This is a genomic window from Bradyrhizobium sp. (assembly GCF_049519115.1).
Classification (GTDB): domain Bacteria; phylum Pseudomonadota; class Alphaproteobacteria; order Rhizobiales; family Xanthobacteraceae; genus Bradyrhizobium.
Window position 1 is genome coordinate 1 of sequence record NZ_JBEKRB010000058.1, and the last position, 41,596, is coordinate 41,596.

Consider the following 41,596-nt stretch of genomic DNA (forward strand, 5'->3'; position numbering starts at 1 on the left):
TTTCGAAGCGACAATCGCCAGCGCAGTCGCATGGGCGTTCGTCGCCCACATCCGAACCCTCACGCGGCGCCTCGCAAGAGCTTGAAATCAAATGAAATCATTATGAGTCGGACACTAAGGTCTTGACGGACTAAAGTTAACCCGGTCCGACAACGCTGCGGTTGAACAATCCGGCCTTGCGGCCGACTAACGAGATACCCACCTCAGGCCGCGGCTGCGGGGTCAGTTTGCCCGGCATCTGTTATTGCATCAGGAGCTTGTTTCCATGTCCGGCTGGATCATCCTTGGCGTCATTGTCGTTGTCGTCCTGTTTGCCTTCGGCGCGTATAACCGGCTGGTCGCGCTCAGCCAGCGCGTCAACCAGGCCTTTGCCGATATCGACGTGCAGCTCAAACAGCGTCATGACCTGATTCCGAACCTGGTCGAAACGGTGAAGGGGTACGCGTCGCACGAGCGCGGCACGCTCGACGACGTCATCAAGGCGCGCAACTCCGCGATGTCGGCGCAGGGTCCGGCCCAGGTGTCGGCGGCGGAAAACCAGCTGAGCGGCGCGCTCGGCCGGCTGATCGCGCTGTCGGAGGCCTATCCGGACCTCAAGGCCAACGCCAATTTCCAGCAGCTTGCGACCGAGCTCTCGGATCTCGAAAACAAGATCGCGGCCAGCCGGCGTTTTTTCAACAACGCGGTCCAGGAATACAACACCGGCATCCAGCAGATGCCGGCCGCCCTGTTCGCCGGGATGTTCGGTTTTACCCGCAAGGATTTCTTCGATCTCGGCGCCAGCCGGACCGAAGTCGAGGCCGCGCCACAGGTGAAATTCTGATCGCGGCAGTTGCGACTGACGGTGACTGACGGGGTTCCGCGCCATGGCGGCCTACGGTCTTTACACGCACATTGCGGCCAACAAGACCCGCTCGATCCTGCTGCTCGGCGGCCTGTTCGTGCTCGTCTACGTGATGGTCTATGCCGGCGCGTTGATCGCGGAGGTCTTGACCTATGGCGCAGGCGCGCCGGCTGACTATTACCTAACTGCCGCCGCACATGATCTGATCAAGGCCTTTCCGTTTGCCACCGGCGGCGCGCTGCTGTGGATCGCGATCGCCTATTTCTTCCATCAGAAGATCGTGGATGCGGTCACCGGCGGCGAGGATGTGACGCGGCAGCAGCAGCCGCGGCTCTATAATCTGCTGGAAAATCTCTGCATCTCGCGCGGCATCCCGATGCCGAAGCTGAAGATCGTCGAAAGCGATGCGCTGAATGCCTACGCGACCGGGCTCAATCAGCGCCAATACGCCGTCACCGTCACCACGGGCCTTCTGAACGCGTTGAACGATCAGGAGGTCGAGGCCGTGCTCGGCCACGAGCTCACCCACATCCGCAACGGCGACGTGCAGATGATGGTGATCGCGGTGATCATCGCAGGTGTGGTCGGCTTCTTCGCCGAACTGTTTTTCCGCAGCTTCACCAATTTCGGCTATTACGGCGGGTACGGACGAGGCTCGTGGTCATCTTCTTCCTCTGAACAGTCCTCCTCGTCGGACAACAAGAGAAGCTCGGCTGGCGGCGCCATCATTGTCATCATCATCGCCGTCGCGCTGATCGCGCTGGCCTGGGCGTTGTCGCAGCTGGTGCGGCTGGCGCTGTCGCGCTCGCGCGAGTATCTCGCCGACGCCGGTTCGGTCGAACTGACCAAGAATCCGGACGCCATGATTTCAGCGCTGCGCAAGATCGAAAACCGCGGCGAGCTGCCGGGCGCAACCTCGGCCGTGATGGAATTGTGCCTCGACAATCCACGCCAGGGCTTTTCCGACCTGTTTGCCACCCACCCTTCCGTCGATGCTCGCGTCCAGGCGCTGGTCAAATTCGCCGGCGGGCGCGATCCCGGGCCACTTGCGTTGCCCTCCGCGCCGACGGAAGGACCGGATGATCAAACCCGGGCCGTGGACGGACAAACGCCGCCGCCCCTGCCGAAGGGCCCCTGGAACGACGCCACGGACCCCGCCGGCGCCGGCCCATCAGGCCCATCGGCAGGTCCTTGGGACAGCGCGACCCGACCTTCGAGCGGGCCTTCCGCCGGACCTCTAACTGGGCCCTGGGGACGCCACTAAACGCCCGCCGCAGTTGAGAAAAGTCGCAAGCGGCCACCCTGAAGCCGCCTCCTAGCGTTAACGACGCCGTATGATTGGGCCAATCCGCTTCTAATGAATTGAATTCTCCCTTGTTTCTGCCATCTTCCCACCCAAAGCATGCAGGGAGCTTCGATTTGATCGGGGATGCCCGGTCGCTTGGGGGTTTAGGGACATGATCCGGGTCCGTCCCGGTCTCTCCTGAACCAGATGTCTGGTTCGGTGCGGAGCGATGTTCCCAACAGGGATGACACAGGTAGGTTCATGGCGAAGCCGGCAGTTATCGTGGTAGGCGCGGACAAAGGCGGGGTCGGCAAGACCACCGTCTCGCGGACGCTTTTGGATTATTTCAGCGCCAATAATGTCTTGACCCGCGCCTTCGACACCGAGTCCCCGCGCGGCACGCTGAAGCGCTTCCACCCCGACATCACCGAGATCGTCGACATGACGACGACCTCGGACCAGATGAAGATCTTCGATACGCTGAACGCGGTCTCGCCTTCGGTCACCGTGATCGACGTCCGCGCCGGACTGCTGTCGCCGGCACTCGCCTCCTTGCGCGACATCGGCTTCCTCGATGCCGCCAAGTCCGGGCAGATCACCTTTGCCGTGTTCCACATTCTCGGGCCCTCGATCGCCTCCCTGGACGAAATCGCGGAAACCTCGAGCTTCATGGGCGGGGCGCGCTATTTCCTGGTGAAGAACTTCATCAACGACACCCAGTTCTTCCAGTGGGATCAGGCCACCTACAACTCGTATTTTCATAAGATCAAGGATGCGACCGACCTCGTGATCCCCAAATTGAACGAAATGGCCTACGAGCAGGTGGAAGTCGCTTCGGTTCCATTCCTGAAATTCGTCGCCAACAAGGGCATCAGCGACGAGGCTGCGAACTATTCCTTCGTGCTGCGCGGATATGTCCGGCACTGGCTCGCCAATGTCTGGAGCGAATACGACCGCATCAAACTGACCGACATCGTCGGATCGACCAAACCGAGTTCACGCGGCGAAAAATAATTGCGCTGCCGGCCCAATTGGACTGGAATAGGGTTCAAATTCGCCTGATATAGCGCGTGATGCGCCACACACCCGTCTATATCATTTGCTCGCCCCGCCCGCTGGTCGGAAAGACGCTGGTTGCGCGTTTGTTGAGCGAATTTCTGCTATTGAAGAGCGGCGAGGTGACCGCCTTCGACGTCAATCTCAAGGAGCCGTCGCTCCTGGAATATCTGCCCGACATTACCGAGACGGCCGAAGTCGACAACACTTTCGGCAAGATGGCGCTGATGGACCGCGTGATCGTCGATGACGGCGTCGCCAAGGTGATCGACCTCGGTTTCCATGCATTCGACGAATTCTTCAAGATGACCGAAGAAATCGGATTTGTGAAAGAGGCCGTCCGCCGCGGCGTCGTACCGGTCGTGCTGTTCGTCGGAGATACCGACCGCGTCTCGGCACGAAGCTATCCGACGCTGCAGCGTCAGATTCCGCCGAGTTCGCTCGTGACCGTCGACAATGAATATATCGTGCGCGGCGAGCTGCCGCAGGCCTTCTCGGCGGGGAAAATCCTGCGCATTGGAGCATTGCCGACGTTTCTCAAGACCTATATCGACCGGCTCTCCTTCTCGTTCACCGACTATTTGCGAAGCGAGAAGGATTCCTCCACCGAACTGCATCAATGGATTCGACGGAACTACTTCAGCTTCCGCGAACTCGAACTGAGCCTCATCCTGCAACAGTCATAGACCTTCCGATTTTGTCCACCCCTCTCGCATGGCTGTCGCGCGATAGCCAACACCTCGTCTTTCGCGCTCTGAGAGCTCGTCTTCTCGACGAGAAAATCGAGCTCGCCCTGATCCGGCGGCACGTCAGGCCGACCGATACGGTGTGCGACATCGGTGCCAATAAAGGCAGCTTTGTTTTCTGGTTGTCGCGCTGGTGCAGCAAGGGTCAGGTCATCGCTTTCGAGCCGCAGCCGACTTTCGCGAATTTGCTTCTCCGGCTGACGCGCAGCCTCGGATTGGACAATGTGAAAGTCGAACAGAAGGCGGTGTTTTCGCGGGCCGGCCACGCCGATCTGTTCGTGCCGGAAGGTCAATTGCCGAGTGCATCGCTGGTGGCCAAGGTCGCCGGCTCCGGCCGCTTCGAAACGATCTCGGTTCCAATGGTGCGGCTCGACGACTACTTCGATCAGGCCCAGCGCATCGCGCTGATGAAAGTGGATGTCGAAGGCGCCGAACTCGAGGTCTTCAAGGGGGCGGAGCGAATTCTGCGCGAACAATCGCCGCTTCTCATCTTCGAATGCGAAAGCCGCCATTTGCAGGGTGCGAGCATGGCCGACGTATTCGCCTATCTGACTGCACTCGGCTATTCCGGCAGCTTCGTCGATGGCCGTCGCCTGCTTCCGGTCTCACAGTTCGATCCGGCCGTCCACCAGAGACAGGACAGCGAGTGGTTCTGGAAGGCCAAGGATTATCGCAATAACTTCGTCTTCAGCAAAGTGCCGCTTGAACGCTGACGCCTCGTCGCAGCGCCCGTTCAATGCCCGTCAAACGTCATCAGGGTGCGGACCGCGACATCCATCGCGCGCAGTTTTGCAGCACCGCCGAGTTCAGGCAAATCGATGATGAAGCAGGCGGCCACTACATTGGCGCCGATCTGGCGCAACAGCTTGACCGCGCCTTCGGCAGTGCCTCCGGTCGCGATCAGGTCGTCGATCAGGATCACGCGCTCGCCTGGATGAATGGCATCGACATGCATCTCCATCTCGTCGACGCCATATTCGAGCGAATAGGCGATGCGGACCGTGGTATGCGGCAGCTTGCCCCGCTTGCGGATCGGCACGAAACCAGCAGAGACCTGATGCGCCAGCGCGCCGCCGAGGATAAACCCCCGCGCTTCGATGCCGGCGATCTTGTCGATCTTCGATCCCGCCCAGGGCTGAACCAGCTCATCCACCGCCCGGCGGAAAGCGCGCGCATCGCCTAACAGTGTGGTGATGTCACGGAACATGATCCCCGGTTTCGGGTAGTCCGGAATCGTGCGTACCGTGGCCTTTAAATCGTATTCGACGGTCATGATTGCCTCTTTCAAATTCCGTTCGTTATGCTCAATGCCGCGGCAAATCCAGCCGGAAAGCATTTTCGACAATACGCAAGCCCACCTCGCCGCCGAGCGACATCAGCGATTCCGGGTGAAACTGCACGCCGGCAACCGGCAAGGTCTTGTGCTCGAGCGCCATCGCCACCCCGTCCTCGGTGCTTGCGGTTACCTGTAGCACGTCCGGCATGCTGTCGCGCTCGACATAAAGAGAATGATACCGCCCGATCACGATTTCATTGGGCAGGTTCTGCATCAACCGCCCGCCCCCCACCTGCACCCGCGACGGCCGTCCGTGCGCCGGTTGCTGCAACTGCCCCAACCGGCCACCGAAATACTCGCCGATTGCCTGCACGCCGAGGCAAACGCCAAAGATCGGCAACTTCCTGGCCAGCGCCGCGTCGATCGTAGCCGCGATGGCAAAATCTTCCGGCCGGCCGGGACCGGGCGAGAGCACGAGCAGATCGTAGCTGGCGCTTTCAAGCATTTGCCGGGCATGGACGTATCTGACGACCGTTACGCTGGCACCGACCTGACGGAAATAATCCGCAAGCATGTGCACGAAACTGTCGTCGTGGTCGATCAGCAGGACGCGCTTGCCCGAGCCGGTGGCGTCAGGCGCAAACGTCGAAAGCCGCTTTGGGGGATCGCCGCGCAAGGCTTGAAACAGAGCGGCCGCCTTGACCTGACATTCGCGATCCTCGGCGGCTGGGTCTGAATCGAACAGACAGGTCGCGCCGACGCGCACTTCCGCGAGGCCGTCTTTCATGCGGATGGTGCGGATGGTGAGGCCGGTATTGATACCGCCGTCGAAATTCACCACGCCGATCGCGCCGGCATACCAGCGCCGCGGCGAACGCTCATGGTCTTCGACGAACTGCATGGCCCATAATTTCGGCGCACCGGTCACCGTGACCGCCCAGGCGTGGGTCAGGAACGCATCGAGGGAATCGAAGCCCGGGCGCAGCATACCCTCGACATGATCGACGGTGTGGAACAGCTTCGAATAGGTCTCGATCTGACGCCGCGCCAGAACCTTGATGGTGCCGGGCACGCAGACGCGCGCCTTGTCGTTGCGGTCGACGTCGGTGCACATGTTGAGTTCGAATTCGTCTTTCTGCGAATTCAACAGCTGCCGTATCTGTTCGGCATCGCCGATCGCATCGACCCCGCGCGCGATGGTGCCGGAAATCGGACAGGTCTCGATCCGCCTTCCGTCGGAGCGCACGAACATCTCGGGCGATGCGGCGACCAGAAACTCGCCGTCGCCGAGATTCATCAGCGCCCCGTAAGGCGACGGGTTGATCCGGCACAGCCGCTGAAACACTTCCGCGGGCGAGCGCTCGCAAGGCTCGCCGAACAGTTGCCCGGGGACCGCTTCGAACAAGTCGCCGCGCGCAAACGCAGCACGTGCGGTTTCCACCGTCGCCTGATACTCGCCGGCTGCGTGATCGGCGAACCCCTGCCGCGGCGTCCGCGCATAGACACTCTCGGTAGTATCGCGCGACAGCCCCTTTGACGACTTGTCGTTCCAGGCAAAGTCGTAGCTCAGCACCACGCCTTGCGCGGTGGCGCGGTCATAGGCAAGCAGCCGGTCGGGTACGAACAATACGATGTCGCGCTGGTCGCTCTCTCGCGCGCGCTTCTGCACCAGATCCTCGATCTGGAACACGAGGTCGTAGGCAAAGGCGCCGAACAGGCCGAGCATTGAATCGTCGTTTGAGCCGAAGGCTGCCACGAGATCGCGCACCAGCGACATCACGCTGGCTCTGCGGGTGCGCTGATCTTCATCGACGGGCGCCTCGCCACGCAGGACATGGCCGGCAAGCCGGCCGGCGCTGCGCTCGGTAATGACCACGCAGGGTTCACGGAGTACATCGCCCAGGAACGCGATCAGAACTTCGCCGCGCGCGTTGAGCGCGGAAAGCGAGAAATTCACGCCGGTTGTCTGCAATTGAAGAGGCGGATCGGCAAAACCGAGGTCAAAGCTCTCATAGCGGCCCGGCACTGTCGTGCCGGACGACAGCACCACGCCGCGGCGGCGATCGAGCAGTTCGATCAGATCGTCGAGCCTGCTGGCGCCGCCTGAAAAATGCTCAACCGAACGCGTAATCAGGAGCCCGCCGCGGGTGCGGCACTCGCTATGGTCAGGCAAAGAAAACACGGTCCTGTTCATGAGATCCTCTTACGAAACTCGCCGAGGGAACGCCACACAGGACAAACGAAGGCCGCCTGCGATGGCGGCCCTTGAACGATGAAAGTTAATACAATCGCACCGGCCACCTCTTTAGGAGGTGCGCCACCAAAGACGACAGGCGTATACCGCGATGCTCATGAGGTGTGACTCACCATGGCCGGGCGGGGACGTCAAGGGTTAACGGGCGCGATGTGCGACGCCCGTCGACGGAAGGGGCCGAAAACCTCACCCCAGATGCTTCCGGAAAAAGGCCGTGGCGCGATCCCACGCCAGTTCCGCCGCCTTGCGGTCGTGCACCGACATGCGCTGTTCGTTGACGAAAGCGTGGTCGGCATTGTAGCGGAACAGTTCGAGCGACTTGCCTGCCTCCTTCATCGCCTTCTCGAAGCCATCGACCAGTTGCGGGGTGCACCAGTCGTCCTTGCTGGCGAAATGCGCCTGCAAGGGAATCTTGACGTCCGCAGGCTTGGCCGCAGCCGCCGGCGGAATGCCGTAGAACACCACGCCCGCAGTCAACTCGGGAATTTTGGTGGCGCCGATGATCGTGACGGCGCCGCCGAGGCAGAAACCGGTCAGGCCGACTTTGGCGCCGTTTCGCGCGAGAAACTGCGCGGCGCCGCGCACCGTCTGCGTCGTCGCATCCATGAAATCGAGCGAGTTCATCTCTTTACCGGCGGCATCCGTGTCGTGATACGGCACAACCTTGCCCTTGTAGAGATCGGGCGCCAGTGCATCGAAACCGGCGACGGCGAAGCGATCGCACAGGCCCTTGATCTGGTCCTGAAGTCCCCACCATTCCTGGATCACGACGATCCCGGGCGCGTCGCCTTTGGCCGCATTGGCGAGATAGCCGTGCGCTTCCTTGCCGTCGGGACGTTTGAAGGAGATGCTGGTGCCCATGTTTCCTCCTGTTTCTGAAGACGGGATCGCTGAGTATTCTGGCCGCTCTACGGCACGGACGCAATTCACAGTTCGCTATCTCGTTCCGTCATTCCGGGGCGATGCGTTAGCATCGAACCCGGAATGACGGTGAAATAAAAAGCCCCCGTCAGGGAGCTCAGACTGCTGACAAACCCCGCCGATTTTGGCGGGGTTTGTTTTTTGGGTGTTGGTGGGGGGATTAACGGAGCTGCTCAGGCCCAGGCGGGCTTTGGAGCGAGAGCAAGGGCGATTTTCTTGATGTTCTGAGCGGCGGCGGCGAGCAGGCACTGGGCGGTGACAGCCAAGAGACCGCGGAAGCGGGCGTAGCGATGGCCGTGAAGTTGTTTGGCGTCGGCAAAGGAACGTTCGACCGTCTCCTTGCGCCGCTTGTAGATGCGCTTTCCCCAGGGAGTGAGACGATGGGCGTCGGTTCGTTCGCGCGCGTCGGCCCAGACATGGCGCGTGATCAGTCGGGTGGCATTGCGGCTTGAGGTGCATGAAGCCAGCAGCGGGCAGCTTCTGCAGATATTTGGATCACTTTTATAGTGGCGGTAGCCGGTCCGGTCCGTGGTGGCGTAGTTGAGCAATTGACCTTGCGGGCAGCGGTAGCCGTCAGTCGCAGCCTCGTAGAGGAACTGCCTGCTTGCCATCATGCCAGGTCTCGGCGGGGTCGGACGGCGATAGCCGATCACTCCCGGGATGCCGCGCTCTTCGAGGCCCCTGGCAATCCCGCTTGTGGCGTAGCCGGCATCCAGTCCGACGGCGCCGACGTCAAAACCGAAGCGCTCGCGCTGGCGATCAAGCCGGCCGAGGTAGACGATGGAGTCATGGACATTGGCCGGTGTGGCGTAGGTGTCGGTGATGATGCCGAGCCGGCCATCAACTGTTCGGTGGTCGAGATAGAAGAAGCCCTTCGGCTTGCCGTCGCGCACCATGTAGCCACTCTGAGGATCCGTGCGGGAGACCTTGGTCTCTTTGGCAACGGGGTCGCGGGGCTTTGGCTTCAGGGGTGGCTTGTCGTGGGCTTCCCGATCCTGATCAATCGCCTCATCCAGAGCGTCCCAATAATCTGAGCGGGACTTGGCGATCACGGCCAGATCGTAGCGGTTCTTATTGGCGTTGGCCTTCAAATGCGTGGAGTCGGTGTAGAGCACCGTGCCGTCTACCAGACCCTTGGCAATTGCTTGCTCGACAATGGCGTCGAAGATGTCCTGGGCCACCGTTGAAACGGCGACGGCGGTTCTGGCTCAGCGTCGAGGCGTCAAATACCGGCTCGGTCAGTTGCAGCGCTAAAAAACCAGCGGTAGGCGACGTTGACCTCGATCTCACGCACCAACTGCCGTTCCGAGCGAACCCCAAACAGATAGCCGATGAAAAGCGCCTTGAACATCAGTGTCGGATCAAGCGGCGGGCGGCCGTTGTCAGGGCAATAAAGTCCGGCAACTCGATCATGGATAAAGCAAAAATCGATCGCCGCTTCGATCTTGCGAAGCAGGTGATCCTTCGGAACCAGACCCTCGAGACTGACCATCTCAAATGCGGTCTGTTGCGGCGTGGGTTTGCGAAGCATCCCCTAGTGAATCAAAAGTCCCCGCCAATGGCGAGGACTTTGTCATCAGTCTGAGAGGATCAGGAACACGAAAACCTGCAAACCAAGATGTTTGCGGGCCTCCATCTGCGGCTCCGCCGCCCACATCAGGAAGGTCGCGATGTCGTGCGCATATTGCGGCAGCGTCGCCGGCGAGCCGTCGTCGAACGTCACCTGCCCATTGGTCAGAGGCTGCGGCATCTTGATGGCGTGGCCGGGGAAATACTTGTTGTAGTAGGTGCCCTCGGGCAGTGCGACGTCGGCCGGCTTCTTCTCATACCCTTGCAGAATCGCGGACACGTAGTTCGGTCCCTGTTCCTGGAACTGGGTGAAGAAATCGAAGATGAACTTGGGGAAACCACGTTCATAGGAACGCGCCTTCGCGATCAGCGAGAGGTCCGGAGGCAGGCCGCCGCCATTGGCCGCGCGCGCCGCCTGCTCGTTCGGGAACGGCGAGGGGAAATAGTCGGCGGGCCGTCCGGGCCGGTCGAACATGTCGCCGGCGTCGTTCGGGCCGTCCTTGATCTTGTAGTCGGACGCGAACGCCGCCGCCTGCGCCACAGAATAGCCGGGACCGCCGACATCGGCGAGATTGCGGAAGGCGATATAGGAAAGCCCGTGACAGTTCGAGCAGACTTCCTTGTAGATCTTCAGGCCGCGCTGCAGCGAGCCGCGGTCGTATTTTCCGAACGGACCGGAAAACGACCAGCTCTGCGACGGCGGCGTTACCTCTTCGTCGGCCCGCGCATTCTGCGCGCTGCCGGCAATGAGGCCGCCCGCGACCACAAACGCGACCGCGATCGAAGCAACCTTCTTGCCGTACTTGGCGAGCACGTCATCGGCGATCGAATTGGGAAGCGGCCGCGGCGTTTCGATCCGGGACAGTAGCGGCAGCAGGATCAGGAAATAGGCGAAATAGCAGACGGTGAGGATACGTCCGGCAATGACGTAGATGCCTTCCGGCGGCTGCGCCCCGAGATAGCCGAGCAGCACGCACACCACGACGAAGATCCAGAAGAACTGCTTGGCGAGCGGGCGATACTTGGACGAACGCGTTTTGGCGCTATCGAGCCAGGGCAGGAACGCCAGCACCACGATCGCCGAGAACATCGCGATGACGCCGGCGAGCTTGTTCGGGATCGAGCGCAGGATCGCGTAGAACGGCAGGTAGTACCATTCGGGCACGATATGAGCCGGCGTCACGCCGGGGTTCGCCGGAACGTAGTTATCGGCATCGCCGAGATAGTTCGGCATGTAGAAAATGAACCAGGCGTAGAAGATCAGGAAGCAGGAGACGCCGAACATATCCTTGATGGTGGCGTAAGGCGTGAACGCCACGGTGTCCTTTTCGGTCTTCGCCTCGACGCCGGCCGGGTTGTTCTGGCCCGCGACATGCAGCGCCCAGACGTGCAGCACCACGACGCCTGCGATCAGGAACGGCAGCAGGTAGTGCAGCGAGAAGAACCGGTTCAGCGTCGGGTTGCCGACGGAGTAACCACCCCAGAGCAGCGTCACGATGCTGTCGCCGACATAGGGAATGGCGGAGAAAAGATTGGTGATGACGGTGGCGCCCCAGAAGCTCATCTGGCCCCACGGCAGCACGTAGCCCATGAAGCCGGTTGCCATCATCAGGAGGTAGATGATGACGCCGAGGATCCACAGCACTTCGCGCGGCTCCTTGTATGACCCGTAATACAGGCCGCGGAACATGTGGATGTAGACGGCGAAGAAGAACATCGACGCACCGGCGGCGTGCATGTTGCGCAACAGCCAGCCGTAATTGACGTCGCGCACGAGCAGCTCAACCGAGCGGAAGGCAAGATCGGCATTCGGCGTGTAGTGCATCGCCAGAATGATGCCCGTCAGGATCTGCACGCCCAGCATCAGCGACAGGATGGCGCCGAACGTCCACCAGTAGTTGAGGTTGCGTGGCGTCGGATAGGCGACGAAGGAGGAATGGACGAGACCGAAAATCGGAAGGCGCCGTTCAATCCACTTGATCACGGGATTGGTCGGTTGGAAGTCGGATGGTCCGCTCATGTTGCGATCCCTAGGGAAGTAAGACGACGCGACGGGCGTAAGGGTCTCCGGCCTAGCGGCCGGGCCTCAGCCGATCTGGATTTTATTATCGGAAACGAATTGGTACGGCGGGACAGGGAGGTTCGCCGGCGCGGGCCCCTGGCGGATGCGGCCGGAGGAATCATATTGCGAGCCGTGGCAGGGGCAGAAGAACCCGTCGTAATTGCCCTCATGCGCAATCGGGATGCAGCCCAGGTGGGTGCAGATGCCGATCACGACCAGCCACTGGTCGTGACCTTCCTTGACCCTGGATTGGTCGGTCGCCGGATCGGGCAGGCTCGAGACCGGAACGCTGCGGGCCTCGTCAATCTGCTTCTTGGTCCGGTGGCTGATGTAGATCGGCTTGCCGCGCCAGAAGACCTTGATGTCTTGCCCCTCGGCGATCGGCGCCAGGTCGACTTCGATCGGCGCGCCGGCCGCAATCGTCGAGGCGTCCGGGTTCATCTGGGAAACGAACGGCCAAAGCGAGGCCACCCCACCTACGGCGGCAAAGGCCCCCGTTGCTACGAAGAGGAAATCACGGCGTGTCGGATGCTCCGCCGAAGACGCTGTCGTCACGATTCCAAACCCTTTCATCAGCTGCAGCCGGTGGAACCGTCCCGGTAGCCGGGAGGCTGCCGGCGCCCGCGACCCCCGCGGCGGCAGTAAAGACCGCCTCTTTCCGGCCCCACCGGAGATAAAGAACAGTCCAGAATCGTTCTATTGGCACCCTTGCCAGAATAGCGCAAGCCCGCTATCGGCTGCCCCGCGTGCAATGCACTAATTCCGCGCAGCACGGCGTTTTTTCGCATATCCCCGGCGTCGGTCCACCCTTGTGAAATGGATGTGACATCTCCCGGCCGGGACGCCAATGTTGGAATCATGCAGATCGCACTTTATCAGCCCGACATCCCCCAAAATACCGGCACGATCCTCAGGCTTTGTGCCTGCATGGGCGTCGCCGCCCATATCATTGAGCCCGCCGGTTTTCCCGTATCGGACCGGAATTTTCGCCGCGCCGGAATGGATTATCTCGACCAGGTCAACTGTATGCGCCACGATTCCTGGACCAGATTCGAGGATTGGCGCCGACAAGAAGGCTACCGGCTGCTCCTGTTCACGACCAAAGCCGCCACGCCATATCTTGATTTTCGTTACCAGTCGTCGGACATCTTGTTGTTCGGGCGGGAAAGCGCGGGCGTTCCTTCCGCTGTCGCGGAGGCCGCCGATGCCCGGCTGGTCATCCCGATCCAGCCCGGTTTGCGCTCGCTCAACGTCGCGATGGCCGTCGCTATGGCATTGGGGGAAGCACTTCGGCAGACTCAAGCGGCACCGGATTAGGGCGGCTCATTCATGGATATTTCCGAGCTCGATGAACGCAAGGCGCGCGCCAAGGCCTGGTTCGAGTCCTTGCGCGACGACATCTGCACAGCGTTCGAACGGCTGGAAGACGAGGCACCGGCCGCGCTTTATACAAGCGCCGCCAATACAAGTGTCCCGGGCCGCTTCGTCCGTACGCCCTGGCAACGCACCGACGCCACCGGAAAACCCGGCGGCGGTGGCGTCATGGGCATGATGCACGGGCGGTTGTTCGAGAAGGTGGGCGTGCATTGCTCGACCGTTCATGGCGAGTTTGCGCCGGAGTTTCGTGAGCAAATTCCGGGAGCGGCCGACGATCCCGCCTTCTGGGCATCGGGCATTTCGCTGATCGCCCACTTACGCAATCCGCATATTCCCGCGATCCATATGAACACGCGCTTTATCGCCACGACCAAGGCGTGGTTCGGCGGCGGCTCGGATCTGACGCCGGTCCTGAACCGCCGGCGCACCCAGCAAGATGCCGACACCCTTGCCTTTCACGCCGCCATGAAGGCCGCCTGCGATGCCCATGGAGCGATCGCGCCTTACGACAAATACAAGAAATGGTGCGACGACTATTTTTACCTGCCCCACCGCAAGGAACCGCGCGGCATCGGCGGCATCTTCTACGACCATCATGATTCCGGCGACTGGGATGCCGATTTCGCCTTCACTCAGGACGTCGGCCGCGCCTTCCTGAAGGTTTACCCCGAACTGGTCCGGCGCAACTATGCAACGCCGTGGACCGAGGCCGACCGCGAGGAGCAACTGATCCGGCGCGGGCGCTATGTCGAGTTCAACCTGCTCTATGACCGCGGCACCCTTTTCGGTCTCAAGACCGGCGGCAACGTGGATTCGATCATGTCGTCGATGCCGCCGGAAGTGAAATGGCCTTAATCAAACCACATGCCGTAACGCTGCCGACATCATGACCACGCCGCCAATGATCACGGCCGCGTCGAGAATCGCGGTGTGGAGGTGCACCGGCATCCGCTCGACAAAGCCCTTGGCCAAAAAGGCGCCGGGCAGCGCGACCGCACCAATCAGAAGTGCAAAGGCAATCACCCGGGTGGTGACGACGCCGGCAAGCCCGAACACCGAAATCTTGATGATGCCGGTGGAAAGCGAAATCACAGCATCGGTCGCGATCACGGCCGCCCCTTCAAGCCCGGAAGCCATCAGCAGCGACAGCAGGATGACACCCGAGCCCGACGTGCCGCCGACCACGACGCCATAAGCCACTGCGCTAAACCCTAATCCGGTTTCGCCGATCCGTAATTCCCGGCGTCTGGCAAAGCGGCGCAGTGGAACGCTCAGAATCAGCATCGCGCCGATCACCAGCGACGCGCCCGCGCTGGTCAGCATCGTATAGCCATAGGCCCCGAGCGCGGTCGTGATCGCCGATGCCAGGATTACAATGAGCGCGCGACGGCGATCGAAGTAACGTCGATAGGCCGTGACACGGCTGAGATTGCTGAAGATGGCGGAGATCGCGATGATCGGCACCACCGGCTCGGCACCAATCAGGGGCACCAAAACCAGCGGCATCAGCGCGCCGGTGCCGTAACCGGCCATGCCGCCGACGACCGAGGCCACGAGCGCCATGCCGGCCAGCAATACGAGTTGGATCAGCGAAATATCGGCAAAGCTGGACGATAGGCTCACAGCTTGAGATTCACGCGTTGAGATCTACGATTTGGGTTCGCGGGCAAGACGCGCTGCGGTTTGATCGGCGATCGCGTCGAGCGAGGGCTGATCGAGCGGGAATTCCGCCGCAAGCCAGGCATCTTCCGCGAGCGCCAGCACCTGACCGAGGTCGGGGCCCTGGGCGATGCCGCGCGCGATGAAATCGGCCGCCTTCAGCGGAAACTTCGGTGCGCTCCAGCGCGCGGGCAAGCTTGCGAGTTCATGCCAGGATGCGGCATCGCTCGCATCGCCCGAGCGCGCCCACGCCAATATCAGCCGATCGCGGTAGCGCTCCTCGCCGAGACGATAAAGCCTGCGCCGCGCCCGCGCCTCACTCATTCCGGCGAGCCGCCACCAGCGGTGCCCCATCGAATCCAGCGCCTTGGCCTCGGCATTGGTCAAACGCAGCCGCGAGGCGATGCGTCTGGCATCCTCGGTGACAGCAACCGCAAGCGCGGCGAGCCGACGGATCGGGTCGGGCGCAAGGCCCAGCGCGCGTTCGATCGAAATTGAGGCAGCAAACGGCCCGGTATAGGCGACGCCGCCGAAGATCGGCAGCGATAGCCCACCGTCCACCATCGCATTCACGGCAACCACCGCACCAGGCGCGACCATCAGCTTCAATATTTCGACGCGTATCCGCTCCGCCGACAGGCTCGCAAGACCCGCTTGCCCGCCGATACAGGCGAGATAGCTTGCGCGATCGACTTCGCCAGCACCGTAAGTGGCGTGAATGCGGAAGAAACGGAGGATGCGCAAATAATCCTCGGCAATTCTCTGCTCGGGCTTGCCGATGAAGCGGACGCATCTCGCCGCGATGTCTTCCAGACCGCCCACATAGTCGTGAATGAGCCCCTGCCCGTCGACCGACAGACCGTTGATGGTGAAGTCGCGCCGCTCGGCATCGCGCACCCAGTCGCGGCCGAGGGCGACCTTCGCCTTTCGGCCAAACGTCTCGGTATCCTCGCGCAACGTCGTGACCTCGAAGGCATGACCATCGACGACAAGCGTCACGGTGCCGTGCTCAATGCCGGTCGGCACACTCTTGATACCGGCCGCCTTGGCGCGACGGGTCACTTCTTCTGGCAAAGCCGTGGTTGCGATATCGACATCGACGATCGGAAGATCGAGCAGCGCGTTTCGAACCGCGCCGCCCACCACGCGCGCCTCCTCGCCATCCCCGTTCAGCAATGTGAGCACACGGGCGGCAGGGCCGCTCTTCAACCACGGCGCATCATCCAGTCGCCGCATGCTGCTCATTTCTCTACCCCGGGAACCAGCTTACCGTTCTCCAGATGCGCGGGAACGTAAGTCGAATGCGGTGCCGCACCTGTGAACTGAGCCAGTAATATCAGACTGAGCACGACGAGCAGCAGCGAACCAAGCAACAATCTTCCGACCACGATCACCGGCCAGGAAGACGGCGTCAGCAAGCCGGAACGGCTGGCAACAAGAAACAAGGCATAGACCACAAACGGGATCAGAAAAATTCCGATCTCGGTCAAGGCCGGACGAATCATGGCGTAAAGATCCGTTCGTACAACACGCGAAGGATTCCGGCTGTCGCGCCCCAGATATAACGCTCGCCGTAGGGCATGGCGTAGTAAAAGCGTTCCACGCCGCGGAATTCCTTGCTCTGAAGCTGATGGTTCGCCGGATTCATCAGGAACGCCAGCGGGACTTCGAAGGCATCGTCGACTTCCGCGGGACTGATGCGCAGCGTGAAGCCGGGCCTGACCCGCGCAACCGTCGGCAGGATGCGAAAGCCAAAACTCGTTCCGTAGAGGTCGAGGTAGCCGATCGGATCGACGAATTCGCGCGTCAAGCCGACTTCCTCTTCCGCCTCGCGCAGCGCGGCGTCGAGCGGGGACGCGTCCGTTGCGTCGATCTTGCCGCCCGGAAAGGAAATCTGTCCGGCGTGTTCGTTGAGATGGGCGGAGCGCTGGGTCAACAGCACCGTCGGCTGCGGGCGATCGATGACCGCGATCAATACCGCCGCGGGACGGATCGGCTGCTCGCGCGCCAGGATCGCAAGCATGCGGTCGGTGCCCTGATCGCCGCTGGCAGGGATCAAACCAGGATCGGTGAGGCCTGCGGGAATCTCGAAGCGCAGCCGTGCGCGCGCCCGATCGAAGAACTCCGCCGAACTGATTGCGGCGGGATCGTTCTCCGCCATCGCCTCGCTCAAATTCAGCCCCTCACTTGTTCCGCATCCGCCATCGCAAAGAACGCACCGGCCGATGCAACCCCGAACATCTGGCGACCATCGACCATCCGCTCCTCGCCGATGTCAACCAAATCATAGTAAAGCGCGCGCGTGACCTTCGCCCACAGGTCGGCGCGGACGTACAGATAGGGCGTCAGGCCGCCCTCGGCGGAGGCTTCGAATCGCAACGGATGCGCGCCATCGCAATCCACCCAGTCATCCACATTGGTGCGAAAGCGCAAGCACCGGCCCTCCTCGTCTTGCTCCTTGACCATTTCGACGGCCAGAAACGGTGCGTCGTCGACGCGGATGCCGACTTTCTCCACCGGAGTCACCAAAAAGTGCTTGCCGTCCTCGTACTTGAGGATCGTGGAAAACAGCCGGACCAAAGCTGGCCGCCCGATCGGCGTGCCCATATAGTACCAAGTGCCGTCGGCTGCGATTCGCATATCGAGATCGCCGCAAAAGGGCGGATTCCACAGATGCACCGGAGGCAAGCCTTTTCCGGCCGCGCCGGTATTCGCAGCATTTTTCGCCGCGGCTGTGAGGCCCTCAAGGTTTTGAACCGGTTCCCGCCCTTGCTTCGCCATGGTTTGCCGTGAGTTTGAACACGAAATATTGGAACGCTAATGCTTGGTTTGGCACGATTGGTGCAGGCAAACAAATATCTGAGACCGGTGTCCCGGTTCTGACATTCCTACCTCATCGCGGCGGACACCTTTACGAATGTCAGAACCAAAGCGACACCGGCAACCATATGATTCTAGTGTGGCTTTGACTCTGACGTTCCTTCGAAGAAATCGGCGACACTGACAAGGAACGTCAGAGTTGCCACACTGCCATTCGCGGCGTGCATTTTGGACGAATTCTGCCGTATTTCCTCAGGCCCAAGTCGCCACATCGTGATCCCGTTCATAACCCCAAATGTCGATAATGTGGGGATAGTTTAATTCAACAAATACACGACCTTCGCGTGAGTTTAGCATAGGCTTGTTGAGATCGGCGGATCGGACTTAGGTTTTTAGGAGAAGTAGATGGCTGGTGCAGACACGGTCGGTTCAAGCAGCGTCGAGAAACTCGAAGACGTCATCGTTCGCTCGGCCGAGCAGGTCGCAGGGCAAATACGTGGCGCGAAGGAAGCCATCTCGACCGTCATTTTCGGTCAGGATCGTGTCATCGAAAACACACTGGTGACGATCCTTTCGGGCGGTCACGCGCTTCTGATCGGCGTGCCCGGTCTGGCCAAAACCAAACTGGTGGAAACCTTAGGGATCACGCTCGGACTCGATGCCAAGCGCATCCAGTTCACGCCGGACCTGATGCCATCGGACATCCTGGGCGCGGAAGTGCTGGATGAAAGCAATTCCGGCAAGCGCTCGTTCCGCTTCATCTCGGGGCCTGTGTTCGCGCAGCTCTTGATGGCGGATGAAATCAACCGCGCCAGTCCCCGCACCCAGTCGGCGCTGCTGCAAGCCATGCAGGAACAGCATATTACGGTCGCCGGCGTCCGCCACGATCTGCCGAAGCCGTTCCACGTGCTCGCGACACAGAATCCGCTCGAGCAGGAAGGCACCTACCCATTGCCGGAAGCCCAGCTTGATCGCTTCCTGATGGAAATCGACGTCGACTATCCGGATCGCGATGCCGAGCGCCGGATCCTGTTTGAAACCACCGGCGCCGACGAGACCTTGGCGAAAGCGGCGATGGATGCCGAAACCCTGCTCACGGCGCAGCGGCTGGTACGGCGACTGCCCGTTGGAGATTCGGTCGTAGAGGCGATCCTGTCGCTGGTGCGCTCGGCACGCCCGGGTCCCGAAGGCGGCGAAGCCGGCAAGCTGATCGCGTGGGGACCCGGCCCGCGCGCCAGCCAATCCCTGATGCTTGCGGTTCGCGCCCGCGCCCTTCTCGACGGACGCTTGGCGCCGTCGGTCGATGACGTGCTCGATCTGGCCGAGCCGGTCCTCAAGCACCGCATGGCGCTGACCTTCTCCGCCCGCGCCGAAGGCCGCAGCATTGCCGACGTCATCAAACAGTTGAAGACGCGGATCGGCTGATGGCTGCAGCCGCCGAGCATAGCGCTAGTGCCGCCCATTTGAAGTTCCTGCACCACGGGCGGCAAATTCTGTTCAGGAACTTCAAATGGAAAAGCGGCACTAGAATCATAGGTTTTCTAGTGCCCATGACTTTTCGAAGTTCGTGAAAGGTAGGCGCTGAGGTGGAGCATGAACTTCGAAAAGTGGGCGCTAGCGAGATCGTAGCAGTCCGACGTGCCGATGGCGAAAGCCGAACGCTCGCCGCATCGCTGCCGCGCCTTGTGCTCGAAGCCCGGCGAATCGCCGCCAACGTCATCCACGGACTGCATGGCCGGCGGCGCGCCGGCGCCGGCGAAAGTTTCTGGCAGTACCGCCGCTTCGTTTCCGGCGAACCTGCCCAGCGCGTCGACTGGCGCCGATCGGCGCGCGACGATCATCTCTATGTTCGCGAGCAGGAATGGGAAGCCGCGCACACGGTATGGCTTTGGCCGGACCGTTCGCCATCGATGGCCTTTGCGTCGAAAGACGCGCGCGACAGCAAGCTGGAGCGCGCGCTGATCGTAGCCTTTGCGCTCGCCGAGCTTTTGGTCGAGGGCGGCGAGCGGGTCGGCATTCCCGGCCTCGTCAGCCCGACATCAAGCCGCAACATCATCGACAAGATGGCACAGGCGATGCTGCACGATGATGCGGCCCGCCTCAGCCTGCCGCCGTCCTTTGTGCCCTCGCCACTTTCCGAAATCGTGTTGCTGTCGGATTTCTGGTCGCCGATCGGCGAGATCCGCAGCAAACTTGCGGGATTGTCGGCCTCTGGCGCGCACGGCACGCTGATCCAGATCGTCGACCCGGCGGAAGAAACCTTTCCCTATTCCGGACGTGTTGAATTTGTCGAACCGGAAGGCGGCAATGTCATTGTCGCAGGACGTGCCGAGAGCTGGGCCAGCGACTACGTCGCGCGCGTCGCGCTTCATCGCGAGCAAATTCGCGCCGAAACCGGCAAGCTCGACTGGCTTTTCTCGACCCACACCACCAGCCGCTCGGCGGCTGAACTGTTGCTGTTCCTGCATTCGGGCATGATGGTCAGCAAGGCAAGTGCGCGCGGCGCCACCGTCAAAGCGGGGCGCAGCGCATGATCGCAGGTCTGCCGCTTTCCTTTGCCGAGCCGATGCTGCTGTTGGGTCTTTTGAGTCTGCCCGTGCTGTGGTGGCTGTTGCGGGTGATCCCGCCGCGGCCGCGGCGGATCGAGTTTCCGCCCACGCAATTGTTGTTCGACATCGCACCGAAGGAGGAAACACCTTCGCGCACCCCGTGGTGGCTGACGGCCTTGCGTCTGGCCGCCGCGGCGCTGGTCATTCTGGCCGCGGCAGGACCGATCTGGAATCCGCCCGCCGGGGCGTCTACGTCGCGTGCGCCGCTCGCCATTCTGATCGACGACGGCTGGAGTGCGGCTTCGAGTTGGGACACCCGGGTCAGAGCCGCGGACGAACTGATCGCCAATGCCGATAACGACCGGCGCGGCATCGCCCTTATCCCGCTGTCGGAGCCGACGCGCGACATTACGATCATGCCGGGCGGCACCGCGCGCGTCGCGCTGCGTCAATTGGCGCCAAAACCCTATTCGATCGATCGGGTCGAAACCCTTGGGATCATCGACCGCTTCCTGAAAGCGACCGGCGAGTGCGAGATCGCATGGCTGTCGGATGGCGTCGATAGCGGACGCGGCACGGAATTCCTCGAAGGCCTGGGCAAGGTTGTGGGCGATCGCGCGCTCACGGTGTTTGAAGGCGGCACGCCGCCTGCGCTGGCGCTTGCGGCTGCCGAAAATGCGGCGGCCAAGATGACGGTGAAGGTCCTGCGCGCCGACGGCGACGTCACTACCGGCGTCGTGCGCGGGCTTGACCAGAAGGGCTCGCCGATCGCCGAAGCACGCTTTGCCTTTGCGCCGGGAAATCGCGAGACCGAGGCATCGTTCGACCTTCCGGTCGAGCTGCGCAATGACATCGCACGGCTCGAAATATCCGGCGAACGTTCCGCGGGCGCGGTTCAACTGCTCGACAAACGATGGCGCCGACGCGCGATCGGCGTGGTCTCCGGCTCAAGCAACGATACCGCGCAGCCGTTATTGGCATCGACCTTCTATCTCACCCGGGCTTTGGCGCCGTTTGCCGATGTCAGGCTAGGGGATCGCGGCGCGCCACAACAGGCGATCTCGCAATTCCTCGATCAGAAGCTGCCGATGATCGTGCTCGCCGATGTCGGCACCCTCTCGCCGGAAATTCGCGAACGTATCAGTGCCTGGATCGAACGCGGCGGCGTGCTGGTGCGCTTTGCCGGACCGCGGCTGGCGCAAGCCGACGATGATCTGGTCCCGGTGAAACTGCGCCGCGGCGGTCGCAGCCTCGGCGGCAGCCTGACCTGGGAAAAACCGCAACACCTCGCAGCCTTCGCCCCCGACGGACCGTTTGCCGGGCTCGTGGTGCCCAAGGACATTACCGTCAACCGGCAGGTGCTGGCCGAGCCCGACGCGATATTGCCGACAAAGAGCTGGGCGTCGCTGGAAGACGGCACGCCGCTCGTCACCGGCGAACGCCGCGGCAAGGGAGTGGTGGCGTTGTTCCACGTCAGTGCCGACATGCGCTGGTCTGATCTGCCGATGTCCGGCTCGTTCGTCGAGATGCTGCGACGGATCGTCGACAGTTCCGGTTACGCATCGGGTCCGGCTTCGGACGCGACGAGCGAGGCGAACATCGAAACGGCGGCGCCGCTCCGGACACTCGATGGGTTTGGCGCGTTTGGGCCGCCGCCTTCAACCGCCAAGCCGCTCACCGCCGATTTCCGCGACCGCGCGAGCCTCGATCATCCGCCCGGATTTTACGGCCCCGCCGACGGACCGCTTGCGGTGAATACGCTTGCGGCGGCGGACCGCATCGTGCCGCTCGATACATCTTCCTTGCGCGCAAGGCAGGCCAACTACACCAATTCCGAGCCGCGCGACCTGCGCGGAATCCTGTTGTCGTCGTCGCTGGCTCTGTTCCTGATCGATGCCGTGATCGTCGCTCTGCTCGGCGGCGGGATCGCGGCTCTGTTGCGGCGGCGCGTGGCGCCGGCTGCCTTGCTGCTGGCGTTACTGTTGCCATTGGCGCTGCCGTCGCCGACCAGAGCCGACAGCACCACCGACGACTTCGCGATCAAAGCCACCACGCAAACCCGTCTCGCTTATGTGCTGACCGGCAATGCCGACGTCGATTCCATCGTGAAGGCGGGAATGTCCGGCCTCACGCTGTTCCTCGCACAGCGCACGGCACTCGAGGCCGGCGATCCCGTTGGCATCGACCCCGCCCATGACGAACTCGCATTTTTTCCGCTGATCTACTGGCCGGTGGTTCCCGGCGCGCCGAAGCCGCCGCGCGAGGCGATCGACAAGATCGACGCCTACATGAAGCAGGGCGGCACGGTGCTGTTCGATACGCGCGATGCCATCGAAGCGCCGCCCGGCGATAATGGCGCTTCGCAAACGCCGGGCATGCAGACGCTGCGCGAGATTCTCTCCTCGCTCGACGTGCCCGAACTCGAACCGGTGCCGCGCGAGCACGTGCTGACCAAGACATTTTATCTGTTGCGCGATTTTCCCGGCCGTTTCGACTCCGGCCAGACCTGGGTCGAGACCCTGCCGCGCGACGACGACGAGGACGCCGCTTCCCACCCAGCCCGTGGCGGTGACGGCGTCTCGCCGATTATCATCACCTCGAACGATCTGGCCGGTGCCTGGGCGATACGCCCCGACGGGCAACCGATGCTGCCATTGTCGCCGGGCGAACCGCGGCAGCGCGAATTCGCCTTCCGCGCCGGCGTCAACATCGTGATGTACACGTTGACCGGAAACTACAAAGCCGACCAGGTGCATGCGCCGGCATTGATCGAGCGGTTAGGGCAATGACCATCGTGCTCCGCAGGTCCACGCCATGAACTACGGCATCGCGTTTACCCCGCTGATCCCCTCGCCCGTGCTCTGGACGGCGCTGGCCGCGATCGTCGTGATTGCCGTATTGCTGCTGGTCGGACGGCCGCGTGGCGCATGGTGGCGCCTGTTGGCGCTCGGTCTGCTGCTGCTCGCGCTCGCCAATCCGTCGTTCACGCGCGAAGAACGCGAGCCGCTGTCGTCGGTCGCCGCCGTCGTGATCGACAAGAGCCCGAGCCAGAATTTCGGCGATCGCACCAACGAAACCGCCCGCGCGCAGCAAGCGCTTGTCGACAGCTTGAAGAAAATCCCCGGCCTCGAGGTCCGTGTGGTCGAAGCAGGCCAGGCCGATGGCGAGACCGATGGCACCAAATTGTTCGGCGCCGTGTCTTCGGCGCTGTCGGACGTGCCGGTTGATCGCGTCGCCGGCGCCTTCCTGATCACCGACGGACGGGTTCATGACATTCCGGCGAACGCCACCGCGCTCGGCTTCCAGGCCCCGCTCCATGCGCTGATCACCGGCCGCAAGGACGAGCGCGACCGCCGGATTGCGATTGCGGCTGCTCCCCGCTTCGGCATTGTCGGGCAGGTGCAGACCATCACCTATCGGCTCGACGATCAGGGCGTTACCGGCCAGCGCGCCAAGGTCGCGGTGCGCGTCGATGGCGAAACCATCAACGAACGCACGGTTGTCAGCGGCCAGACCGTCAATGTCGATATCGACATCAAGCATGCAGGTCCCAATATCGTCGAGATCGAGGCTTCGCCGCTTGAGAATGAACTGACGCTTGTCAACAACCGCGCCGTGGTGGCGATCGACGGCGTCCGCGACAAGCTGCGCGTGCTTCTGGTTTCCGGCGAGCCGCATTCGGGCGAGCGTACCTGGCGCAACCTTTTGAAATCCGACGCCAGCGTCGATCTCGTCCATTTCACGATCCTGCGTCCGCCGGAAAAGCAGGATGGCACGCCGATCAACGAATTGTCGCTGATCGCGTTTCCGACCCGTGAATTGTTTCAGCAGAAGATCAACGAGTTTCAGCTGATCATCTTCGATCGTTACGCGCGTCAAGGCGTGCTGCCGATCGCCTATTTCGACAATATCGCGCGCTATGTGCGCGCCGGCGGCGCCGTGCTGGTTTCGGCCGGCCCCGACTATGCTTCATCGACGAGCATCTGGCGTACACCGCTGGACTCGGTGCTGCCAGCAGAACCGGTCGGCGTGACCGAGAAGCCATTTTATGCTGCGCTGAGCGACGTCGGCAAACGGCACCCCGTCACGAGAGGCCTGGAAGGTTCCAACAGCGAGCCGCCGCGCTGGAGCCACTTTTTCCGCACCGTGGACACCCGCAACGCGACGAGCCCGCCGGTGATGACCGGAGCCGACGGCAAACCGCTGCTGTTGCTGTCGCGATTTGGCGAAGGCCGGGTCGCCCTGCTGTTGTCCGATCATATCTGGTTGTGGGCGCGGGGTTACGAAGGCGGCGGCCCGTATCTCGATTTGTTGCGTCGGATGTCACACTGGCTGATGAAGCAGCCGGATCTTGACGAGGAAGCCCTGCACTTGCAGGTGCGCGGCCATGACCTCGTCGTGCAGCGTCAGACCATGGCCGACAGCGTCACACCGGTGACGGTGACTTCGCCGTCGGGAGCCACACACGAGTTGACGTTGAGTGCCGGCGAGCCGGGAACGTGGACAGCAACCCTGCCGGCCAATGAACTCGGCCTGTGGCAGGCCACCGACGGCACGCTGAAAGCGCTGATCAATGTCGGCCCGACCAACCCGAAGGAATTTTCCGAAGTCACCTCCACCACCGAAACGCTGATGCCGCTGGCACAAGCGACCGGCGGGGATGTGCGACGCGTCGTCGATGGTACCAGTATCGATCTTCCACGGATCGTACCCGTTCATGCCTCGAGCATTTTCCGCGGCGACGGCTGGATGGGCGTGAAAATGCGCGATGCCAGCGTGGTCCGAGGCGTCGGCGTCTTGCCGGTCTTTGCCGGCCTGATCGGTTTATTGCTGTTGCTCGGCGCCTTTGCCGCGACCTGGCTGCGCGAAGGACGCTGATCTCGCCTGATCCGAAAAGACCAGCGCGCTGACTCGATGCGTTTTCCGAATTCACGAATTGTTTCCCGGCGTAGACGGTTGACATACAAGCGCAGCACTTGCGATGTTATGTTGTAACGTCGGAGGCAACGGGGTGTTGCGACCTCCGACAAGGGGCGCGTTGTCACGATGAAGTGGGTGCGGGCGAACATCGGACTTGGCGCGCGGGTCGCGCTGTTCGCGCTCGCCGTCCAATTCGTGCTTTCGTTCGGCCACTTCCATCCCGTTGCGGCGCAAGCCGCGCCGTCAATCCAGTCCGTCCAGCAGCAACTGCCCGCGCCCGGCCCCGATCAGGACCGGCATCTGGACGATCTTTGCGCCATCTGCGCCGTTATCGCCTTGGCGAGCACGGCGGTAGCCGCCGCGCCACCATCGTTGCCGCTGCCGCAGTCCACCGAATTGCCGCAACGAACGACAGAGACGGCATTCCTTCGTCTGCACGCGGCGCGCGCCGCATTTCAATCCCGCGCACCTCCCCTCTCCTGATCCCGATTGCTCCGTGATCCGCGTCGATGGCTGGTTTGCAGCCATGCGCGCGGGTTGAATCGATGTCGGTCCGTCACATCGACGGCACGCGCTACCTTCCGGATTTGTCGCGCACGACATCCGGGGCGCGCCTCAGGATCAGGACATGACAAGCTACCTCAAGCGAATTCTTCTTTTCTCCAGCTCGGTGCCGCTGCTGCTTGGCCCGGTAAACGCTTTCGCGCAAACGCCGGAACCACCGCCGCCGGCCGCCGCAAGCGCCCCGACGGAACTGCCGAGCGTCGAGGTGACCGCGCCGAAACAAACCGCCGCGGCGCCGAAGAAGCCGAAGCCGCACATCGCCGCCCGGAATCCGGTCTCCTCAACGACAGCGCAATCATCGACGTCGAATTCGTCCGTCACGCAGCCTTCCTTGCAAGCCGCTCAGCTCGCCGCGAAAAATGGCGTCTTCGACCAGGCGCGCGGCAATATCTTTACGACCGTCGGCACGAGTTCCGACACGATCGGCCACGACACCATCCAGGATCTGCCGGGAGGCACCAACCAGTCGGTGGAGCAAGTGCTGCTGCAGACCCCGGGGGTTTCGCAGGATTCCGCCGCCAGCGGATCGCTGCATGTCCGCAACGATCACGCCAACCTCCAGTTCCGGATCAACGGCGTGCTGTTGCCAGACGGCGTCACCGGCTTTGGCAGCATCTTCGACACCAGCTTCATCGGCAGCATGTCGCTGGTTACCGGCGCGTTGCCGGCCGAATACGGACTGCGCACGACCGGCCTCGTCGATATCACGACCCGCACCGATCTTTTCAACAATAGCGGCAGCGTCAGCATGTATGGCGGCAGCCACGGAACGATCGCGCCGAGCATCGAATATGGCGGCACGTTCGGCAGCACCTGCCCGGCAGCCACGACGACAACGCCCGGGTATACCAAGGCGCCATCCGCCGCCGATTGCTTCGCCGGCGTCCAATACTACTTCACCGGCCGCTATCTTCAGAACACGGTGGGCATCGAAAACCCGACCTCCGCTTACAATGCGATTCACGATTTCTCGCAGCAGGACAGAGGCTTCGCCTATATGTCGGCCATCGTCGACCCGACCACGCGGGTCAGCCTGATCGCCGGAACCGCGTATAACAACTTTCAGATTCCCAATAATCCGGGCCAGCCGACCGGACAGAGCGCGCTACCGGTCACGAATGCATTCGGTGCGACCAATTTCAATTCGGCGCAGCTCAATGAAAACCAGGTCGAGAAGACCCAATTCGCTGTGTTGTCGCTGCAGAAATCGGTCGACGGTTTTGACGGGCAGTTGTCCTATTTCACCCGTTACAACGAACTGCGTTTCACGCCGGATCCGATCGGCGACCTCCTGATCAACGGCATTGCTTCGAATGTCGGCCGCATCTCCTACACCAACGGCATCCAGGGCGACGGCTCCTACAAGGTCAACGACTCACACACGCTGCGCGCCGGCTTCTCCGTCAGCGGCGAGCAGGCGGCCGTCAGCAATACATCGCTGGTCGAGCCCTGCACGATTTGCGACGGCAGCGACAACGGCGCACCGGTCGGCATCACCGACAACGTCTCGAAACTAGGATGGCTGGCGGGGGTCTATGTTCAGGACGAGTGGAAACTGACCAACCAGCTCACGATGAACTACGGCGTGCGCTTCGATCAGATGGACCAATTCGTCAGCGCCAACCAGTTTAGTCCACGGCTGAGTTTCACCTACAAGGCGTTCGAGAACACCACGTTCCATGCGGGCTACGCGCGCTACTTCACCCCGCCGGTGCTGGTGGAAGCGGCGCCCGCCAATATCGCTTTGTTCGACAACACGACCGGCGCGGTACCGACCAACCAGGGAAACGATCCGGTGTTGCCGGAGCGCTCGCATTATTTCGATGCCGGTGTCGATCAGAAATTCAAATTCGGATGCGGCTCGGACCCGAAAAGCTGTTCGACGCTGGAACTCGGGGTCGACGCCTATTACAAGATCGCGACCGATCTGATCGACAATGGCCTGTTCGGTCAGGCGCTGGTGCTCAGCGCCTTCAACTATGCCCGCGGGTACAACGAAGGCATCGAATTCAAGGGGAAATTCACCAGCGGCAACTTGCAGGTCTACGGCAATGTCGCCGTGGCTCAACAGAGAGCGAACGATCCGGTGTCGAACCAATATTTGTTCGGCAACACACCGCTTGCGGATCTCGGCGGCTTGACGGAGCTTCAGTACCTTCAGACACACTTCGTCTATACCGACCACAACCAGTTCGTCACCGCTTCGGCCGGCGCCGTCTACTCGTTCTGCGGACGGCCGGCTACAGCGGCGGAAGCATTTGGCAATGATGGGCTATCCTGGTGCGGCGTCAAACTCAGCGCTGACATGATCTATGGCAGCGGTCTGCGCGACGGTGACGCCAACATCAGCACGGTGCCGTCGTATACGCAGGTCAATATCGGCATCAAGCGCGAATTCCTGCTGCCGAACGATCCAAAGCCGATGACCATTCGCTTCGACGTCGTCAATCTGTTCGACACGATCTATGAGATCAGGGACGGATCCGGCATCGGCGTGTTCGCTCCGCAATTCGGGCCGCGCCGCGGCTTCTTCCTCGGCATTTCGAAAAAGATTTGAGATACGCATGATGGCGGGATCGATACCGAGATTTTCGGTCCTGCCATCTTTTCCGATCGAACTTCTATCTCGCGAAGTCCCAATCCGGACGGACGGCGCCGGACACGCCGTCGAATGCGCCATCGACGAGTTCGGCGAACAGGAGCCGGCTGTAGTCGACCGGGCCGGGCATGCTCGCCCTTCCCTCGGGGACAGCCTTGAAGCCGATCCGGCGGTAATAAGCTTCGTCACCGACCAAGAGCACCAAACGGTGCCCCTTGGCCTTTGCGTCACGAAGTGCGCGTTCGAGCAACAGACGTCCGACCCCGCGGCCGCGAAACGACGGCTCGACAGTCAGCGGGCCGAGCAGCAACGCCTTGGTGTCACCGACGACAACCGGCAATTGCCGCACTGAGCCCACCAGCAATGTCCCGATCCACGCGGTGAACGACAGATCGAGCAAATGGTCGACATGCTCGCGTATCCGGTAAGCGCTCAGGACGAAGCGGCCGGGACCGAAGGTGCGCTCATGCAGACGCTCGATCGCTTGCGCGTCGTTGGCGGTTTCGGCCAGGATGGTCAGAGAGAGATCACTCATCAACGCGCGTCTATCTGCGAATGGCAGTGCTCCGATTCCGAAGTTCGTATCATATCGCGGCTCCACGTTTACGAACTTCGGAATCAAAGGAGCACTAGCATCTATATTTTCTAGTGCGGTTTAGAATTTGAAGTTTGTATGACAAGATTACCGCGAAACCGATAGAAACTTCAAATTCACCGCACTAGTGGTCCGTCAAGACCTATCGACAGGAGCCTGAGCTAGATAGGCCAGCAGCTTCATCTCCCGGCGTCCGCGCGTCACCGTGTCAAGCACAAGGCCGGACGACAGCGAGAGCATCGCCATAACCATCAAGCCCATCGACAAGACTGCTGTCGGCAGACGGGGAACGATACCCTGCTCAAGATAGGTGAAGAATACGGGAATCGCGAGGCCGATCGAGGCCAGCACCAGAAAAATGCCGATCCCGGTAAAGAAGCGCAACGGCTTTTCCGAGCGATAGAGCTTGAGGATGGTGCCGAGAATCCGGAAACCGTCGCGCCAGGTGTTGAGCTTGCTGATGGACCCTTCCGGGCGCGCATAATAAGGCGTTTCGATCTCGGCCGTCGGCAGCGACAGTTCCAGCGCATGGACGCTCAATTCGGTTTCTATCTCGAAGCCGTCCGACAACACCGGGAAGGATTTGACGAACCGCCGGGAGAATACCCGATAGCCGGAGAGAATATCCTTGAAGGCCTTGCCGAACACCGATGCGAGAAAGCTAGTCAACAGCCAGTTGCCGGTGCGATGGCCGGGCCGCCAGGCGGCCTCGGCCTGATCGACCCGCAAGCCCACCACCATGTCGAGATGATCTGACACCAGAGCCTCGATCATTTTCGGCGCGCTTGCCGGGTCATAGGTGGCATCGCCATCGACCAGGACGTAAATGTCGGCATCGACATCGGCGAACATGCGGCGGACCACGTGGCCCTTGCCCTGGCGGCGTTCGCTACGCACGGAGGCGCCGGCTTCGCGCGCTACCGCGGCGGTACGATCCGACGAGTTGTTGTCGTAGACGAAAATTTTAGCCGACGGCAGCACTTTACGAAAATCGGCAACCACGTTGGCGACCGCGGCTTCCTCGTTGAAACAAGGTACCAGAACAGCGATCCGCGGCTGTGCGGGCTGGCTTTGCGGGAATTCCGATTTCGCAAACTCCGCCAGCGCCGCTGCCATGCCGGCCAGATCGCCGCGAGGCTCTAGCGGGCGTTTGGGTTCCAGAACGGCGCTCATCAGCTAAATCCTTAACGATCGTTAGGGTTTTGAGGCCCGATCATAAGGACGCATCGCTAACGTTCTCTAACGCCAGGTGTGGCTTGGCAGCCTGTTTTCAATCACTTCCGAAATCCGCAGCCGCGTTCCCTTGGTCGTCTCCGCCGGCAAGGCCTGTATTTCGAAAAACCCGCATTCGACGATCTCGCGGTTCGGCTCCGGGAGCCGCTCCTGCCGAAACTGCCGGACTAGGTACAGCGCGACGTGATCGCGCCGGGAAACGTGACTGTTGAGATAGACGCCGAACAGCGTGGGCTCGCCGACCAGTTCGATTTGCCCCTCTTCCATCATTTCGCGCGTGAGAGCCTGGCGAAGCGTCTCGCCGGTTTCGACCCCGCCGCCCGGCAGATGCCAGCCGCTGACGTAGCTGTGCTTGACCAGAAACACGCGATTTTCGCCGTCAAGCACCACGGCGCGGACGCCGAGCGTCATGCCGCGCGCAAATCGCCAGTAGAGATGAAAGAGCCACCGCAGCGCCGGCTCAAGACGTCTTCGCAGGCCCTGCATCATCGCCGTCAAAACCTTGCACTCGGGATCACCTTGATCCTTGCATCCCGGTTACCGGCTTGCCAATACATTCGCATGGCGGCCTTCACCCTCGCTCATTTGTCCGACCCGCACTTGCCGCCGCTGCCAAGCCCGCGGCTTTCCGAACTCTTGGGCAAGCGCGCGCTCGGCTATCTGAACTGGACGCGCAACCGTCATCAATATCACCGGCGCGACGTACTCGATGTCCTGATGTCGGATTTGCAGGCACAGGTGCCGGACCACATCGCGGTCACCGGCGATCTCGTCAACCTGGCGTTGGAGGCCGAATTTGCCCCGGCCAAGGCCTGGCTCGAGAGTGTCGGGCCGCCGGAACGGGTGACCGTCGTTCCCGGCAATCACGATGCTTATGTGCGCGCGACCGCCGACCGATCCACCGATGAATGGGGAAGTTATCTTGCCGGCGACGATGCGCCGGCACATGGCGCGGTTTTTCCGGCGTTGCGCCGCCGCGGCCCGCTGGCGCTGATCGGGGTATCCTCGGCGGTGCCGACACCGCCGCTGATGGCGACGGGATGGCTTGGAAAAGACCAGATGGATTCGCTTGAACGTCTGCTCGCTACGCTGGCGTCCGAGCCCGCATTTCGCATCCTCCTGATCCATCATCCGCTGCGCTCCAATGCACACGCCAAGCGCCTGACCGATGGGCCGGAACTGCTTTCGCTTTTGAAACAGCACGGCGTCGAACTGGTTCTGCACGGCCACGATCACGTCCATTCGACGATGTGGGTCGAGGGGCCAAGCGGATCGTCGATACCGGTAATCGGCGTGCCTTCGGCTTCCGCGCGGGCGCACGGTCATTATCCCGATGCCGCCTACAACCTGTTTTCAATCGCACGCGACGACGATGGATGGCGCTGCCGGCAAACCGTGCGGGGCATCAACGAAGCGCTTCAGGTTCGCGAAATTCGACGCGTGCAGCTGACGTAGCGTGCGCGACCTAGAAGCTGTTGAAGCTCGCAAACAATGCGAGGCCAAACAGCGCCAGCGCACCGAGGAGGAAGCCAAGCGCGAACGGCCAGAACCGGCCACGGCGGCGCTTTTCGGCCGGGACCGAATTCTGCTGGGCGGTCATCGGCGGCGCCGCGAGCGCGTGTTCGCGCTCAATCATGCGACGCGCGACATAATCGGTAACCGCATCGGCGATGACCGGCACATCATGGGATTCCGCGATCACGATGCGGCCGAAACGGGTATCCTGCACGAAGCGATAGGCGCGCTTGTCGCGGCCCATCACGATATGGGCGACCACGTCGATCCACAGCCGGGGCGTCTCGCCCTGGCTGATGCCGCGATCGAACAGATCGACATGATCGGGGATTTGCGCAAACAGCGGGTCCAGCGCTTCACTCAAAATTTCGAGCCGCGCCACTTCCGCATCACGCAGATCGACGACGACGCCGGTGCGATCGGCAGCCTCGATGCGCGCCTTGCGGAGCGCATCGCGCAAGCGCGTCGGCCGCGCTTCGGCCGCTGACCCGCCACTTTCGATGTTTTGTGCCTCTGCCATCGGCTTCACGTCCCGTCCTGATCAACCCAGAAAAGTCGCATTAACCTATCAGTAACCCTGCCATCCGCAAAGAGCCGTTTATTCCCAAAGGCTTATACTAGTGTCCTTGTCCTGACATTCGCGGCGATGCTGAAAGGAACGTCAGAGCCGTCACACCGGCCCCAAAAACGAACGCAGCCCCGCCACCCCCGAAGGGGTGACGAGGCTGCGCCCGTCCTTGGACGTCTTCTTAAAAGATCAGGCCATCACGCGCGCGGGTTCTTCCACGATCGAGAAGCGCACACCGGCCTTGTGGCGGTTCTCTTCCGAAACCTCGCGCCAGCAATCTTCGGCCTCCGCGCGGCTCTTGAAGGGGCCTTTGACCTGGGCCGAGCCTTCCACGAGCTTGTGGAAGTTCATCGAACCGAACTCGCCGCCGATCACCCAGAAATTGCTACCGTGCTTCATCGTCAGTCTCCTTTTGCTATGGCCCGATCAGTCCGGAATTCGACCGGACGCCAGACCGATCAACTAGTCGTTGGATCTGAGCATGATCTTTTCGGAAAACCGGTTTACACTTTTCCGATCATGCTCTAGCCGAACTGGTTCATCGTGTTGTGGGCGCCACCCGCCTTCAGGGCAGCTTCGCCGGCGAAGTACTCCTTGTGATCGTCGCCGATGTTGGAGCCGGCCATGTTCTGATGCTTCACGCAGGCGATGCCCTGACGGATCTCGGCGCGCTGGACGTTCTTCACATAGCCGAGCATGCCCTGCTCGCCGAAATATTCCCTCGCCAGATTGTCGGTCGAGAGCGCCGCCGTGTGATAGGTCGGCAACGTGATCAGATGGTGGAAGATGCCGGCGCGCTTCGCCGAGTCGGCCTGGAAGGTGCGGATACGCTCGTCAGCTTCCTTCGCCAGCGGCGTGTCATCGTATTCCGCCTTCATCAGCTCGGCGCGATTATACTTGCTGACGTCTTGCCCGGCTTCCTTCATCGCATCGTAGACCTGCCAACGGAAGTTCAGCGTCCAGTTGAAAGATGGCGAGTTGTTGTAGGCCAGCTTCGCGTTCGGGATCACCTTGCGGATCCGATCGACCATCCTGGCGATCTGCTCGATATGCGGCTTCTCGGTTTCGATCCACAGCAGGTCGGCGCCGTTCTGCAGCGAGGTCACGCAATCCAGCACGCAGCGATCTTCGCCGGTACCCGGGCGGAACTGATAGAGATTGCTGGGCAACCGCTTCGGACGCATCATCTTGCCGTGCCGGTTGATGATGACATCGCCATTGCGGGCATTGTCGGCCGTCATTTCCTCGCAATCGAGGAAGCTGTTGTACTGGTCGCCGAGGTCGCCGGGCTTGTGACTCACGGCGATCTGCTGGGTGAGGCCGGCTCCAAGCGAGTCGGTGCGGGTCACGACGACGCCGTCTTCGACGCCCAGTTCGAGGAACGCGTGGCGGCAGGCGCGAATTTTCGCGAGGAAGACGTCGTGCGGCACGGTCACCTTGCCGTCCTGGTGTCCGCACTGCTTTTCGTCCGAGACCTGGTTTTCGATTTGAAGAGCGCAGGCGCCCGCTTCGATCATCTTCTTGGCAAGCAGATAGGTGGCTTCCGCATTACCGAAGCCGGCATCGATGTCGGCGATAACGGGGACAACATGGGTCTGGAAGCTGTCGATCTTCCCGATCAGCGCCTTCTCCTTTGCCTTGTCGCCTTCCTTGCGGGCGGCATCGAGTGATCGGAAGATATCGTTCAGCTCGCGCGAGTCGGCCTGACGCAGGAAGGTATAGAGCTCTTCGATCAGGGCCGGCACCGAGGTCTTCTCGTGCATCGACTGGTCAGGCAGCGGTCCGAACTCGGAGCGGAGCGCCGCGATCATCCAGCCGGACAGGTACAGGTAGCGGCGATCGGTCGTGCCGAAGTGCTTCTTGACCGAGATCAGCTTCTGCTGGGCGATGAAGCCATGCCAGCAGCCCAGCGACTGGGTGTACTTGGTGGGGTCGCCGTCATAGGCGGCCATGTCGGTCCGCATCAGCGCCGCGGTGTAGCGCGCGATGTCGAGGCCGGTCTTGAAGCGGTTCTGCAAGCGCATGCGCGCGACGGCCTCGGCCGTCACCCCGTTCCAGGTCGGCTTGGTGTCGAGGAGCGCGTGCGCCGCCTCGAGCTCGCTCTGATACGAGGCCGGACCCTGGAGCGCCTGATCGCCGATCCCGCGTGGCTGATAGTTCATGTTCTTAGTCCTTCTCACTGGCGACAGACCTGCAGCGCCGCCGCTATTCTCGACATTCGTGACAATACGCTGCGAAATGCGTGTCAGGAGATAAACGCGATGCTCGCCAATTGGTAAATACCGCTTGATTCCGAATGGTGATGTCATGTAACATGTGTACTTGTGATATTAGTTATTTTGTAAATTTTGTCACAAATCGGAATAACGGCGCCACTCGCGTGTAAAGACTTGGGACAATCGACCCGTTTCGTCGGAACCGGGCTCGCATCAGGACGAAACGATGCCTGCGGATTCCGGAAAAAAGCTGTTTGTCGGTCCCCGCTTCCGGCGCATCCGCCAGCAGCTTGGGCTGTCGCAGACCCAGATCGCCGAAGGCCTCGGCATCTCGCCGAGCTACATCAACCTGATCGAGCGCAACCAGCGCCCGGTGACCGCGCAAATCCTGCTCCGCCTGGCGGAGACCTACGATCTCGATCTGCGCGACCTTGCCACCGCCGACGAGGACCGCTTCTTCGCCGAACTGAACGAGATCTTTTCCGATCCGCTGTTTCGACAGATCGACCTGCCAAAACAGGAACTGCGCGATCTCGCCGAACTTTGCCCCGGCGTCACCCATGCGCTGCAACGGCTGTATGCGGCCTATGCCGAGGCCCGCCGCGGCGAGACGATGGTTGCGGCCCAAATGGCCGATCGCGACGAAGGCGCGCGCTTCGAGGCCAATCCGATCGAACGCGTGCGCGATCTGATCGAGGCCAACCGCAACTATTTTCCCGAGCTCGAGACATCAGCGGAAAACCTGCGCGACGAACTGAACGTGCCTTCGGAAGAATTGTTTGCCGCGCTCTCGGCGCGCTTGCGCGAAAAGCATTCGATCCTCACCCGCATCATGCCGGTCGACGTCATGCGCGAGACGCTGCGCCGCTTCGACCGTCATCGCCGGCAGCTCCTGATCTCGGAACTGGTCGACGGCCCCGGCCGCGCGTTTCAGCTCGCCTTTCAGATCGGGCTCACCGAATGCACCGGCACAATCGACACCATCATTGGCCGTGCCGGACCGCTGGACGATGCGCCGCGGAGGCTCTACCGGATCACGCTTGCGAATTATTTTGCGGCCGCAGCGATGATGCCGTACCAGCCGTTTCAGACCGCAGCCGAAGCGCTCGGCTACGATCTCAGCGTGCTATCGCAGCGCTTCAACGCCGGCTTCGAACAAGTGTGTCACCGCCTGACCACGTTGCAGCGGCCCAATTCGCGCGGCGTACCCTTCTTCATGCTGCGCGTCGACAATGCCGGCAATGTCTCCAAACGGTTTTCCTCCGGCACGTTCCCGTTTTCGAAATTCGGCGGCACCTGTCCGCTGTGGAACGTACATTCAACTTTTGACACGCCGGATCGTCTGTTGAGCCAGGTGATCGAATTGCCTGACGGCACGCGCTACTTCTCGATCGCGCAGGTGGTGCGGCGTCCGGCGGCGCCGCACACGCAGCCACAGCCTCGCTTTGCGATCGGACTGGGCTGCGAAATCCGGCACGCGTCGAAACTCGTCTATGCCAGCGGGCTCAATCTCGAAGCTGCCGAGGGCGCCCCGATCGGCGTCAACTGCCGGCTGTGCGAACGCGAAAATTGCAGCCAGCGCGCCGAACCGCCGATCACCCGAACGCTCATCCTCGACGAAAATACGCGGCGGATGTCGTCGTTTGTCTTCTCCAATGCGCGAGAATTGTAAGCGGTACACCCGGCGTCAAGGCGTAATCGACCGATCCCGTCGGTTGGCTATTCCGGCCGAGCCGCTATGGTGTCCTGAACTACCGGCCATCCGGCCCTACAAATTGGATATCCCGAAATGTTCGTTTCGTTTTTCCCCCGCCCAAAACTGTTCTTCTGGTCGGCTGTCGTCTGGACCGCAATTTCGATGGCGGTTTGGTACGGCTATGTGAGCGGTCTCACTCAATCCTCGACGCCGGGAATCGTGGGCGTTGCGCTGTTCTGGTCGGCGCCTTCGTTATGGTTCGACCTATATTTCCTGATCGCGGTCGCGATTTTCGCCGGTTTCTGGATGACACTCGCTCCGCACTCGTGGGCCAACTGGTCCATCCTCGGATCGGCGCTGATCCTGTTCACCTCTTACTTCCAGGTTCAGGTCAGCGTCGCCATCAACAGCTGGTACGGACCGTTCTACGATCTGGTGCAGGCGGCACTGTCGAAATCCAAACCGGTCACGATCGAACAGTTCTACGGAGAACTATCGACGTTTTCCGGTATCGCACTGGTCGCGGTCGTGGTCGGCGTGCTGACGCGGTTTTTCGTCAGCCATTACATCTTCCGCTGGCGCACCGCGATGAACGATTTTTACGTAGAGAACTGGCCGCGGCTGCGCACGATCGAAGGCGCCTCGCAACGCGTGCAGGAAGACACCATGCGTTTTGCCACCACAGTGGAGGGCCTCGGCGTCAACCTGATCAGCGCCGTGCTGACCCTGCTCGCTTTCCTGCCGGTGCTGTTGCGGCTGTCGAGCAACATCACCGAACTGCCTCTGATCGGCTCGATTCCCTATCCGCTCGTCATCGCCGCGGTGGGATGGTCGTTGCTCGGCACCGGCGCGCTCGCCTTGATCGGGATTCGCCTGCCCGGCATCGAATTCTTCAATCAACGGGTCGAGGCCGCGTATCGCAAGGAATTGGTGCTTGGCGAAGACGATTCCACGCATGCCGACCCGCCGACGTTGGCGATGCTGTTTGCGAATATTCGTCACAACTATTTTCGGCTGTATCTGAACTTCCTGTATTTCAACGTCGGCCGCATTGTCTATCTACAGGTCGACGTCATTTTTCCCTACATTCTGCTTGGGCCCACGATCGTCGCCGGCAAGATCACGCTGGGTGCGATGAACCAGATCCTGAACGCGTTTACGCAAGTGCGGACCTCGTTCCAGTATCTCGTCAATTCTTGGAGCACGATCGTGGAGCTGATTTCGATCTACCAGCGGTTACGCGCCTTTGAGGCCACCATTCACGGCGACCCGTTACCGCCGATCGAAGCCGAGGCGGAACCGCAGTCGTTGTGAACGATTAACCCGAAAAGGGAGATTCCGATGAGACGACAGATTCTTGCAGGCGCGGCGGCGCTTATTCTCGCCACCGCAATGACCTCGGGAGCGACGGCTTCCGACCATCGCGGCGCGGGCGGCCATCACCGGCGTCACGGTCATCGTGTCGTCGGCGTCTATGAGGGCCAGGATGCCGGGACCTACTCCGGGGGCCACTATACCAGCCTTGGTCCGTTGGGCTTCACGCTGGGACCGCCGCCGGGACGCGGCACTTGCGGACCTAACTGCGTTACGGGGTCGTCAGTCTCCGCCTGGTCGTACTAGTGGTTCGATTCCGATATTTGCAAAAGGGCTGCCTCGGCGGCCCTTTTGTTTGGGTGCACGAAGCGAGAAAAGAATGGTAGTGGAAACAACATCGAAGTTGATTTCCGACCGGGTACCCATGCGGCTATTTTCGAAACCCCTCCTCGTCACCGTCAGCCTTGTCATCGTTAGCCTTGCGATGCACGCGAGCGCAGCCTGGGCACAGGCCACAGCACCGGGGTTTCCGGCGCCAGCACGTGCCACGCCTGCTCCGCGCGCCGCCAGTTGCCATAACGGCGCGAACTTCGATCGCTTTTTGGCCGACCTGAAGCAGCAGGCAATGGCGGCAGGCGTCTCGCAGCGCGCGATCAGCGAGGCCGCGCCGTACCTCGTCTACGACCAGGGCATCGTCAACCGCGATCGCGGCCAGCGCGTGTTCGGCCAGGTGTTCACCGAATTCTCCGGCCGCATGGCAGCGCCGTACCGGATGCAGCAGGGTCAGGCGCGGATTAAAACCTACGCGGCCGCATTTGCGCGCGCCGAAAAGGAATACGGCGTACCGCCGGCGGTAATCGCAGCGTTCTGGGGCCTGGAAAGCGACTTCGGCGCCAACATGGGTACCTTGCCGACGCTGCGCTCGCTGGTGTCGCTGGCCTATGATTGCAGGCGTTCAGCGCGGTTCGCAGGCGAGACCATCGCCGCACTGAAAATCATCGACCGCGGCGATCTCACGCCGGATGAAATGATCGGCTCCTGGGCCGGCGAACTCGGTCAGACGCAATTTCTGCCGACACATTATTTCAACTATGCGGTGGACTATGGCGGCCGGCGCAATCTCTTGAGCAGCCCGGAGGACGTGATCGGCTCGACCGCGAACTACATCGCCAACGGTCTGAAATGGAAACGCGGCGAGCCCTGGTTGCAGGAAGTGCGCGTGACAACAGCGGCCAATTTCCCCTGGGATCAGGCCGATCTGACGATCCGCCTTCCGCGTTCGAAATGGGCCCAGCTTGGCGTCAAATATCCAGATGGCAAGCCGCTGCCGGACGACGATATGCCGGCTTCGCTGCTAATGCCGATGGGCCGCGCCGGGCCGGCCTTCCTCGCCTACGCCAATTTTGCCGCCTACACCGAATGGAATAACTCGCTGATCTATTCGACCACCGCCGGCTATCTCGCCACGAGAATTGCGGGCGCGCCGCCGATGCAGCGGCCGACCGCGCCGGTGGCGCAATTGCCGTTCAACGAGTTGCGGGAATTGCAGCAGCTTCTGGTGCGCGCCGGCTACGACGTCGGCAAGGTGGATGGCGTGATGGGCCAGCAGAGCCGCACGGCCGTGAAGGCAATGCAGATCAAATTCGGTTTGCCGGCAGACTCCTGGCCGACCGCCGAATTGCTGGCGCGGATGCGCGGCTCCCGCGCGCAGCCGGCCGCAGCGGCTGCTCAGCCGGCAAGGTAATTTCCCGCCGGGTTTCGACCCCAACAGAGTTGTATTGTTCCATAGCTGATCCCATTTGTAGCATGGGCCATTCGGCTGCAACCATCCACGCCACGAAAGAGCATCGCATGTCCTTCTATGACGCCTCCGTTCCTGCCTTCCTGCAAATCCTCGGCAGCCTCTCCGGCATTCTCGCCAAGGCGGAGGCGCACTGCGCCGCAAAAAATATTCAGCCCGAGGTGCTGCTCAGCGCACGGCTCTATCCGGACATGCTGCCGCTGTCGAAGCAAATTCAACTGGCGTGCGATTTCTCCAGCAAGGGCTGCGCCCGGCTCGCCCATGTCGATGTGCCGTCAACGCCCGACACCGAGAAGACATTCGCAGAATTGCGGCAACGGCTGGCCAGGACCAGCGACTACCTCAAGAAGTTCACGCCCGCGCAGTTCGAAGGCGCAGACCAGCGCGAAGTCACCTTCCCGATCGGCCCCGATAAAACCCTGACGCTGAAGGGTCAGGAATTCCTCAATCGCTTTGCATTCACGAATTTCTATTTCCACGCCGCGACCGCCCACGGCATCCTTCGTCACAATGGCGTCGAGATCGGAAAGCGCGATTTTCTGGGCGTGGCCTGAGCCGCAAGGCGACGGGCAAAAACACCAAAACAGGCACCGGGACGAGGACGGACCTATCTTGCCCGGGTCTGTTTTGGGTAAATCATACCGACTTGCGATTTCGTGATCGTGGTGGCCTTGTCCATGGTCTGTGGCAATGCACAATTCTAGTCACACGTTCCCGCCTGCTTTCTCTAACCAACCGAGATCACAAAAAATGAGCACGTCCAAACTTCTCGAACCGTTCAAGCTTGGTCCGATCACACTCCCCAATCGCTTTGCGATGGCGCCATTAACCCGTAACCGCGCTCTGGAGGGCCTCGTGCCTAATCCGCTCGCGGTTGAATATTATGGACAGCGGGCCTCCGCCGGATTGCTGATCACTGAAGCCACTCAGGTTTCGAAGCAGGGTCAGGGATATCAGGATACCCCCGGCATTTATTCGAAAGAACAAATCGCTGGATGGCGCAAGGTCACCGAACGCGTGCATGCGCAAGGCGGCCACATCTTCCTTCAGCTCTGGCATGTCGGCCGCATCTCGCATACCTCGCTGCAACCGAACGGCGGCGCACCGGTAGCGCCCTCTGCGATCCTCGCCAAGACCAAGACCTTCGTCGGCGGCACCTTCGCAGACGTTTCCGAACCTCGCGCGCTCGAGCTTTCGGAAATTCCCGGCATTATCGACAGCTTCAAGAAGGGTGCGGGCAACGCGATCGCGGCCGGCTTCGACGGTGTCGAGGTTCATGGCGCCAACGGCTATCTCTTGGATCAGTTCGCCCGGGATGGCTCCAACAAGCGCACCGATGCATATGGCGGCGGAATCGAAAACCGCGCCAAACTGATGCTGGAAGTGACGAAGGCCGTGGTTACCGAAGTTGGCGCCGAGCGCACCGGCATCCGCATCTCGCCGGTGACACCTTCAAACGATATTTCCGATTCCAACCCGCAGGCATTATTCGACTACATCGTCGATCACCTCAACGCGTTGAAGCTGGTCTATATCCACGTCATTGAAGGCGCAACCGGCGGCGCGCGCGACATCGCGCCGTTCGACTATCGTTCGCTGCGCAACCGTTTCAAAGGCGCCTACATCGCCAACAATGGCTACGACTTTGAACTCGCCAACAAGGTGTTGTCGGCCAACGAAGCTGACCTGATCGCGTTCGGGAAACTATTCATTTCCAATCCCGATCTCGTCGAGCGCTTCAAGCGCGGCGCGCCGCTCAACGACTTCGACAAGGCTACATTCTACGGTGGCGGTGCCAAGGGATACACGGATTATCCGGTGCTTCAATCCGCGGCCGCGGCGGAGTGATATTCAGGCATTGAGAGCCGCAATCCCGGAAGACGTCAGGCGTGGTCCAAGCTTGGGCCACGCCTGACGACATCTTCCGTGGTGCACATCTACAAGATGGCATCCGATAGCTGATCCCGGCGCCGGTCAGAGCCGAGAGCCGATCGTTACGGTCCACGTAGAACCCTCCAGCCCCTCACGTTGACGGGGCTAAGAGCCGGACTGAAAAAGAAGCTGAGTGATTTCAGCCAGTTGTGATTCCTTCGGATTTGCAAAGATTCGAGGGAGAGCACGATGGCCTGGACTGAAATCACTCGCCGACATTATAGG

At 61.5% G+C, this 41,596-nt stretch carries 36 protein-coding genes and 1 pseudogene; 20 read left to right on the plus strand and 17 right to left on the minus strand.

Features of this window, described 5'->3' with window-relative positions:
• Positions 1-265 precede the first annotated feature (265 nt).
• The 5 genes from ABSE61_RS30115 to ABSE61_RS30135 all read left to right on the plus strand — a co-directional run bounded on the left by ABSE61_RS30115 (position 266) and on the right by ABSE61_RS30135 (position 4,644).
• The gene (locus ABSE61_RS30115; RefSeq protein WP_423874810.1) at positions 266-823 is read left to right on the plus strand and encodes a LemA family protein; all 558 of its coding nucleotides are present in this window, start codon (positions 266-268) and stop codon (positions 821-823) included.
• Between the two features lie 43 nt (positions 824-866).
• Positions 867-2,108, plus strand: coding sequence for a M48 family metallopeptidase (locus ABSE61_RS30120; RefSeq protein WP_423874811.1), 1,242 nt, complete (start codon positions 867-869; stop codon positions 2,106-2,108).
• Between the two features lie 282 nt (positions 2,109-2,390).
• Positions 2,391-3,143: a P-loop NTPase family protein gene (locus ABSE61_RS30125; protein WP_423874812.1), complete on the plus strand. Its 753-nt coding sequence runs from the start codon at positions 2,391-2,393 to the stop codon at positions 3,141-3,143.
• 59 nt (positions 3,144-3,202) lie between these two features.
• A complete protein-coding gene (locus ABSE61_RS30130) occupies positions 3,203-3,871 on the plus strand; it encodes a hypothetical protein (RefSeq protein WP_423874837.1) in 669 nt (222 codons plus the stop codon).
• An 11-nt stretch (positions 3,872-3,882) separates the two neighbouring features.
• Positions 3,883-4,644, plus strand: coding sequence for an FkbM family methyltransferase (locus ABSE61_RS30135; protein ID WP_423874813.1), 762 nt, complete (start codon positions 3,883-3,885; stop codon positions 4,642-4,644).
• A gap of 20 nt (positions 4,645-4,664) precedes the next feature.
• Here the strand turns inward: ABSE61_RS30135 and ABSE61_RS30140 are convergent, their stop codons facing one another.
• The 6 genes and pseudogenes from ABSE61_RS30140 to petA all read right to left on the minus strand — a co-directional run bounded on the left by ABSE61_RS30140 (position 4,665) and on the right by petA (position 12,568).
• The gene (locus ABSE61_RS30140) at positions 4,665-5,204 is read right to left on the minus strand and encodes an adenine phosphoribosyltransferase (RefSeq protein ID WP_423874814.1); all 540 of its coding nucleotides are present in this window, start codon (positions 5,202-5,204) and stop codon (positions 4,665-4,667) included.
• A gap of 31 nt (positions 5,205-5,235) precedes the next feature.
• Positions 5,236-7,401, minus strand: a complete 2,166-nt coding sequence (locus ABSE61_RS30145) for an anthranilate synthase component I (RefSeq protein ID WP_423874815.1) — start codon at positions 7,399-7,401, stop codon at positions 5,236-5,238.
• A gap of 246 nt (positions 7,402-7,647) precedes the next feature.
• Entirely contained in the window at positions 7,648-8,322 is a 675-nt protein-coding gene (locus ABSE61_RS30150; RefSeq protein ID WP_423874816.1) for a dienelactone hydrolase family protein, read from the minus strand.
• 233 nt (positions 8,323-8,555) lie between these two features.
• Positions 8,556-9,913, minus strand: a pseudogene (locus ABSE61_RS30155) (IS1182 family transposase).
• A gap of 45 nt (positions 9,914-9,958) precedes the next feature.
• Positions 9,959-11,971: a cytochrome c1 gene (locus ABSE61_RS30160; RefSeq protein WP_423874817.1), complete on the minus strand. Its 2,013-nt coding sequence runs from the start codon at positions 11,969-11,971 to the stop codon at positions 9,959-9,961.
• A 66-nt stretch (positions 11,972-12,037) separates the two neighbouring features.
• Positions 12,038-12,568 (minus strand): ubiquinol-cytochrome c reductase iron-sulfur subunit, encoded by a 531-nt coding sequence (gene petA / locus ABSE61_RS30165; protein ID WP_423874838.1) that lies wholly within the window; start codon positions 12,566-12,568, stop codon positions 12,038-12,040.
• A 303-nt stretch (positions 12,569-12,871) separates the two neighbouring features.
• Here petA and ABSE61_RS30170 point away from each other — a divergent pair, with 303 nt between their 5' ends.
• Positions 12,872-13,330, plus strand: a complete 459-nt coding sequence (locus ABSE61_RS30170; protein WP_423874839.1) for a tRNA (cytidine(34)-2'-O)-methyltransferase — start codon at positions 12,872-12,874, stop codon at positions 13,328-13,330.
• Positions 13,331-13,342: 12 nt separating this feature from the next.
• The gene (hemF, locus tag ABSE61_RS30175) at positions 13,343-14,245 is read left to right on the plus strand and encodes an oxygen-dependent coproporphyrinogen oxidase (RefSeq protein ID WP_423874818.1); all 903 of its coding nucleotides are present in this window, start codon (positions 13,343-13,345) and stop codon (positions 14,243-14,245) included.
• Here hemF and ABSE61_RS30180 read toward each other — a convergent pair whose 3' ends face one another.
• From ABSE61_RS30180 to ABSE61_RS30200, 5 genes are all read right to left on the minus strand, one after another.
• A complete protein-coding gene (locus ABSE61_RS30180; protein WP_423874840.1) occupies positions 14,246-14,953 on the minus strand; it encodes a sulfite exporter TauE/SafE family protein in 708 nt (235 codons plus the stop codon).
• A gap of 84 nt (positions 14,954-15,037) precedes the next feature.
• Complete coding sequence (locus ABSE61_RS30185) at positions 15,038-16,294, minus strand: CCA tRNA nucleotidyltransferase (RefSeq protein WP_423874819.1); 1,257 nt, start codon at positions 16,292-16,294, stop codon at positions 15,038-15,040.
• Complete coding sequence (locus tag ABSE61_RS30190) at positions 16,291-16,554, minus strand: DUF6111 family protein (protein WP_423874820.1); 264 nt, start codon at positions 16,552-16,554, stop codon at positions 16,291-16,293. The genes ABSE61_RS30185 and ABSE61_RS30190 overlap by 4 nt, the downstream gene beginning before the upstream one ends.
• Positions 16,551-17,210, minus strand: a complete 660-nt coding sequence (locus tag ABSE61_RS30195) for a CoA pyrophosphatase (RefSeq protein WP_423874841.1) — start codon at positions 17,208-17,210, stop codon at positions 16,551-16,553. Before ABSE61_RS30195 ends, ABSE61_RS30190 begins: the two co-directional genes overlap by 4 nt.
• 14 nt (positions 17,211-17,224) lie before the next feature.
• Positions 17,225-17,830 carry a DUF1285 domain-containing protein gene (locus ABSE61_RS30200; RefSeq protein WP_423874821.1) on the minus strand — a complete coding sequence of 202 codons (606 nt, stop codon included), beginning with the start codon at positions 17,828-17,830 and terminating at the stop codon, positions 17,225-17,227.
• A 444-nt stretch (positions 17,831-18,274) separates the two neighbouring features.
• On the opposite strand from ABSE61_RS30200, the gene ABSE61_RS30205 reads away from it, so the two are divergent.
• The 6 genes from ABSE61_RS30205 (at position 18,275) to ABSE61_RS30230 (ending at position 28,459) form a co-directional block, all read left to right on the plus strand.
• Complete coding sequence (locus ABSE61_RS30205) at positions 18,275-19,294, plus strand: AAA family ATPase (protein WP_423874822.1); 1,020 nt, start codon at positions 18,275-18,277, stop codon at positions 19,292-19,294.
• A 182-nt stretch (positions 19,295-19,476) separates the two neighbouring features.
• Entirely contained in the window at positions 19,477-20,403 is a 927-nt protein-coding gene (locus ABSE61_RS30210; protein WP_423874823.1) for a DUF58 domain-containing protein, read from the plus strand.
• A complete protein-coding gene (locus ABSE61_RS30215) occupies positions 20,403-23,207 on the plus strand; it encodes a DUF4159 domain-containing protein (RefSeq protein WP_423874842.1) in 2,805 nt (934 codons plus the stop codon). Before ABSE61_RS30210 ends, ABSE61_RS30215 begins: the two co-directional genes overlap by 1 nt.
• A 25-nt stretch (positions 23,208-23,232) precedes the next feature.
• Positions 23,233-25,296 (plus strand): hypothetical protein, encoded by a 2,064-nt coding sequence (locus ABSE61_RS30220; protein WP_423874824.1) that lies wholly within the window; start codon positions 23,233-23,235, stop codon positions 25,294-25,296.
• A gap of 168 nt (positions 25,297-25,464) precedes the next feature.
• On the plus strand, positions 25,465-25,821 hold the full coding sequence (locus ABSE61_RS30225) for a DUF2946 family protein (protein ID WP_423874825.1): 357 nt from the start codon (positions 25,465-25,467) through the stop codon (positions 25,819-25,821).
• Positions 25,822-25,966: 145 nt separating this feature from the next.
• Complete coding sequence (locus ABSE61_RS30230) at positions 25,967-28,459, plus strand: TonB-dependent receptor (RefSeq protein WP_423874826.1); 2,493 nt, start codon at positions 25,967-25,969, stop codon at positions 28,457-28,459.
• Positions 28,460-28,523: 64 nt separating this feature from the next.
• Here ABSE61_RS30230 and ABSE61_RS30235 read toward each other — a convergent pair whose 3' ends face one another.
• The 3 genes from ABSE61_RS30235 to ABSE61_RS30245 form a co-directional block, all read right to left on the minus strand.
• Positions 28,524-29,036, minus strand: coding sequence for a GNAT family N-acetyltransferase (locus ABSE61_RS30235; RefSeq protein WP_423874827.1), 513 nt, complete (start codon positions 29,034-29,036; stop codon positions 28,524-28,526).
• Positions 29,037-29,231: 195 nt separating this feature from the next.
• Entirely contained in the window at positions 29,232-30,212 is a 981-nt protein-coding gene (locus ABSE61_RS30240) for a glycosyltransferase family 2 protein (protein WP_423874843.1), read from the minus strand.
• Positions 30,213-30,335: 123 nt separating this feature from the next.
• Positions 30,336-30,818, minus strand: coding sequence for an NUDIX domain-containing protein (locus ABSE61_RS30245; protein WP_423874844.1), 483 nt, complete (start codon positions 30,816-30,818; stop codon positions 30,336-30,338).
• 72 nt (positions 30,819-30,890) lie between these two features.
• On the opposite strand from ABSE61_RS30245, the gene ABSE61_RS30250 reads away from it, so the two are divergent.
• Positions 30,891-31,784 (plus strand): metallophosphoesterase family protein, encoded by an 894-nt coding sequence (locus tag ABSE61_RS30250; protein ID WP_423874828.1) that lies wholly within the window; start codon positions 30,891-30,893, stop codon positions 31,782-31,784.
• Positions 31,785-31,794: 10 nt separating this feature from the next.
• Here the strand turns inward: ABSE61_RS30250 and ABSE61_RS30255 are convergent, their stop codons facing one another.
• From ABSE61_RS30255 to ABSE61_RS30265, 3 genes are all read right to left on the minus strand, one after another.
• Positions 31,795-32,364, minus strand: coding sequence for a hypothetical protein (locus tag ABSE61_RS30255; protein WP_423874829.1), 570 nt, complete (start codon positions 32,362-32,364; stop codon positions 31,795-31,797).
• A 237-nt stretch (positions 32,365-32,601) separates the two neighbouring features.
• A complete protein-coding gene (locus tag ABSE61_RS30260; RefSeq protein WP_423874830.1) occupies positions 32,602-32,811 on the minus strand; it encodes a DUF4170 domain-containing protein in 210 nt (69 codons plus the stop codon).
• 125 nt (positions 32,812-32,936) lie between these two features.
• Positions 32,937-34,574, minus strand: coding sequence for an isocitrate lyase (locus ABSE61_RS30265; RefSeq protein WP_423874831.1), 1,638 nt, complete (start codon positions 34,572-34,574; stop codon positions 32,937-32,939).
• 280 nt (positions 34,575-34,854) lie between these two features.
• Here ABSE61_RS30265 and ABSE61_RS30270 point away from each other — a divergent pair, with 280 nt between their 5' ends.
• The 6 genes from ABSE61_RS30270 (at position 34,855) to ABSE61_RS30295 (ending at position 41,287) form a co-directional block, all read left to right on the plus strand.
• Positions 34,855-36,300 (plus strand): helix-turn-helix domain-containing protein, encoded by a 1,446-nt coding sequence (locus ABSE61_RS30270; RefSeq protein WP_423874832.1) that lies wholly within the window; start codon positions 34,855-34,857, stop codon positions 36,298-36,300.
• Positions 36,301-36,417: 117 nt separating this feature from the next.
• On the plus strand, positions 36,418-37,638 hold the full coding sequence (gene sbmA / locus ABSE61_RS30275) for a peptide antibiotic transporter SbmA (protein ID WP_423874833.1): 1,221 nt from the start codon (positions 36,418-36,420) through the stop codon (positions 37,636-37,638).
• Positions 37,639-37,665: 27 nt separating this feature from the next.
• On the plus strand, positions 37,666-37,944 hold the full coding sequence (locus tag ABSE61_RS30280) for a hypothetical protein (protein ID WP_423874834.1): 279 nt from the start codon (positions 37,666-37,668) through the stop codon (positions 37,942-37,944).
• Positions 37,945-38,122: 178 nt separating this feature from the next.
• Positions 38,123-39,382, plus strand: a complete 1,260-nt coding sequence (locus ABSE61_RS30285; RefSeq protein WP_423874845.1) for a lytic murein transglycosylase — start codon at positions 38,123-38,125, stop codon at positions 39,380-39,382.
• A gap of 107 nt (positions 39,383-39,489) precedes the next feature.
• Positions 39,490-39,993, plus strand: a complete 504-nt coding sequence (locus ABSE61_RS30290) for a DUF1993 domain-containing protein (RefSeq protein ID WP_423874835.1) — start codon at positions 39,490-39,492, stop codon at positions 39,991-39,993.
• A 196-nt stretch (positions 39,994-40,189) separates the two neighbouring features.
• Entirely contained in the window at positions 40,190-41,287 is a 1,098-nt protein-coding gene (locus ABSE61_RS30295) for an alkene reductase (protein ID WP_423874836.1), read from the plus strand.
• The last annotated feature ends 309 nt before the right edge of the window (positions 41,288-41,596 follow it).

Bases quoted from the DNA above. Each gene is read 5' to 3' on its own strand.
- ABSE61_RS30235 (WP_423874827.1), bottom strand. From the start codon at position 29,036: ATGAGTGATCTCTCTCTGACCATCCTGGCCGAAACCGCCAACGACGCG.
- ABSE61_RS30260 (WP_423874830.1), bottom strand. From the start codon at position 32,811: ATGAAGCACGGTAGCAATTTCTGGGTGATCGGCGGCGAGTTCGGTTCG.
- ABSE61_RS30265 (WP_423874831.1), bottom strand. From the start codon at position 34,574: ATGAACTATCAGCCACGCGGGATCGGCGATCAGGCGCTCCAGGGTCCG.
- ABSE61_RS30240 (WP_423874843.1), bottom strand. From the start codon at position 30,212: ATGGCAGCGGCGCTGGCGGAGTTTGCGAAATCGGAATTCCCGCAAAGC.
- ABSE61_RS30200 (WP_423874821.1), bottom strand. From the start codon at position 17,830: ATGGCGAAGCAAGGGCGGGAACCGGTTCAAAACCTTGAGGGCCTCACA.
- ABSE61_RS30280 (WP_423874834.1), top strand. From the start codon at position 37,666: ATGAGACGACAGATTCTTGCAGGCGCGGCGGCGCTTATTCTCGCCACC.
- ABSE61_RS30115 (WP_423874810.1), top strand. From the start codon at position 266: ATGTCCGGCTGGATCATCCTTGGCGTCATTGTCGTTGTCGTCCTGTTT.
- ABSE61_RS30295 (WP_423874836.1), top strand. From the start codon at position 40,190: ATGAGCACGTCCAAACTTCTCGAACCGTTCAAGCTTGGTCCGATCACA.
- ABSE61_RS30250 (WP_423874828.1), top strand. From the start codon at position 30,891: ATGGCGGCCTTCACCCTCGCTCATTTGTCCGACCCGCACTTGCCGCCG.
- ABSE61_RS30125 (WP_423874812.1), top strand. From the start codon at position 2,391: ATGGCGAAGCCGGCAGTTATCGTGGTAGGCGCGGACAAAGGCGGGGTC.
- ABSE61_RS30185 (WP_423874819.1), bottom strand. From the start codon at position 16,294: ATGAGCAGCATGCGGCGACTGGATGATGCGCCGTGGTTGAAGAGCGGC.
- ABSE61_RS30170 (WP_423874839.1), top strand. From the start codon at position 12,872: ATGCAGATCGCACTTTATCAGCCCGACATCCCCCAAAATACCGGCACG.
- ABSE61_RS30160 (WP_423874817.1), bottom strand. From the start codon at position 11,971: ATGAGCGGACCATCCGACTTCCAACCGACCAATCCCGTGATCAAGTGG.
- ABSE61_RS30220 (WP_423874824.1), top strand. From the start codon at position 23,233: ATGAACTACGGCATCGCGTTTACCCCGCTGATCCCCTCGCCCGTGCTC.
- ABSE61_RS30255 (WP_423874829.1), bottom strand. From the start codon at position 32,364: ATGGCAGAGGCACAAAACATCGAAAGTGGCGGGTCAGCGGCCGAAGCG.
- ABSE61_RS30270 (WP_423874832.1), top strand. From the start codon at position 34,855: ATGCCTGCGGATTCCGGAAAAAAGCTGTTTGTCGGTCCCCGCTTCCGG.
- ABSE61_RS30245 (WP_423874844.1), bottom strand. From the start codon at position 30,818: ATGATGCAGGGCCTGCGAAGACGTCTTGAGCCGGCGCTGCGGTGGCTC.
- ABSE61_RS30225 (WP_423874825.1), top strand. From the start codon at position 25,465: ATGAAGTGGGTGCGGGCGAACATCGGACTTGGCGCGCGGGTCGCGCTG.
- sbmA (WP_423874833.1), top strand. From the start codon at position 36,418: ATGTTCGTTTCGTTTTTCCCCCGCCCAAAACTGTTCTTCTGGTCGGCT.
- ABSE61_RS30145 (WP_423874815.1), bottom strand. From the start codon at position 7,401: ATGAACAGGACCGTGTTTTCTTTGCCTGACCATAGCGAGTGCCGCACC.
- ABSE61_RS30285 (WP_423874845.1), top strand. From the start codon at position 38,123: ATGCACGCGAGCGCAGCCTGGGCACAGGCCACAGCACCGGGGTTTCCG.
- hemF (WP_423874818.1), top strand. From the start codon at position 13,343: ATGGATATTTCCGAGCTCGATGAACGCAAGGCGCGCGCCAAGGCCTGG.
- ABSE61_RS30195 (WP_423874841.1), bottom strand. From the start codon at position 17,210: ATGGCGGAGAACGATCCCGCCGCAATCAGTTCGGCGGAGTTCTTCGAT.
- ABSE61_RS30130 (WP_423874837.1), top strand. From the start codon at position 3,203: ATGCGCCACACACCCGTCTATATCATTTGCTCGCCCCGCCCGCTGGTC.
- ABSE61_RS30205 (WP_423874822.1), top strand. From the start codon at position 18,275: ATGGCTGGTGCAGACACGGTCGGTTCAAGCAGCGTCGAGAAACTCGAA.
- ABSE61_RS30150 (WP_423874816.1), bottom strand. From the start codon at position 8,322: ATGGGCACCAGCATCTCCTTCAAACGTCCCGACGGCAAGGAAGCGCAC.
- ABSE61_RS30290 (WP_423874835.1), top strand. From the start codon at position 39,490: ATGTCCTTCTATGACGCCTCCGTTCCTGCCTTCCTGCAAATCCTCGGC.
- ABSE61_RS30230 (WP_423874826.1), top strand. From the start codon at position 25,967: ATGACAAGCTACCTCAAGCGAATTCTTCTTTTCTCCAGCTCGGTGCCG.
- ABSE61_RS30120 (WP_423874811.1), top strand. From the start codon at position 867: ATGGCGGCCTACGGTCTTTACACGCACATTGCGGCCAACAAGACCCGC.
- ABSE61_RS30140 (WP_423874814.1), bottom strand. From the start codon at position 5,204: ATGACCGTCGAATACGATTTAAAGGCCACGGTACGCACGATTCCGGAC.
- ABSE61_RS30180 (WP_423874840.1), bottom strand. From the start codon at position 14,953: ATGGCGCTCGTGGCCTCGGTCGTCGGCGGCATGGCCGGTTACGGCACC.
- ABSE61_RS30190 (WP_423874820.1), bottom strand. From the start codon at position 16,554: ATGATTCGTCCGGCCTTGACCGAGATCGGAATTTTTCTGATCCCGTTT.